This is a genomic window from Mycobacterium sp. (assembly GCF_040509115.1).
GTDB lineage: Bacteria > Actinomycetota > Actinomycetes > Mycobacteriales > Mycobacteriaceae > Mycobacterium.
Genome location: NZ_JBEVLO010000002.1, coordinates 1 through 55,788, shown reverse-complemented (window position 1 = coordinate 55,788; position 55,788 = coordinate 1). Strand labels below are relative to the sequence as shown.

Sequence of the window (55,788 nt, the reverse complement as noted above, 5' to 3'; positions counted from 1 at the left end):
CAGGAATCGGGCTGGCTCGGTGAAGGATCCGATTGGGGTGCCGAGGCACCGAACTGGGAGGAAGACGGACCCGGTTACGAAGAAGCCTATGAGGAGGCCGATTGGCCCAGCGAGGCCCCCGATGACGTCATGCAGTCGAGGACCGGCACGGTCCTGATATCGGACTACCCGCGTTACGCCACCAGCGTCACGGACCTCGACCCACAGATGGTGGCGAGTGTTCGCTCGGTGGCCAACGCGATCGTCGGAGCGTTGGCGACCAATCATCACGTCAACGTGGTTGTCGAGGGCTTCGCCGACTTCGACGCCAAGGGAAGAGATTTCGAGCAACAGGTCAGCATCGATCGGGCGATCAGCGCGCGTACGTTCCTGATCGACGAGGTCCATCGGCGAGCGCAGGCGACAGGACTGTCGCAGTCGGCCCTGAGACGCCTCTCGACCCAGAGTGCGGCGTTCGGATCACGACGGCCAAGCGTCCGCTACCCACGTGCCGAGGATGAACGGCGGCAAAACCGTCGTGTGCACATCGTCTGGAACGTCACCCCGGTGCCTCCCCAGAAGGTGCCTCCCTTCGAGGAGATCGTGAAGCGCGCTGAGCGCGCCATAGAAAACGTCCAGAAGCCAGGGCCCAGACGTCGTTTAAGCTGTCTTCTCACAAAGTTGAAGGACTCCCGAGTGGCCGACGGCTACTTCTCCTATGACGCGCTCAAGATGTTTCCTGGTAGCGCGGGATGGCCCGCGATGACGCCAGACCAATTCGATCAGATGGTGCAGTCGACCACCGTGCACGCACGTCACCAGATTCAGTCGATCGCTCTGGCTGCGCGGAACGAGGCCGACATGGCGACACAGTTGGAAACCCTCGACGACAACATAGGTAGGAATATCTTCAACTTCCAGCAGCAGATGGTGGGAGACAGCACGACTGGGGTTCTGATACGCACGTTCAACGCGACGATCGGCCGGTTGCAGAGCGATCCCAATTCCATCCTTTCCTGCTATTCGGTGTACTCGCGCGTGCGCCACGACCAATAGGCGGCTTCGGAAGGGGATGCGATCGCGATGAGCGCCACCGACTCACGATGTTTCATGCCGATTGGTGAGAACGTCCCTGCTCGTGAGCACGACGAGGCCGCACCCGTTGCCTGCGGATTACCTGATCACCCGAGGGCGGCGAGCAGGACGGGATCGGCGCTCGCCGCCGCGATCGCCCATACGGCGGAGCGCGAGTACCAACGCTGGCGGCCGTCAACGACCACGTCGCTCGCGGAGACGGATCCAGCGGCCACGCCGATCCTGCGGGACTACTACCGCACCGGCATCGGGATGGACGTATCGGAGCAACAGTTGCAGAACAAGGGCTTTCAGAAGAGTCACCCGTGGAGTTCGGTGTTCGTCTCTTGGGTGATGAAGACCGCAGGCGCCGGCGACGCATTCATCTATTCACCCGCGCACCAGAGCTACATCCGAGCCGCGCACCGCAACCGGCTGGCGCGCGACACGACCAACCCGTTCTGGGCCTTCAGGCCGACCGAGATCGACCCGCAGGTGGGTGATGTCGTGTGCCGCGCGCGTGACGGAAGCGGTGCAACGTTCGAAAACATCGCCCATCCGAGATCGCGGAAAGTGCACTGCGACATCGTGACCGCCGTGCTGCCCGGCAAGGTCCGCGTGGTCGGCGGCAACGTGGGTCAGAGCGTCGGTGCGAAGACCCTCCGCACGCGTCCCGATGGCAGGCTGTGCCTGGACGACGCGCAATCGGGATACTTCGCAATCATTCGCTGTAACGATGCGGCTGGCTCGGTATCGGGCGAAATCGACGGAGCCGAGGACCAAGGACTCCTCGCGCAACTGGTCGAGACCGGGCTGGCGGCCGCCGACGAGGCTGTCTCGCTGATCGAAGCTCCCGCAGACGTCGCGCTCGAAGAGTTCGGCGGATCGGAGCACAAGAGCCTCGGCGACGTTGCCTCGCGTGGCATGACGACCGCGATCACGTACGGTTCGCCACCTCGTTCTCTCTCGTTCGGAGACGTCGTTGCGTTGGCAGGTGACTACTTCGGTGACTTCTACGAATTGATGGAGGTTGCAAGGAGCCCCGACGGTCGAACAGAGCTCGACTACGCGCGATGGCATTGTCTGGGGTTGAAGGGAAGGGTGCCCATGCCCGCTGCGAAGACGGCGGAGAAGCCCATTCGACAACGAGTCATCAACAGGTACTTCAGGCTGGCCAGCCGCAACCTGTCACACTTCAACGCAGGCGGCATCGCGCTTCCGACGTATGTCAAGGCGCACGCGGATGCACTGGTCGACGCGTTGGACGCCGGTCGGTCCCGTGACGGGTCGGTCTGGCAACGGGCCTTGGCGAAGGAGGCGTTCGCCGATCACTACCTCACGGACATGTTCGCCGCAGGCCATGTTCGCACCGAACGCGCTGCCATCAAGCAGTGGTACGAGACTCACATGCCTGGCAACACCGATGCCCTCGTCGAATACCTGGCCCGGTTCATAGAGCAGCGGGTTCCCGGCCAACGGGGCGTGCTCCCCAAGACCGTGTGGTACGTCGGCTGGGTCAAGGCGACCGTGCTGGGCACGGAAGTGCTTGCCAATAGCGTCAAGAAGATGGGCGGCGAGGCAATCAACGCCTTCGCTCTCGGCGACATCGTGAGCCTGGCGATACACGACTACGACAACAAGGGACTCGACGTCGTCTCGGCGACGGACGCCCGCGGCCAGCAAGTAGCAGGCGGATATCGATGGACGGCCGTGGGCGACGGCCATCTTGGCGTCGATGCCAAACCGGGAACGCGACGTCCAGAGGCGGTCACGACTGCGGAGATGGCCACCGCTGCAATCGTGGCCTCCTTGCAGGACCTCGAGAGAGTCCGCGAGATCGGCCGGACGCTCGGCGGCAGGGCGCTGACATCGCCAGAGAAGGCTCGCGCGATCAGGAATGGCGTCAACACCCCCTTCGGGGCGACTCGACTGATCCCTCATGAGGACAGGTCATCCCACCGCAACGTGGTACTGGGGATCTCCACGTCGAAAGCCTCCCCGCTGGACTGGCGGTGGGGACGTCTCGGCAAGGTCGCCTACCAGGCCGTCGATGACACGGTGCGCGTTCGGATTGCCAGTGAACTCAAGGGGATGATCGATGATATCGACGACGCGGTAGTAGATCGCCATCTAGGCGTCGACATCAAGGTCACCGGCCTCAAGACTGCGCTCGCCGCATTCACAAAACATCTTCAGGCAACGGGGGTCACAGCGATGGAACAAGCCGTCGGCAGACCCGCCCGCTGAGACCCATTGGAGGGTGACTCAATGACCGTATCCGAACATCAAGCAGCGGTTGACTGCTCGCACCCTCGCGAGGTCACCGAAGCCGAAGGGGTCACCGGTGGGCCATTGGGCTCTCGACCGCCAATCCGCTCGACCACCGCGCTACGCAACGCCTGGCGCGAATACCGCTGTGCGACAAACCGCATGGTCCAAATGCGAATCTTCGGCAGATGGAACACACCCGTGAATCCGAAGACGGTCGATGCGTGGCGCGCGCTCGAATCCACCTTGACCGCAACCGGATACGACGTTCATCGGGCATGGGTGTACGTCTGCCGCAACATCGCGGGGGAAAAGGCAGCATCCCTGCATGCGTACGGATTGGCTATCGACATCGACCATGCGGGTCCTCGGTGCAACGTCAATAACCCGACGCCGGATCGACGCAAGGTGCGCTTCTCCACGGGGTCCACCAAGTCAGAACGCTGTCGTGACGTCCAGCGCGGTGCGGCCGACACCGCCTTCACTGTTGAGCAGGTGGCCGCCGTCGAAGCCATTCGGACCATCGATGGCCACCAAGTCTTCGCCTGGGGGGGCCGCTGGCCCACCACCAAGGACACCATGCACTTCCAGATCAACGTCACCCCAGCCGAATTGGCGAGAGGGATCGCTGCCGAGACCGTAGGCAAGGTCGGCGCCACTCGTATCGCTGCGCCCACTTTGGAGCTGTCTGAGTCCGTTGGCAGTCTCGGGACGACCCACCTCGTCACGTTCACCGCACGGACACTTCCGTTGCGCGTGTCCGTCTTGGTCACCAAGGCCGCGCAGCGAGCCAGTCGAGTGGAAGTACTGCTGTTTGCCCACGGGCTCGATGTCTGCGGCCCGCTCCTCAAACCGCGTCCGCAGACGTTCGTCACTGGGCGCCCGCTCGAACTCGGCGCGGTGGCAGAGGCATCGGGACGGCCGATCGTCTTGATCGTTCCGTTCCTCGACTGGGAGAACCTCAACAAGAACAAGATGGCATTCGGCAACAAATGGCACAAGCTGGGCAAGCCGGAGAACTTCAACGGCGTCGTGGCCGAGGCTCTTGAGCGCGTGGGTGCACCAACGATCGAGCGACTGATTCTGGCCGGCCACTCGCGAGCGTTCGGCGTGTTCGACGCCCTCGCTCGGGCGCACGCGAACCCGGAAATGGTCACCGGCGCCCTTGGCAGGCTCTCCCACGTCTGGGCGCTCGATAGCACCTACACCTCGCCCGTCGCCGATTGGGCATCCTGGCTTCAATCCCGTAGCGAGTTGCGAGCCACGGTGATCTACCGCTACGCGACCTACTTCTCGGAAAAGGCCCAGAAGACGGTGTCCTTGCCGACGGGCATCCACGGTGCGAGATTCCGCCCACTGACGTCGACCAGTGGCGGGCGGCTCACCGTATCCCCTGTTGCCGCAAGCAGCGTCAGTCATTGCGCAATCCCGAGCAAGTATCTGCCAGGCCTGCTCGCTGCCTTGCCCGCTCCGTCCGCGAGCGACGAGCGGGAAGCAATCCACGGCGAGTGGTTCGACGAGCCCCGCACAGAGTCTGATTACGCCCTCGCGTCGAATGGTCTGACTGCGGCCGAATTCAAAGCCGTCCAGATCACGAGCACACTCGAGACAGGCACACGCGGCGGATTTCATGGACTGAGTGGCAACTTCGACGGATACGGCATCTCGTTCGGATTGGTCAATTGGAACATTGGCACGGGAAGCCTGCAGCCATTGTTGCGCGATTTCGCCGCCAATGAACCCGCCCGTTGGCGGGCAGTCTTCGGATCGAATGCCTCATCCTTTGCCGCACTCATCGCTCCAACGGGAGCCAACGCCGTGCGGGGCCAGTTGCGTTACGCCATCGAGCACATGAACACGCGACGCATCGTCAAGGGGAAGACGGTGTGGTCGGTCAATGAGCCCTGGGTCACCTACTTCAAGCGGCTCTCCGAGGACTCTGCATTCCAAGCCATCCAGGTGCAGTTCGTGCGCAAGCTGTTGGACCGTGCCCGACACTACTGCGAGTACTTCGGCCTCAAGAGCGAAATGTCTTTCACGTTCATGTTCGACGCTGTTTCGAGCCACGGCCCATGGTGGCTTGAGAAGAAGTGGAAGAACGGCGGCCAGAAACGACGTGAACTTCTGCGCCCTCGACTGGTGGCGATGGAGGGCAAGTACGGCAAGGGCAACATTCCCGAAGACTCGGTGCTCCTGGCGATCGCCGACGTACTCGCCGAGACGTCCAGCGAGCGATGGCGCGACAACGTGAAGCGCCGCAAGTACTGGTTCGTCACGGGCAAGCATCCGCGTGCCGCGGAGCTCCACGGACTAACGCCGAGACCTGATGTGGCGTATCAGAATTCGGTGCGGATCGCCGATGAGTCTCCCCCACTCGACTCCAGCGTCCAGCGGGTGCCAGCAGCAGTCGCCGCCCGGTCGAACTTGGTCGGTGCCGCCCATCGGCAGGCGGTCAGTGCTGGCTCCGATGCCGATCGCCGCGCCATCGCCTCGACCCTACGGGCCAACGGCACGGATGCGAAGAGGTGGTTCGAGGCCATGGTCCCCGACGCTACATTTCTTGGCCGGCCGATCCGGGCGAGCGGCGGTGACGTTCCCGGAGTACACCGCGCGCTATTCGAGGTACTTAAACGCGCCGAGCGCGCCCTGCTGCAGACCCATTCCGGCCGAACCGCCCACCAACTAGGACAACAGTTTGGCATCTACGACATCGCCGGACTGCGGCCCCCGAAGAAGGCGACCGGCGGGTCGCTCCCGAGCTATCACTGTTTCGGTCTGGCCATCGACATCAATCACGACACCAATCCCTTCGTCGGAAACATGAAACCGGCCCCGTCGTCACCGCGCGCAGCGGAGTTCAGCGCTAATCGCTCGCCTCGCGTCATCGCGCGGGCACTTTGGCTCCTTCACGGCGAACACTTCGACATCGAAGGAAAGGCGCTTGCAGACCACCTTCAGAACTCAGGGGCCGCCAAGGCTTGGGACCTTCACCACCGCGCGTCGAATGCGCTGGCGGAGTACCTGCAGCTGGCCGATGATCTGGGCGGAACACTATTGCGGGATCTGGTGGCAACCGCGCAGTCACGCGGAGCAAAGGAAGACCTCGAGTGGTGGAAGCGTCGCATCAACACCGACCGCTCGGTGCTGAAGTACTGGGACTTCCCAAAGCACCAGCATCCGCAGAAGACCGGATACATGGATCTCCCCCGTGAGCTCGTCACCGCGCTGTCAGACGCGGGCCTGCTGTGGGGTGGGATGTATCGTTCGGCGAAGGACATCATGCACTTCGATCTTCGGGATGGACCCATTCGGTACCGGCCCCCAAAGTGACGATGTAACGAACGAACTCAGCCAACCAAGAGCCGCGCCGCCGCCCGCTCCGCCTTGGCCGCACCACGTTCGAGGTAGCGCTGCTTGGAGTCCTCGAACTTGACGGCCTCGCTCTCCATGTGCGCGATGAACACCGGGAGCTCGTCGCGCAGCCGCACACCATCCCCGGTGAAGTCGTCGCGCTCGAAGATCCGCCAGTACCTCAGCACGGGCAGGATCACCTCGTCGAGGTGTTGTCGAAGGTCGTAGATGCCGCCGACGGCGATCTTGACGGCATTGCGGCGGAAATTGGGGATGGCGAAGCCGGGCATTTGGAAGCTGGACAGGATCCGGCAGATCGAGTGGATCGCCTGGTCGGGCGCGATGTCGAGGGCCGCTGCTCCCACGCCCCGGTAGAAGATCATGTGCAGGTTCTCGTCGGCGGAGACTCGCTTGAGCAGCTGGTCGGCGATCGGCTCGTCGCAGGCCTTGCCGGTGTTCCGGTGCGAGACGCGAGTAGCGAGCTCCTGAAACGTGACGTAGACGAGCGCATCCAGCATCGACTCTGGGCCGACCGTGCCCTGGCCTTGCCTTCCGGGACTGAAACCCGCCGTGACCTGCGCCATCCTGGCCTGCTCCAGCTCGAAGGGGTCGACGGCTCTGGTCACGACCAGGTAGTCGCGCATCGCGATGCCGTGCCTGCTCTCCTCCACCGTCCACCGGTTCACCCAGGCCCCCCAGGCGTCGTCGATGCCGAAGTGCTCGGCGATCGCGCGGTGATACGACGGCAGGTTGTCCTCGGTGAGCAGGTTGGTGATCATCGCCACCCTGGCCAGATCGGAGAGGTTCGACTGCTCGACGTTCCACTCGGGGCCATCGGGGCCATCGGGGCAGTAGTCGGTGCCCACCGACCACGGCACGTAGTCGTGCGGATTCCAGTTCTTCGTCGTCGCCAGGTGCTGGTTGAGCCCGGCCTCGGCCACGGGTTCGAGCTCACCGATGAGCTCGAGTTCGGTCAGTTCCCTTGCCATGTTCCGCCGTCCGCGTCACGTGGTCGTGATCGCTACGCGACCGCTGGAGAACCGCGCTGAATCGTCGGCCCACGGTACGGCAGCCGCGGCACGAAATCGGGGAGGCTGGGCTACGCCTTCTCCGGTTGCGGGGCCTTCCAGGTTCCGTTGAGCGCGTCCGGCTTTGGCCAGTACAACCGGAGAATCACCTGGAACGGCCCCTTCGGGGCGGGTAGCCAGTTGGGTTCGCGGTTGGCGCCGGGTGGCTGGTTCTGCAAGTACAGCGTGTATCCGCCGTCCACGTCGGGCACCAACTCGCGGAGCATCGGGGAGTTGATGAGGTAGCGGTTGATCGGGTTGGCGACCAGAAGGCTCTGCGGCAGTTCGTACATCGTCAGCGACCAGAAGGCGTTGACGGGCGGCAACTGGTCCTTGGCGAAGTGGTAGACATACGAATTCGTACCGGTCAGCGGCTCACCCGTGGCGTCGAACGCGGTCCCGGGATAGATGGCCTCCGCCGCGGTATTGCCATAGATGCCGAACACGGCTCCGGCCATCCGGTAGAGGTAGTTGCCCTTGAGATCGGCTGCGGTGCCGAAGAATTGGGCCGAGCCGACCTTGCCGGTGTCGATCTGGTCCTTCTTGAGGGCATCCAGTTCAGCCCAAGCATCGGCCATGCCTCCTTCGATCGCGGTGCGCATCTCGGGGCTCAGCTCGTCGGCGTCGAACGATCCACCGGGCCCGATTCCGATGGTCGCGAACCTGGCGTAGAGCTCCTTTTCGGCGGGAGGCGTCGGGGCGAATTGCAGGGCGAAGTTCAGGATCTCGAAGAACTGCGGCGACGTGCGCTCCTGATCTCTGCTCAGCGGAGGAACGAAGTCGATCGCGGCGGCGGGCGGCGGCGCGGGCTGGTTGAGGTACACCGACAGCGGCGCGACCTGGTAGCCATCCTGGATCTTCTTCACGTTGTCTAGATCCGACGGCCCCAGCAGTTGCGTGCGGTACAGCACCAGCGCCAGATCCGTGTCGCTGCGGATCACGCCGTCGATGCCCTCGGGCTTGTCACCCTTCCAGTTCGGCCCCGCGAGCAGGTACTTGCCGCCGCCGTTACCCGTCGTCCTGCTGCCCACGTAGTCGATGTTGTAGGTGAAGAGATCGATGAACTGCAGCGAGTAGTACCGGTCCTGCTCGATCGGCGGCACCGTAAGCACCAGCGGTTCGGCCCGCAGGTCGGCGCCGACGGCCGAGTACGGCGTGTCCGAGTTCGGTGTCTGGATCGTGGTGTCGGCGGGCGTGAAAACCCTTGCCGTGTTGTGGATCTGGTTCCAGCCGCCCTTGTACTCGGGGTCGTCTCTGTTGACGAAGTAGGAGTACATCACCCGGTAGTCGTCGACGATCGGGAAGCCGTAGACGTAGGCCTCCTTGGCAATCGCCCTGGCGTCTTGGGGGTTGACGGCGGTCGGAGGCGGCGGCGCAGGCGATGAGCTGGTGGCCTGCGGTTCCTCGGTCTTGGCGCACCCGGTCAGTGCCAGCAGCACGACGACGACGACGGCGAGTCGACGCATCACTTCTCCACTCGTGAACCTCACCAGCGGAAAGGTACTCCACCGCGCGACCCAATCGGCGCCGACGCGCGGTGCTAGAGCTGGACTCCGAGCAAGGCGTCGACGGCTGCGGCCACGGTGCGCGGCGCATCGGCGTACTGACCGCCGTAGGAGAGCGCATCGGCGCTCCATCCATCAAGGGCAGCAAGCGCTTTCGGAGTGTCCAGATCATCGGCGAGGTACTGGCGGACCCGGCCGATCACGTCCGTCGCGTCGGGACCTGCGGGCAGCGCCGTGGCGGCCCGCCACCGCACCAGCCGGGCCTGCGCGTCGGCGAGCACCACGTCGCTCCAGGACCGATCGGCTCGATAGTGGCCCGCAAGTAGGCCAAGCCGGATCGCCGAGGGTTCCACGCCGTCGGCCCGCAGCCGAGAGATCAGAACCAGGTTTCCGCGGCTCTTGCTCATCTTGTGCCCGTCCCAGCCGATCATGCCTGCGTGCACGTAATGCCTGGCGAACCGCCGCTCTCCGGTGGCGGCCTCGGCATGCGCGGCCGAGAACTCGTGATGCGGGAAGATCAGATCGCTGCCACCGCCCTGAACGTCGAGGCCGATGCCGATGCGATCCAGCGCGATCGCGGAGCACTCGACGTGCCAGCCCGGCCGCCCCGGCCCGAACGGCGACGGCCAGCTGGGCTCGCCGGGACGCTCGGCCCGCCACAGCAGGGCGTCCAGCTCGTCGCCCTTGCCCGCCCTTTCTGGATCGCCGCCGCGCTCGCCGAACAGGCGCAGCATGGTCTGCCTGTCGTAGCCCGACTCGTAGCCGAACTGGACCGTGGCATCGGCGCGAAAGTAGACGTCGGGGTACTGCGCGTCGTCGACGACGTAGGCCGCACCCGCCGCCAACAGCTTCTCGACCAGTTCCACGACCTCGGTGATGGCGTCGGTGGCCGCCACGTAGTCGTGCGGCGGAAGCACCCGCAGCGCCGCCATGTCCTCACGGAACAGCTGAATCTCCCTGGCACCCAGGTCGCGCCAGTCGATGCCGTCGCGCTCGGCCCGCTCGAACAGCGGGTCGTCGACGTCGGTGATGTTCTGCACGTAGTGCACCTTGCGGCCGGAATCCAGCCACGATCGATACACCAGGTCGAAGGTCAGATAGGTGGCCGCATGCCCGAGGTGGGTGGCGTCGTACGGCGTGATGCCACAGACGTACATCGAGGCCGTGTCGCCGGGCGCCACCGGGCGCACCTGGCGGTCAGCACTGTCATAGAGCCGCAACTGAGGGCCACGGCCCGGGAGTTCCGGAACGTTCGGCGCCGGCCACGATTGCATGGCTCCGACTCTAGGGAAGATTCCCTCCTCCTCGCGTGCGGGGTGGTATGTGATCAGGATGGCCCCCTGCCTGGGTCTCAACGGGTGCGGCACTCGCACTGATGCGACAACGGCGGACGCCAATCCATTCCCGGTATCGGTCAGAAGACCGACCGGATCGCGTCCAGCAGGGTGGGAGCCAGCTCGGACCTGCACATCACGAAGTCGGGCAGGTACGGATCGCGGCGGTTGTACAACAGAGGCGAGCCGTCCAGGCGCGACGCGTGCAGGCCCGCCGCCATCACCACGCCGGCCGGTGCGGCCGAGTCCCACTCCCACTGTCCCCCCGCATGGACGTACGCATCGACGTCACCGCGGACCACCGCCATCGCCTTGGCACCGGCCGACCCGATGCCGACCAATTCGACGTCGAGCATGTCCTGAAGCCACCACACCACCGTCGGCGGCCGGTGTCTGCTGGTGGCGATGCGGATCGGCCCGTCGCGGCGGGCGGGCGGCGCGCTGACGGTGTCGGTGCGGTACACCTCTCCGACGGCGGGTAGGCCGACCACCGCGTCGGTGATGGAGCCCTCTTGGCCGCCGGTCCGCTGCCACAGGGCGATGTGTACCGCCCAGTCGACCCGGCCTGGCATGGAGAACTCCCTAGTGCCGTCGACGGGATCGACGATCCACACGCGGTCGGCGCGCAGCCGCGACAGATCGTCGGCCGCCTCCTCGGACAAGATGGCGTCCCCGGGCCGGTGGCGGTGCAGGCGGTCCAGAATCAGCGTGTTGGCGCGTCGGTCGCCGGCGTCGCCCAGATCGTAGTAGCTGGCGAAGCCGATCTCCTCGCGCAGCGCGACCAGGAACTCACCGGCCTCTGCGGCCACGTCCGCGGCCAGCGCCGCATCGGTCCGTTCGGCGGTAATGGGCGCTACCTGGGCGTGGCGCCGGGCGCACGCACGACCATGGGGACCGCGGGGAAGTACGAGGCCATCTCCGAGCGGCACCTGCGCAGCGCCGCGGTGCCGAACCCACGATGCCGGTGCTCGGGGTGGATCCAGATCCGGACGTTGACCTCGCCTCCGACCAGCTCGCCGAAGACCATCCCGACCTTGGCCGATCCCTCCTCCGCAACGAACCAGACGGCCTCCTCCGCCGCCACGCGGGCCAGAGCGGCGTTGATCTCGTCGTCCAGGCTGCCTGCCGGCGCCCCCGATCCGTCACCCGTGGCCTTGACGTCGGACGTTCTCGCGGCGAACAGGTCGCGGTCGGTGTCGGCGGCGAAGAGGCGGAGCTCGAGGCTCTCACCCGAGCTGGCAGGCCGCTCGCCGAGAGTGAACGTGAGTTGTTTGTTCAGGTCCTCGAGCTCCTCGGCGATCCGGCGGCGGGAATCCCTAGTGAGCTGGTCGAACGAAATGGCCATCACTGCCTCACCGCCCAGCTGAGAGGTGCCAAGCAGCGTGGAGATGGCAGCGACGGCGGCCGCCTTGTCGCCGGCCTCGACGATCACGTCGAGCACCTCGTGGCGGCGGTCGAGCGCCTTCTGCAGGGCGTCGGTGATCTCCCGACGGGCGGCGGCGTGATCGTGATCAGTCATGACGACGAGCGTAGAACACCGAGGCCGCAACGTCCCCGGGCAGCGGTCCGTTCAGAACGCCGGCCACGGGATGGGCCGACGCCTGTCCGGTTGCGGCATGACCGGATTGTCAAGCAGGCCGACGACTCTGGCGTACAACGCGTCGATCTCGCGGCCGATCAGGTGGGGGCGCAGCACGTGCTCGAAGTCACCGAGCAGCGCGTCGCGCAACCCGGCAATGGCGCGCAGCGCGTCGTCGTCGACCGGCTTGCCCGCCCACCCCCATAGCACCGTGCGCAATTTGTCCTCACTGTGCAGGCTCACGCCGTGGTCGACGCCGTACACCTCGCCGTCCACCCCTGCCAGGATGTGACCGCCCTTGCGGTCGGCATTGTTGATGAGCACGTCGAAGACGGCCATCCTGCGCAGTCGGGCGTCGTCGGCATGCACCAGCGTGACCTCGTCACCCGCGTAGTCGTAGGCCTGCAGGATGGGCAGGAACCCCGGCGGGACGTGGCCCCTCGGCAGCAGATCGACCAGGTCGGGGCCCGAGTATTGGTCGGCGTCCCCGCCGTCACCGTCGTCGAGTGCGTCGCCGGGCTGATCCACCCACCGCTGCACCATGCCCCGGCCCGCAGGCCCGTCCCGAATGACGGTGTACGGCACGACGTTCCACCCCAGCGCGTCCGACACCAGGTAGGCGCCGAGTTCGCGGCCCGCGAGCGTGCCGTCGGGAAAGTCCCACAGCGGGGCCTCACCGGCAACTGGCTTGTACACGCAGTGGGCCTGCTGTTCCCCCAGATGGGATTCGCACAGGAACGTGGCGTTGCTCGCCGAGCGGATGCGCCCGATGACGGTCAGCTCGCCATCCCGGATGACCCGGTGCCGTTCCTCCGCGTCTTCACAGGCACCCTTGGGCTCAGGATTCGTCGTCATCGTCGGCTTCCGCCAGCGCGCCGCGCAGGTATCCGTTGGTGCGGACGCAGATGTGACCCTTGGGATCCAGCGGCTCGTCGCACAACGGACACGGCGGCCGCCCCGCCGAGATGACGCGGTTGGAGCGGGAGGCGAACTCACGCGCCGATTCGGGGCTGAGGAACACCCGGACGGCGTCGGGGCCGTCCTCGGCGTCGTCGAGGACCACCGAGGCGTCGAACTCGGTCTCGGACACGGCGAGCAGTTCGACGACGACGGTCTGCGCCTCGGAGTCCCAGCCGAGCCCCATCGTGCCGACGCGGAACTCCGCGTCGACCGGGGTGATCAGGGGGCTGAGATCCTCGACCTCACCGGTCTCCGGCGGGATCGGGGTGCCGAACCGGCGGTTGATCTCCAGGAGCAGCGCGGCGATCCGTTCGGCCAGCACCGCTACCTGTTGCTTTTCGAGCACCACCGAGACGACGCGCTTGTCGTGGACCGCCTGCAGATAGAACGTGCGTGCGCCTGGCTGCCCGACGGTCCCGGCCACGAAGCGGTCGGGTGAGCGAAAGACGTGAATCGAACGGGTCATGACGTCTCCCAAAATACCGGTAGTGCCACCGCATCCGTAATTCGAGCGGCGACGTGGTCAGCGCATTCAGTCTGTGGAACCGCCAACGACCGCGTCTCCCGTTGGTTCGGATTTCGCCAAGAGCGCAGCCGTGAGGGCGGGACCGGTGTGGTTCACGTGCAGGACGAAGGGCCTGGCCGCCGTGTAGCGGATCACGCTCATCGACGAGGGATCGGCCGTGATCCGTTGAAAACTGTCCAAATGGGTGCCCAGTGCATCGGCCACCACCGATTTGATCACGTCACCGTGCGTGCAGGCTATCCACAACACGTCGCCGCCCGCCTCCTCGGCAAGCCTGCGATCGTGCTCCCGCACCGCTGCCACGGCGCGGGCCTGGACCTCTGCGAGCCCCTCCCCATCGGGGAAGATCGCCGCGCTGGGCTGCTGCTGCACCACCGCCCACAGCGGCTCCTTCACCAGGTCGGCGATCTTGCGACCCGTCCAGGTGCCGTAGTCGACCTCCGAAAGTCGTTCTTCGACAACGGGTTCCAGGCTCAGGGCCTCGGCTAGCGGGGTGACCGTGCTCTGGCAGCGCAGCAACGGCGAACGGACGATCGCCTTGACGGGCAACTCGCCGACGCGGGCGACCAGCGACTCGGCCTGCTCGCGGCCCTTCTCGTCGAGGTCGACCCCCTCGGAGCGGCCCGCCAGGGTGTGGGCGGTGTTGGACGTCGAGCGGCCGTGCCGCAGAAGGATGACGGTCATCGTCGGTCAATCATCGTCGTACCGGTCACTGTGCTTGCAGCACCCCCGTGCCCAGGAGGATCAACACGACCACCCCGAGCACGATGCGGTAGCCGACGAACCAGTACATGCCGTGGCGGACCAGGAACCGCAGGAACCACGCGACCGCGGCGTAGCCGACCACGAACGCGACGATGATCGACACGGTCAGTTGGGGGCCGGTCGCGCTCATGCCCTCGGTGACGGGAGCGAAGGCGTCGGGCAGCGAGAACAGCCCCGACGCCAGCACGGCGGGAATGGCGAGCAGGAAGCCGAACCTGGCCGCGACCTCGCGGGTCTGGCCGAGGAACAGGCCCGCGCTGATCGTGGCACCCGACCGTGACACGCCGGGGACCAGCGCAAGGCACTGCGCGAGTCCGACGATGACGCTGTCCTTCCACGTGAGGCTCTCGACCTTGCGGGTCTGCTTGCCGTAGTACTCGGCGGCGGCGATCACGAACGAGAACACGATCAACGCGATCGCGACGATCCACAGATTGCGCACGCCCGAGCGGATCTGGTCCTTGAACAGCAGTCCGAGCACGCAGATCGGGATGGTGCCGATGATCACCCACCAGCCAAGCCAGTAGTCCGCGCTGCGCCGGGCGGCGTCGCGGAGGCCGCCGAACCAGGCGACGAGAATGCGGCCGATGTCCTTGGCGAAGTAGACGAGCACGGCCGCCTCGGTGCCCAGCTGGGTGACCGCGGTGAACGAGGCTCCCGCGTCGTCGGCGAAGAACAGTCGGGACGCGATGGCGAGATGCCCCGACGAGGACACGGGTAGAAATTCGGTCAGCCCCTGCAGCACCGCCAGCACGATCACCTGTAGCCACGACATGGCCGCCACGTCCATCACGGGACAAGACCGTAACCCAATCCCACCGCATGCTCCGCCCGCCCGTACCGCGCGGTTGCTGTTAGCGAGCCGAGCGTGACACGGGTGAAGCGTCGGCCACCGCGTCGCGGACTGCGGCGGAAAGACTGCGCTCGTCGTCGACGTCGACGTGAGCAAGGCTGCGGCTGGACACGGCGACGAGGTCCTCGGCCTGCGGCACGGGTCCTGCCAACCGCGGCCGGTACACCTCGACCAGCAGCGTTTGCCGCTCCACCCGGAACGAGAAGCTCCTACCGTCCCCGACCAGGCCGAACCCGCTGGCATGCAGACCGGTGGAAATGTCCTCGATCACGAAATCGGAGCCTGACACGTCGCTGTCCGCCGCGAGGGTCATGTCCGAACCATACCGCCGGGTCCCCGACCGAGCGTGCCTAAACTGGCCTTCAGATCGCCCGTCATCTTTCACGACCGAGAGCTACCCCTTGCCACCGAACCCAACACCGAAGAGTCGCGCAGTTCACAGTCGACTCTTGGTCGGCCTCCTGGTGGCCACGATGGTTGCCGCGACCTCGTGTTCGTCGAATCCTGCCGAGGCCCCACCGCCGACCATCGCCCCGGCGAGCGCGGCGGTCTCCCCTGCCGTCACGGCGACCCCCTCCGGCTCCGTCCGTCCGCTCGCCGACGCGGGACTGGCTGCCGTCTTCGACGACTCGACGGCCTCACTGGTCGTGCTGGGCCGTGACGCAGCCGGACGGTCGACGCTGTCGACGTTCCCGGTGACCGGTCCGTCACGGACCGTGCCGCTGCCCGCAGCGGCGACCGCACTGGTCGGTGACGACGACGGATCGGTCTACCTGTCGGTGCGCGGCGGCTACCTGAAGGTCGGCACCGGGCCCGACCCGGCGGTGGAGCGGTTCGACGTCGACGGGCAGGCCGACACCGACTTCACGGCGATCACCCGGCGTGCCGATGGCCGGGTCGTCCTGGGAAGTGCGGACGGCGCCGTGTTCACGTTGAACTCGGACTCGGGAGTGCAGGCGCGACTGCAGATCTTCGCCCGCGTCGACGCCCTGGTGGCCCAGGGCGACACCGTTGCGGTGCTCGACCGCGGCCAGACGTCGGTGACCACGATCGACGCCTCGGGGACCAGGGAGGAACACGCCCTGCGAGCCGGCGAGGGCGCCACGACGATGGTCGCCGACTCGGCTGGTCGGATCCTGGTCGCCGATACCCGCGGCGAGGGTCTTCTGGTGTTCGGCACCGACCCGCTGATGCTGCGGCAGCGCTCGCCGGTGCGGGGCGCGCCCTTCGGTCTGGCCGGGTCAACGTCGTTGGCCTGGGTGTCAGAGACGGCGACCAACAGCGTCGTTGGTTACGATCTGGCCACCGGCATCCCCATCGAAAAGGTGCGTTATCGAACCGTGCAGCAACCGAACTCCCTGACCTTCGACGACCTGTCCGGCACCCTGTTCGTGGTGTCGGGGTCCGGTGGTGGCGTGCAGACGATTACCAAGGCGGCCACGTGAGCGGTCATCAACGGGGCCGGATGCCTGCCGCATGGGAGGCCGACCTGTCCGACGACTACGAGTGGGCTCCACTGCGATTGCCTCCCGACGTGACCAGGGTGTCCGCGTCGATTCGCCTGTCGATCGAGGCCGAGTACCGCGGCTGGGAACTGACGCGCGTCCGGTTGTACACCGACGGCAGTCGCCGGGTTCTGTTGCGGCGCAGGAAGTCGGCGGCCGAGCCGATGAGCGCCGATGGTCAGCCGGGCGCGTGATCTACCGCGCGCTACGACGGGTGTTCTTCCTGGTCCCGCCCGAACGGATCCACACGTGGGTGTTCACGCTGCTGCGCCTCGCGACCGCGCTCACCCCGACGCGCCGGGCCCTGGCCAGGTGGCTGGCCCCGCGCGACCCCGTGCTCGCGACGACGGTCTTCGGCGTCCGCTTCCCAGGACCCGTCGGGTTGGCGGCGGGCTTCGACAAGAACGGCACCGGCCTCAAGACGTGGGGTGCGATGGGCTTCGGGTACGCCGAGGTGGGCACGGTCACCTCGAAGGCGCAGCCTGGCAATCCGCAGCCACGGATGTTTCGCCTGGCAGACGATCGGGCCCTGCTCAATAGGATGGGATTCAACAACCACGGGGCGGGTGAGCTGGCGCTGCGTCTGACGCGAGACGTCCCGGACGTCCCGATCGGGGCGAACATCGGCAAGACGAAGATCACCCCGCCCGACGGCGCCGTCGCCGACTACTCGGAGAGCGCCCGACTCGTCGGCCCGCTGGCGTCCTTCCTGGTGGTCAACGTCAGCTCACCCAACACCCCTGGTTTGCGCGATCTGCAGGCCGTGGAGTCGCTGAGACCGATCCTGACGGCGGTCCGCGCCGAGACCAGCACGCCTGTGCTCGTCAAGATCGCACCCGACCTTTCGGACCCCGACGTCGACGAGATCGCAGATCTGGCAGTCGAACTGGGGTTGGCGGGCATCGTCGCCACCAACACGACGATCTCCCGTGACGGTCTGGCGACTCCCGGCGTCGACCAACTGGGCCCGGGCGGGGTCTCGGGTCCACCGGTGGCGAGGCGCTCGGCCGAGGTGCTGCGCAGGCTCTACGAGCGGGTCGGCGATCGGCTGGTGCTGGTCAGCGTCGGTGGCATCGAGACGCCCGAGGACGCGTGGGAACGCATCATCTCGGGGGCCTCGCTGCTGCAGGGCTACACCGGCTTCGTCTACGGCGGGGGCTTGTGGGCCAAGCACATTCACGACGGCCTTGCGCAGCGGCTGCACGACGGCGGGTTCGCCTCGCTCGCCGACGCGGTGGGTTCGGCGGTCCGCTAGCCCGCGTTCTCGTACGTGCCGTGGATGACGGCGCGCGCGATGGCGTTGCTGAAGAGGTTGAAGCCCAGGTATGCAGGGGTCGCGTTCTCGGGCAGGTCGAGCTTCTCGACCTTCACCGCGTGGACGGCGATGTAGTAGCGGTGCGGCCCGTGTCCCGGCGGCGGCGCGGCACCGACGTAGCGCTTGAGGCTGGCGTCGTTGGCCAAAGTGATTGCGTCACCGGGGTATCCACTCTGGCTGCCGTCGCCGACACCGGCGGGCAGATCGGTCACCGTCGCGGGCAGATTGGCCACCGCCCAGTGCCAGAACCCGGAGCCGGTCGGTGCGTCGGGGTCATACACCGTGACGGCGAAGCTGCGGGTCTCCTCGGGGAATCCCGACCAGCTCAGCTGCGGGGAGACATCCGACCCTCCGGCCCCCATGATGCCGGAGACCTGGTCGTTTGCCAGCGGCTGACCGTCGGTGACCGACTCGGATGTCAGGGTGAACGTGGGCAGCTGCGGCAGGGCGTCGTACGGGGTACTCATGGGTTCCTCTCGATGGTGGGGTCAGCAGTGCTGCAGGAAGTGCATGAGCACCTCCGTGCCGAACGTCAGCGACTCGACGGGTACCCGTTCGTCGACGCCGTGGAACAACGCCGCGAAGTCGAGGTCCGGCGGGAGTCGTAGGGGTATGAAGCCGAAGCAGCGAATGTCCAGGCGCGCAAAGTGTTTCGCATCGGTGCCGCCGGATAGCATGTAGGGCACGATGCGCGCGTCTGGATCGACGGACAGCAGCGAGGCGTTCATCGCGTCGACCAGGTCGCCGTCGAAGGTGGTCTCGTAGGCGGGCAGTTCGGTGACCCATTCGCGGGTGACGTTCGGACCGATGAGTTCGTCGACCGTCGCCTCGAACTCGGCAAGGTGCCCTGGCAACACCCGGCAATCCACGATGGCCTCGGCCGTGGCAGGAATCACGTTGGCCTTGTAGCCGGCCTTGAGCATGGTGGGGTTGGCGGAGTCACGAAGGGTGGCACCGATGATGCGGCCGATGGGCCCCAACTTCGCGATCGTTCCGTCCAGGTCGGGCGAGTGCGGGTCGAAGGCATGCCCGGTCTCCTCGCCAACGGCGGCGAGGAATTGCGCGACGGTGTCGGTCAGCACGATGGGAAAGTCGTGGCGACCCAGCCGGTCCACCGCGCCCGCGAGCGTGGTGACGGCGTTGTCCTTGTCGTCGTGCACGAACGAACCGTGTCCCGCCCGCCCCCGCGCGGACAGCCGCATCCACCGCATGCCCTTCTCGGCGGTCTCGATGAGGTACAGCCGCTTGTCGCCGCCGTCGCGGTGCGGCACCGTCAGCGAGAAGCCGCCGACCTCACCGATCGCCTCGGTGATGCCCGCGAAGAGATCGGGACGGTTCTCGACGAGCCACCCGCAGCCGTACTTGCCGCCGGCCTCCTCGTCGGCGACGAAGGCGAACACCAGGTCCCGCGGCGGCACGATGCCCGCCCGCTTGAGGTGGCGGGCCACGGCGATCATCATGCCGATCATGTTCTTCATGTCGATGGCACCACGGCCCCACACGTAGCCGTCCTCGACCGCTCCGGAGAAGGGGTGCACGCTCCAGTCAGCGGCCTCGGCGGGCACCACGTCGAGGTGGCCGTGAATCAACAGCGCCCCGCGCCCGGGATCGGCGCCGCGCAGCCGCGCGAAGACGTTGCCGCGGCCGGGCGCACCCGACTCGACGTACTCCGTCTCGTATCCCACGTCCTGGAGCTGCTGAGCCACCCAGTCAGCGCACTCCCGCTCGCCCCTGGTGGTGTCCAGCTCGCCGGTGTTCGAGGTGTCGAATCGAATCAGCGCGCTGACGAGGTCGACGACCTCGTCCGACGGCAGCCTGGACGTCGCGGGGGAATCAGTCACGGTCACCATTCGTACCACTGCACGGTGCCCGCGTTTTGGTCCGGGCACCGGAATCCGTTAGCCTTAAGCGCTCTTGTCCGAGTGGCGGAATGGCAGACGCGCTAGCTTGAGGTGCTAGTGCCCTATTAACGGGCGTGGGGGTTCAAGTCCCCCCTCGGACACCAGTTTCACCTCGGGACCGTTCGTCCGTGGTTGTCTTCGTTGCGCCAGCTCACGCGGCGGGCGAAGTCCGAGACGTCCCGCACCGCCCGGTCGAAGATCTCGGGCACGGCCGCCGCGGCGAGCAGCTCCCCGGCGTGGGTGATGCCGTTGTAGGTATGGCCGGTCGCCTCGACGCCTGCGCGTTGCAAGGCCCGCAGGTAGGCCAGGCCTTCGTCGCGAAGCGGGTCGAGCTCGTCGGTGGTGATCACGTGCGGTGGCAGTCCGCGAAGCTCGGCGTCGGTGGCGTAATAGGGCCACGCCAGCGGGTTGGTGACGTTCTCGCCGGATGGGTCGTAGAGCGCGGCCATCAACGTCAGGACGGACGGGGTGAGGAAATAGCCCTCGTTCTCGACAAGGGACGCGAGTTCCGCGACCGGCGCGTCGTAACCGCCGAAGATGTACGGCACTTGAGCGTAGACGCCGTCGAGGTGCTCTGATCGGCCCTCCCGCTTGGCTTTCAGCGCCGTCGCCAGCGATAGGTTTGCGCCGCCGGACTCGCCGGTGACGACGATCGACGTCAGCCCGAGCCCCTCGCGCTGCGCGTGCATCCAGTCCAACGCGCTGGCGCAGTCGTTCAAGCCCGCCGGGAACGGGTGCGGCCCAAGTGCTCCCGCCGAATTGCGGAACTCGACGCCGACCACCACGCAGCCCTGAGCGGCGAGCGCGCTGCGCCACCGGACCGTTGGTGTAGCCGAGGCCTGCAGTATGGCCATCCCGCAGCCGTGCAAGTGCAGTAGACCGGGCAACGGCGCCGGGACGCCGATCGGTCGGTCGACGTACAGCGCGATGTCGTTGCCGTCGACCCCGGTGATGGTGAGGGTACGGGTCTCGACCCCATGCGATTCGGGGAAGTCCGCGAGCAACACGGAGAACGTCTCGTCGAACGCCTGTTCGGCGCGCGCCGCGACGGCGAGCCGATCCTCGATCGGCGAGTGCCGGTCGACGGGGACGGCGGGGGCCTCGACGTCGAGTCCCAGGGGCGCGAAGATCGCCAGCATCCGCGGATCCGATCGCGGATCGGAGCGCAGGTCCATCGTCGGGTCACCGAGGCGACCAGGCAGATTCACGTTCACGGTGGGGGCGGCCATGGTGGCGAACCTACTCCAGGCGTCCGGTCACACCTCGGAGACGACGACCTCGTCGTCGCCTCGGACGCAGGTCAACACGACCGGGTACACGTCGTACTGCGCGCTATAGCAGGTGAACTCGTACAGGTCCTGATACTTGTCGCCCTCCCACTCGTAGGCGGACGCCACGGTCGCGGCGTACTCACACGTGACGTCGCCGCGAATGTCGAGCTGGTACTCGTCGCCAGGCGGGCAGGCGAGGTAGCCGGGAATGGCTGCGGCCGTGGGACTGGCTGCCACGGCGAGGGCGCTTGCTGCGACGACGAACTCCGCTGCGAAGAGCGCACGCATCGTTCTCATCGGCAAATACTGGCACGTGCGCTGAGAACTCGTCGTGGAACCGATGCGATCCACTCGCCGTGATTGCCAGCTAGCCCGGGTGGCCTCGAAGGTGACCCTGGCCTGGGGGTCTAGCCAGCCGGGTGGTGAGCACCGCCTCGTGCGACTAGGCCCCCAACTCCACCGGGGAGGCTTCGGCAACCAGGCGGGCGATGATCGGTACCCACGGTGGGGGTGCGCGATCTCCCCGGACCTCGTGCTTCGAACCGGCATCCGCGCGGCCCAGCTCACTCAGTACACGTCGCGCACGTACCGCTTCTCCGCGACCAACTCACGCTTGTAGTCGTGCGCCCCGTCGAGCGACATTCCGCCATGTTCGCGGATGACGGCCGTCAACGCCTCGTCGACGTCCTTGGCCATGCGCTTGGCGTCACCGCACACGTAGAAGTGTGCACCGTCCTCGAGCCAACGCCACACGTCGGCACCGTAGTCGAGCATCTTGTGCTGCACGTAGACCCGGTCGGCCTGATCACGCGAGAAGGCCAAATCGAGCCTGTTGAGTAGACCGTCGGCGACCATGTCCTCCAAATCGTCTCGGTAGTAGAAGTTCTCGGCACGGTGCTGGTCGCCGAAGAAGAGCCAGTTCCGGCCGCGATGTCCGAGCGCGCGACGTTCCTGCAGGAAGCCCCGGAACGGTGCGATGCCGGTGCCAGGGCCGACCATGATCATCGGAACCGAGCCGTCCTCGGGGGGCCGGAAGTGCGGGGAGGGTTGCAGGAAGACCGGCACCGGCGTGTTGGCCGCACGGTCGGCGAGGAAGGTGGAACACACTCCCCCACGCTCGTTTCCATCGCTGCCCGGATACCGGACGACGGATACGGTCAGTTGTACTTCGTTCGGACTGACGAGCGGGCTGCTGCTGATCGAATACGACCGAGGGGTCAGCCGAACCAGAGCGTCGCGCCACTGCTCCGCGGCAGCGCGCACGCCGAACTCCGCGACGACGTCGACTCCGTTGCGGCCTCTGAGCCACTCATCCAATCGGGTCCTGCTTCGGCGCAACGCCTTCAACGATCCGGCGGCATCGCTGGCTTCGGTGAGGAAGTCCAGTAGGTTGGGCGTGACGCGGCAGATGTCGTAGCGCGACGCAAGAGCCTCACCGAGAGGCATGGTCGATCCGTCGACCTCGATCACCTCGTCGGCGGACAGGCCGGTGGCCGCAAGCCATCTCGTCACGATCTCTGGGCTGTTGGTGGCATAAACCCCAAGTGCATCACCGACCGAGTAGGTGACGACGTGCTCGGAGATGTCGAACCCGAACTGGCGCACCTCCTTTGCGGAACCAGGCGCGGTGAGCAGGGTGTTGCGGCTCAACGGGGCATCGATCGGCTTGGCCCTGGTGAATGGTTCCGCGGTCCTGCTACGAGCACCCTGCGCCGCCGCGGGAGGGATCTTCTCGACGGCGGGGGCCGCCCCGACGATGGTGGTGATCGTGTCGGCCCACTGGGTCATCGGCGCGTCGTCGTACGCCTCGCACTCGATGCGGTCGAGGAGCTTCGTGGCACCCAGTTCGGCCAGCCGCCTGTCCAAAGACTTGGCGTGGCCGCAGAATTCGTCGTACGAGCGGTCGCCGATCCCCAGCACGGCGTAACGCACGCCGTCGAGGGCAGGCGCATCGACGGCCTCCAGCCGAGCCCAGAAGTCGGCACCGTTGTCGGGCGGTCCGCCGTCGCCGAACGTACTGGTGACGACGAGGACGTCGCGAGCGGCTGCGAGATCGGAGAGCTGACAGGAGTCCATGTTGAGCACGCGCGCCTGCGTGCCCGCGGCGCCGAGTCGTTCGCCCACCCGCGCGGCGAAGTCCTCGGCGTTGCCGGTCTGGGAGGCCCAGACGACCAGGGGTGGCTGGCCGGCGGCGGGCATCTCGCGACCGTCCGTCGTGGCGCGCGAGTACGCGCCGGCAAGCATGCCGTCGACGTAGAGGCGCACCGCTTCAGTCACCGGCGCCCCGGCTGGCAGCACGGGCACGCCGCGCACGTCCGGCGGCAGCGCGTGGAAGAACCCCGCAAGATAGCGCTTCTCGGCGTCCGATGGATCGGGGGGCGACTGGTCGTCGAGCCCGAGTGCCGACCCGATGGCGTTCATCGTCGTCGGCGCGAGTTCCACCGGTGTGGGCGCCGCTCCGACCGGACGGATGCTGACCGCACAGGCCTTGAACTCGGGTTGTAGCGAGTCGGGGTCGACGGCGTCGCTGGTGACGGCGTTGATGGCGAGGTATTCGCCGTGCTCGTCGTTCCAGTGGAATGGCACGAAGCAATTGCCGGGTCGCACCCGATCGGTGACCACGGCCGGGAGCACTGCGCGCCCGCGCCGCGAGGCCACCTCGACGGGCTGATCGTCGACGATGCCTTGCGCCTGCGCATCATCCGGATGTACCTCGACGAACGAACCGCCGTTGAGCTTGTTGAGCTTGGCCACCCTGCCGGTCTTCGTCATGGTGTGCCACTGGTGCTGAAGACGGCCGGTATTGAGCACGATCGGGTAGTGGTCGTCGGGCATCTCGCGGGCGTCCATGTGCGGGCGGGGGTGGAACTCCGCGCGTCGCGAGGGAGTGGGAAAGGCGAGGCGCGGGCGGTGACCGTCGTCGTCGACGAATCGTTCCTGGCTGACCCCATCGTTGAGGTATCGGATCGGGTGACGATCGTCGGACCCGCCCGGGAGGTCGGCGGGCGGCACCGGCCACTGCAGGGGCGTTTCACGCAGGCGGTCGTAGCTGGCGCCACGGAGGTCATAACCGGTCCGGGGATTGAAGAACCCCCGTATCTCGTCGAAGATCTCCTCGCTCGACGCATAGGAGAAATCGCCGCCGAATCCCATGTGCTCGGCGACCTGACAGATCAGCTGCCAGTCGGGTCGAGCATCGCCCGCAGGTGGGATGGACTGCTGCAACAGGGTGAGATTGCGGTCGGAGTTGACCATCACCGCGTCCGTTTCGGCCCACAATGTGGCGGGCAGCACGATGTCGGCGTAGCGGTTGGTGGCGGTGTCGCCGTAGGCATCCTGAGTGATGACGAGCTCGGCGGCTTCCAGGGCGTTGATCACCGTCTTCCGGTTGGCAACGGTGGCAACGGGATTCGTGCAAATGATCCAGCACGCCTTGATGTCGCCGTCCGCCATCCGTTTGAACATGTCAATGGTGCCCGATCCGACGTCGGTCCGGATGGTACCCGGATCGAGACCCCACTTCCCCTCGACGAACGAGCGGTCGTCGCCAGAAACCACCGCGCGCTGGCCGGGCAACCCCGGCCCCATGTAACCCATCTCGCGACCGCCCATCGCGTTGGGCTGTCCGGTCAACGACATCGGGCCGCTCCCCGGTCGGCAGATGGCGCCGGTCGCGAGGTGAAGGTTGCAGATGGCGTTGGTGTTCCACGTGCCGTGCGTACTCTGATTCAGACCCATGGTCCAGCAGGTCATCCACTCGCCGGAAGCGGCGATCATCGCTGCGGCGGTGCGGATGTCGCCCTCGCGTAGACCGGTGATCCGGGCCACGACGTCGGGCGGGTAGTCGGCCAGGAATTCGGGCATCGCCTCCCAACCCTGCGTGTGCTCGGCGATGAAGTCGGCGTCGATGGCGCCGTCCACCACCAGGAGATGCAACAGGCCGTTCAGCAGCGCCAGATCGGTACCCGGCTTGATCTGCAGGTAGAGGTCGGCCTTCTCGGCGGTGGTGGTGCGGCGCGGGTCGACGACGATGAGCTTCGCACCGGCTTTGAGCCGATCGGCCATGCGCAGGAACAGAATCGGATGGCAGTCGGCCATGTTGGACCCGATGACGAAGAAGAGGTCGGTGGCATCGAAGTCGGTGTAGGACCCTGGTGGCCCGTCCGCGCCAAGCGACTGCTTGTATCCGGTGCCTGCGCTGGCCATGCACAATCGCGAGTTCGACTCCAGGTTGATCGTGCGTAGGAACCCCTTCGCGAGCTTCGTTGCGACGTATTGCGCCTCGAGCGACATCTGTCCCGACACGTACAGCGCGACCGCGTCGGGGCCATGCTCGTCGACGATCATCCTCAGCCGCCTACCCGCCTCGGCGACGGCGTCGTCCACCGGCGTCGGTACCGGTTCGCCGCCGCCGGTGGGGCGCACCAGCGCGGAAGTCAACCGATCACCGTCCGCAGCCATCAGCTCGGCGTGGGTGGCGCCCTTGGTGCACAACCGTCCAAAGTTGGTGGGATGCAGCTTGTCCCCTGACACCCTGGCGATGACGGTCCGCCCCGTCTGCGGGTCGGGCTTGGTCTGCACGCTGATACCGCACCCGACGCCGCAGTACGAGCACGCCGTGCGGGTCGTCGACGTGCCCTGCTCGTCCGGTGCCGCCATCGGCTAGTTGGCGCCGACCGGCGCAGGCGCCCTGCCGACGTGCTCGCCCGCATGCAGCTGAGTCTTCATCCGCAGGAAGACGAACCACGTCGTGATCGCACAGACCACGTAGAAGACGAGGAACACCCAGAACGCGTTGGTGGCGGACTTGGCGTCGCCAACGTACGAGGCACGGAGCACGATGTTGATGAACACCCCTCCCAATGCGCCGACGGCTCCGGCGAATCCGATCAACGCACCGGACATGCTGCGCGACCACGCGGCCTTGTCCTCCCGGCTCCAGCCTTCCTTGCCCTGAGCCTTGGCCTCGAAGATCGACGGGATCATCTTGTAGGTGGATCCGTTGCCGGTTCCGGACAGGATGAACAGCAGGATGAAGCCGACGACGTACGCGGCCATCTGCCCGCCGGTGGGAGCGCCCGCCGTGCCGTCGTCGAGCACTCCGGCGGCCACCAGCACACCGGCGGCGAAGATCATCGCGATGAATACGTACAGCGTGACCTTGCCGCCGCCGATGCGGTCGGCCAGCTTGCCGCCGAACGGCCTTGCGATGGAACCCAGTAGCGGGCCGATGAATGCGATCTGAGCGGCGTGCAGCGACGCCTGCGCGGCGTTGTCGCCGCCAGCGAGGTAGTTGATCTGCATGACCTGCCCGAAGGCGAAGCTGAAGCCGATGAACGAGCCGAAGGTGCCGATGTACAGGAAGCTCATCACCCAGGAGTGCTTGTAGCGCAGCGCTTCTGTCATGGCGCCCAGGTTGGAGCGCTGGTTGCGCAGATTGTCCATGAACGACGCCGCACCGACCGCTGCGACGGCGATCGCGACGAGGTAGATGGCGCAGACGATTTCGGGGGCGGTGTTGCTGATGGCTGCGATGACGAACAGTCCGATGAGCTGAATCACCGGAACGCCGATGTTGCCACCGCCCGCATTGAGGCCTAGCGCCCAACCCTTGAGCCGCTGCGGGTAGAACGCGTTGATGTTCGTCATCGAGGAGGCGAAGTTGCCGCCGCCGAGGCCCGCGAATGCCGCCACGACCATGAACGTCGTGTACGACGTGTCCGGCTGCTTCATCACGTACAGCGTCATCACCGTCGGGATCAGCAGCAACAGTGCGCTGACGATGGTCCAGTTGCGCCCACCGAACCGGGCCGGTGCGACGGTGTAGGGAATTCGCATGAAGGCGCCGACGAGCGTTGGCATCGCCACCAGGTAGAACTTGCCTGCGGCGTCGATGTGGTAGACGGCCTGAGGCATGAAGAGCACCATCACCGACCAGATCGACCAGATCGAGAAGCCGACGTGCTCCGCCACGATCGACCAGATGAGGTTGCGCTTTGCGACCGACTTGCCGCCCGCTTCCCAGGCATCCACGTCTTCGGCGTCCCAGTGCAGGATGTCGCGGCTGCGCCGCGGTCGCTCGATGGTGCGATCTCGCATTAGCGGCATTACTGATTCTCCTCGGCAGGCGTTGAATCAGTTTTACGGGCAGGCCGTTCCGCATCCGTTGCCCGGTCGTGTCGAGCGTGTCAACAGTGCCTCACACACGCTCGGGGACGCGAGTGAGGCGACGTTATTCACGGCGGAAGCGCCGTGGCAACGGCACCGAAACAATCCCGACTTAACGTCGGCAGATGAGCGATGGCAGCACACCGGTCTTCCTGCAGGGTCCGTTCGAGTTCGAGGGTAACGGGCTGGACAAGCCGCTGCTGATCGACGAATCCCTGCGGTACACCGTCCCCGCGGGCGCCACCACCCAACCGGTGTACTTCCGCGGTGGCAACTCCACCAAGGACATGGTCTCCGTCGTGCTGTTTCGTGACGGTAAACCGATGCGGTACTTCCCGATTGCCGCGAAGGGCGCCACTCACGTCGCTCTTCGGGTCGTCGAGGACCTGCTGGCCGACACCGTCCTGGAGCTGTTCGTCTGCGCTCCCGCAGGATGCCGCGGCACCGTGATCGTCGACCTCGGTCTGGTCGAGGTCCAATGACACAGGCGCCCAACCGCAAGCTAGTCGTCGTCGGCAACGGGATGGCGGGCATCCGCGCCGTCGAGGAGATCCTGGCCCGGGGCGGGTCGGAGGTGTTCGACATCACCGTCTTCGGCGACGAGCCGTACGGCAACTACAACCGCATCCTGCTTTCCAATGTGCTTGCGGGAAGCGATGATCCAGCCGAGATCTATCTCAACGAGGTCGACTGGTACGCCGAGAATGGGATCGATCTGCGCGCAGGCGTGCGGGTCGTCCGGATCGACCCCTTCGCCCGCGTCGTGTACTCCGACGACGGTGCGGCCGCACACTATGACCGACTGATCCTCGCGACCGGGAGTCGATCGTTCTTCCCGCCGATGAAAGGACTGTGGGCCGACGACAAGACCCTGGCCGACGGCGTCTTCGGCTTCCGCACCCTCGACGACTGCGTCGGGATGATCTCCGAAGCGGCGCATCGCACCAAGGCCGTCGTGATCGGCGGTGGACTTCTTGGCTTGGAGGCCGCCAGGGGTCTGCAGAACCGTGGGCTGACCGTCGACGTCGTACATGCCGGGCCCACGCTGATGAACGCTCAACTCGACGATCCGGCGGGAGCGATCCTGCGCCGGTCGGTCGAGGACATCGGCATCACGGTGCACCTGGAGAAGCGCACCACGGAGATCACCACGTCCGACGATGGCCGCCTCACCGGCATCGTCTTCGCCGACGGCGGGTCGATCGACTGCGACATGTTGGTGGTCGCCACCGGCATTCGGCCCAACGTCGGGCTCGCGCAGCGCGCTGGTCTCACCGTCGAACGCGCGATCGTGGTCGACGATCACATGCGCTCCATCGACGATGACAACGTCTACGTCGTCGGCGAATGCGCCCAGCACCGTGGCCAGGTGTACGGCCTGGTGGCGCCGCTGTGGGAACAGGCGGCCGTCCTAGCCGATCACCTGACCGGTACCAATACCGTTGCTGCTTATCATGGTTCGCGTACGGCGACGAAGCTGAAGGTGGCGGGCGTCGACGTCGCTTCGATGGGGCTCAAGGGTCCGGAGCTGCCCGACGACGAGTTCGTCCAGTTCTCCGAGCCCAGACACGGCATTTACAAGACCGTGGTCATCCGCGACGGGAAGTTGGTCGGCGCCACCCTCGTCGGCGACGTCAGCAAGGTGTCCTTTCTGACGCAGGCCTTCGACAGCGGGTTGGCGCTGCCCGATGAACGGGTCTCGCTGATGTTCGACATCGGCACCCCCGACGTAGCGGTCGGGGTCGCCGAACTCTCCGATGACGCGCAGGTGTGCAACTGCAACGGGGTCAGCAAGGGAGCACTCACGGCCTGTGTGGCAGGCGGCGAGACATCGCTTAGCGGCGTGATGGCGAAGACCAAGGCGGGCAAGGGTTGTGGCTCGTGCAAGGGGCTGGTCGCCCAGATCGTCGAGTGGGCCGCCGGCGGCAACGTGACCGAGGATCCGTCCGCCAATTGGTACGTCCCGGGCGTTCCGTACGCCAAGCCGGAGCTGATGCGGCTGATCCGCGAGCTCCAGCTGCATTCCGTGTCGTCGGTGTTCGCCGCGCTGACACCGGACGGCAAACCCGATGCCGGCTCGAAGATGGGGCTGTCGTCGCTGCTGGAGATGATGTGGGGACAGGAGTTCGTCGACGAGAGCGACGCCCGCTTCATCAACGACCGCGTGCACGCCAACATCCAGCGTGACGGCACGTTCTCGGTGGTCCCGCAGATGAAGGGCGGGGTCACGAACTCGTGGCAGCTGCGTCGGATCGCCGAGGTCGCCGACAAGTACGACGTCCCGCTGATCAAGCTCACCGGCGGTCAGCGGATCGATCTTCTCGGCATCCGCAAGGAAGATCTTCCCGACGTCTGGGCCGATCTGGACATGCCGTCCGGCTACGCCTACGGGAAGAGCTTCCGGACGGTGAAGACCTGTGTCGGCAGCGATTTCTGCCGCTTCGGCCTCGGTGACTCCACCGCTCTCGGCGTCGCCATCGAGGAGCGGTTTCAAGGACTCGCCAGCCCGGCGAAGATGAAGCTCGCGGTCACCGGCTGCCCCCGCAACTGTGCCGAGTCACTGTGCAAGGACCTCGGCGTGGTCGCGGTCGACGGCGGACGGTGGGAGATCTACGTCGGCGGGGCAGCGGGAGCGCACATCCGCAAGGGTGATCTGCTCGCCACCGTCGACAGCGCCGACGAGGTCATGACCCTGACCGGACGGTTCCTGCAGTACTACCGCGAGAGCGCCAACTGGCTGGAGCGCACCTACGCATGGGTGCCGCGGGTGGGAATCGAGAAGATCCGCGCGGTGGTGGTCGACGATTCCGACGGCATCGCGGCGGAACTGGACGCTGCGATGGAGAGGTCCGTTGGCGCGTACCGCGATCCGTGGCAGGACGGCAAGCAGCCGGTCACCGAGGGCCAGTTCCGGTCGTCGCTGCCGTTGCTCCCGCTCCCCCAGGTGCCGGTGCGATGAGCGCTTGCGCGAAGAGCAAAGGGCGCCGATGACCGCCGTCACGGTCGGCAACGTCGACGAGATTCCCGTCGGCCAAGGACGCACGTTCGCCGTCGACGGCGAGCAGATCGCCGTCTACCGGATGCGGGACGGCTCGCTGCGGGCGCTCGGTGCGGTCTGTCCGCACAGGGGTGGGCCGCTCGCCGACGGGCTCACCGACGACGATGCGGTGGTGTGCCCGCTGCACGGCCGGAGCTACGATCTGACGTCTGGAACGGAGTCGTCCGGCGGCCCCGGGGTGTGCTCACATCCCGTGGAAGCCGACGCGGACGGATCCATCCGTCTGACGCTGGAATGCGGCTGACCCTCACATGTCGGCGTAGCGGGCCCGAATGAACCCGTACACGCCGTATGCCGCGATGCCCAGGGCGGCCAGGATGAGCAGGATCTTGCCGAACGGGGCTGCGCCGAGCGTCTTCACGGCGGCATCGACTCCACTGGCCTTGGCGGGGTCCGACGTCAGCGTGGCGACGACCACCAGAATCCCGACGCCGATGAGCACCAACCCCTTGGCGACGTAGCCGACGATCCCGATCCACGTGATGGCCGTCCCGCCGGAGACGTTGAGCTCCTTGAGGAAGCGCTTGGTCGCGCCCTTGTAGACGTGGTACCCGCCGACGCCCAGCAGAACCAGCGCCACGACGATGAGAACGGCCTTGCCCCAACCGGATTGCATCAACTGGGCGCTGAGCCCGGCATTCTGCTGACCGCTGGACTGGCCGCTGCCCATCGCGAACTTCGCGGCAGAGAATGCCAGCGCGAGGTAGACAACGCCGACGGCGACCGCCTTGATGCGGTCCTTGGCTTCGCGCTCGACGAACGTCTCGATGACCTGCCAGACGCCCAACGCCGCGAGCACGACGGCGGCCACCCACAGCATCACGGCCCCACCCGGCTGTGCGGCCAGCGTAGCGAGCGCTCCGGACTGATCGGCGTTACCGCCGTCGCCGAACGCAAGGCTGGCCACGATGAACGCGACCAGGATGTGCAGCAGCCCGCTGGCGGCGAAACCCCCCCGTGCCGCGCGCTCGAACCAGACGTTGTCATGGGCGGTGGCGGCCGCCGACCGGGTGTCGACCATTGCCAGCGGTTACCCAGGTCGAACGCCCGCCCAAACCCGAAATTTACGGGTACGCAGAATGGCGTCTCACTCGGCGGGTTTGACGGCGAGCACCGGCTTCGGGCAATTCAGGATCAGCTGCTGAGACGCACTGCCCAGCAGCAACTTGCCCACCGGGTTGCGGTGCCGGATCCCGATGACCAGCAACTCTGCGTCGTCGCGTTCCATCATCTCGAGCAGCGCGTCGACGGCATAGACACCCACCGGCTGCTCCACCTCGAAGGGCACCCCGCAGTCGGCCAGCAACGCTTCGAGGTCGTGGACCTCTTGCTCGTGGGCAAACGCGGCATCGACGTACGAGTCGCCCTGGGTCGAATTGAAGACGAGGAGGGAGGTCTGGCGCACCTCCGCCTCGGCGATGCCGTGCTCCAACGCCGCCCGCCCGAAGCGATCCGTGGTGTATCCGACGACTATCATTTCGGCTCCTCGCGCGAGTGCTGGTGGGTGATCACGCCTGGGCCTTCTCTCTTTGATCCCTGTCATCCTCCACCACCAGCAGCGTCTCCTCGCTGCGGTGCATCAGCCTGAGCACCAGCGGAGCCAGCAGCAGCAGCGCCATGCAGACGTAGACGATGATCGCGACGGGCTCGGTGAACAGGCTGCCCCAGTCACCGCCGCCGAGTTGGAGGCTCTGCCGCAGCTGACGCTCGATGCGGGGCCCGAGGATGACACCGATGATCAGCGGCAGCACCGGCAGCCCGAAGCGCCGCATCATCAGCCCGAGCAGACCGAAGATCAGGAGTAGTACCAGGTCGAGCGGCTGGATGTTGACCGCGAATGCGCCGAGCGTGGCGAAGAACAGGATGCCTGCGTAGAGATACGGACGCGGGGTGCGCAAGAGCTTGGCCCACAGCGGCGCCAGCGGAAGGTTGAGCACCAGCAGCAGGAAGTTGCCGATGAACAGGCTCGCGATGAGCGTCCAGATCAGCAGCGGCTCCTTGTCGAACAGCGTCGGCCCCGGCTGGATTCCGTACGACACGAAGGCGGTGAGCATGACCGCGGCCGTCGCGTTCGTCGGCAGACCCAGCGAGAGCATCGGCACCAGAGTTCCTGCGGCCGAGGCATTGTTGGCGGCCTCAGGTCCCGCCACACCCTCGATGGCACCCTTGCCGAACTCCTCGGGGTGCTTGCTGAGCTTCTTCTCGGTGATGTAGGACAGGAAGGTCGGCAGCTCGGCGCCGCCCGCGGGTAGGGCGCCGAAGGGGAATCCGAACGCGGTGCCGCGCAGCCACGGCTTCCACGACCGCTTCCAGTCGTCGCGGGCCATCCACGGGCGGCCGACCGGGATCACGTCCGCAGGCTTCCTGCGTAGATGGGCAGCCACCCACAGGGCCTCACCGAGGGCGAAGATCGCCACCGCGATGACGACGATGTCGATGCCGTCGGAGAGCTGGGGAATGCCGAACGTGGCGCGTGGCTGCCCGGTCAGGAAGTCGATGCCGACGATTCCGATCGCCAACCCGAGCACCAGGGAAATCGCTCCGCGCAGCTTCGAGGACCCCAGAACTGCGGTCACCGCGACGAGGGCGAACAACATGATCGCCAGGTACGACGGCGCACCGAGTGTGACGGCGAACCGCGATATCGCCGGAGCGAAGAGTGCCAGCAGGACGGTGCCGATGGTGCCCGCCACGAACGAGCCGATGGCCGCCGTCGCGAGGGCCTGCGCGGCTCTGCCCGCCTTGGCCATCTTGTTGCCCTCGATCGCGGTGATCACCGAGGACGACTCGCCTGGGGTGTTCAAGAGGATCGACGTGGTCGACCCGCCGTACATGCCGCCGTAGAAGATTCCGGCGAACATGATGAACGCCGCACTGGGGCTGACGTTGTAGGTGATCGGCAGCAGCAGGGCGACCGTCATCGCGGGCCCGATGCCGGGCAGGACCCCGACCGCGGTGCCGAGCAGCACGCCGATGACGGCGTACAGCAGGTTCATCGGAGTAGCTGCCTCCGCGAAGCCCTGCATGAGCCAGTCGAAGTTCTCCATTTACAGAATCCCGTCCAAGATGCCTGCGGGCAGCGGGATTCCGAGCCCGGAGTAGAAGGCGTAGAAACTGGCCAACGCCAAGATCAGTCCGATGATGAAATTGCGGACGTAATGTCTGCTGCCGAGAATCGTTGCGGCACCGCCGAAGAACAGTGTGCTCATGATCACCCAGCCGAGGGGATTGACAAGCAGAATCATCGCGACGAAGAGCGCTACCAGCAGTCCGACGGTGCGCCAGTCACCTGGCGCCTCCGGGTCGATGTCCTCGCCCGCATCCGCCTCCCCCACGCTGCCGCGCGGGATCGCGATCGCCAGGATCACGGCGAGCACTAGTGCCGCGATGCCGATGACCATCGGGAAGAACTTGGGCCCAAGGGGATCCACCTTCGCGAATCCTGCGGGCAGCGTCACCGCGCTGTAGACCAGGAAGGCACCGACGATCGCGAGCACGGCGACGACGAGGTACTGCGCGTAGTCCGACTCGCGTGTCCGTTCACTGGCGGATCCGTCGGTCGGATTCTTGGATCGTTCCTCGTCGATGCTCATAGCAGCCCCAGTTCGGTCAGCGTCGTTGACACCCGGTTGTCCTGGTCCTTCAGGAATTGTTCGAAATCCGCACCGGTCACGAACGCGTCGGTCCAGCCGTTCTTCACCAAGGCGTCCTTCCACCCTTGCGTGCCATGCAGCTCCTCGAGTACCTCGACCATCGCCTTCTTCGATTCGTCCGAAATCCCCGGCGGGGCAAGGACGCCACGCCAATTGGCGAACGTCAGGTCGATCCCGGACTCCTTGAGAGTCGGCGCGTCCACGCCCTCGACACGCTCCTCGCTGGAGACGCCGAGGACCCGGAGTTGGCCCGCCTCGATCTGGTCGATGAGCTCGCCAGGACTCGACGTGCCCACCGTGATCTTCTTGCCGAGCAGCGCAGTCAGCAGATCACCGCCGCCGTCGTAGGTGATGAAGTTGACGGCCTTCGGATCGACGCCGACGGCCTTGGCCAACTCCATCGGGAACAGGTGATCCGGTCCACCGGGTGACGATCCGCCGCCGATCGTCACCTTGCTCGGATCGGCCTTCCATGCCGCGACGAGGTCCTGGACCGTCTTCAGAGGTGAGTCGGCGGGCACGAAGATCGCCCCCGGATCCTCGATCAGCTTGGCGATGGCCGTCGCATCGGAGGCCTTGATGTTGGACCCGTTCGTGTACGTGGCACCGACGACGCCGAGACCCATGGTCATCATGAGGTCGCCGTTGCCCCTTTCGTTCATCAGTCGGGCCATGGCGACCGTGCCACCGGCGCCGATCACGTTGAAGACCTCGACGCGACCGGTGATGTCGTCGTCCTGCATGATCTTCACCGCCGTGCGGGCGGTCAGGTCGTAACCGCCGCCCGGGCTGTTCGGCACCATCATGCGCAACCGGTGTAGACCGGAGGGATCCTCACCGCGCGTCACCCCGCATGCCGTTGCACATGTGGCTGCCAGTAGGACGGCCGTCAGCACGGCCGCCCCTCGTCTCCATCGATGACGTGTGGACACCGGATAGCTCCTTCGCCGATTGTGATGCTCAGCAATACTGTTCCACTAAGTGATCCAGGTCACTCTTTAGTTCGCAAAGGAAGTTGTGGTCATTGAGAAAGCTGTCCGTGCGCAGCCTTGCCGGCCAATTCCTCGCGTTTCAGTTGGTGGTGGTGGCCGTGGTCCTCACGGCGGTCGCCGCCGTGTCGGTGGCGCAGTCCACTCGCGAGTTCCGTGACGTCCGTGGCCAGCGCATGATCGCGGTCGCGGAGAACCTCGCGTCGACCCCGATCGTCCGGGAGCGGTACGCCGACCCGTTCGCGGCACGGTTCCTGGCTCCCGACGTCGATCGGGCGGTCGCGCTGTCGGGCGCGGGCCTCGCTGAAATCGTCGACCCCGCAGGGATCATCCGCGTCTCGTCGGACCCGTCGCGCATCGGCCGCGCACTGGACCTCGCCGACGGCGGAGCGAGTCGGGGCCGCGCGTGGTTCGGAGATCTCGACGTCGACGGCGTCCACAGCCTGATTGGGCAGGTCCCGATCCTCGACATCAACGGGGGCGTGCTCGCCGTGGTCTCGGTATCCGAACCGTACCCGTCGGTGTGGCAACTGCTCAGCGGCGCTGGCGAACGCCTGCTCGTCTACCTCGGACTCGGCGCCGCGCTCGGAATGCTGGCGTCCTGGCTGTTGTCCCGTCGCATCAAGAGGCAAACGCGCGGGTTGGAGATCGCCGAGATCGCCAGCCTCGCCGAGCATCGGGAAGCGTTGCTGCACAGCATTCGCGAGGGTGTCCTGGCGGTGAACAACGAAGGAGTCGTCACGGTGCTCAACGACAGCGCCCAGGCGCTGCTCGACGTCACCCCGGCGGCCGTTGGGCAGCCGGTCGCCACCGTGGGCCTCGACCCCGCGATCACCGAGTTCCTGCTGTCCGGCGAGGATGGCAGGGACGTGGTCATCGTCACCCGCACCAGGGTCCTCGCCCTCAATCGCAGGCCCGCGACGACCCAGGGTAGGAGAATCGGGACCGTGACCACCATGCGCGACAGCACCGAACTCGCCTCGATGCAGGGTCAGTTGTCCTCCCACAAGAGCGTGACCGACACCCTGCGCGCCCAGACCCACGAGTTCGCCAATCAGTTGCACACCATCTCGGGGCTGGTCCAGCTCGGCGAGTACGACTCCGTGCACGACTTCGTCGGTGCGTTGACCCGACGCCGCGCCGAGATCAGTGACGCCGTGACACAGCACATCTCGGATCCCGCGGTGGCAGCCCTGCTGATCGCCAAGACCTCGCTGGCCGCGGAGAGCGGTGTCGCTCTGACGATCACCCCCGACTCGCACCTCGCGGCCATGGACCCGGCGCTGGCGACCGACGTCATCACCTTGCTCGGCAATCTCATCGACAACGCGGTCGACGTCTCGGAGGGATCGCAGGCCGCCCGGGTCACCGTGGGCATCGACGACGCCGACGGTATGACGGTGTCGGTCACCGACTCCGGTCCCGGTGTGCCGGTCGAACTTCGCGAGTCGATCTTCGCCCGCGGCGTCACGTCCAAGCCGGACGTCCCCGGCGGACGCGGTATCGGACTGGCCTTGGTTCGCCTGGTCAGCGCGCAACTTGGCGGGACGGTGGAGATCTCCGACGCGCCGTCGGGCGGGGCATGCTTCACGGTGTACCTGCCTGCGCTGAAGGCCCAGGCGGTCGTCGGAGTCGCGCAGGTGCCCCGTGCGTGAGGTACTGGTCGTCGACGACGACTTCATGGTGGCCGAGATTCACCGCAAGTTCGTCGATCACGTCGACGGATTCACGACCGTAGGCGCCGCCCGCAGTGGGGCCGAGGCGCTCGAGATGGCGACCGCACTGGCGCCCGACCTCATCCTGCTCGACGTCTACCTGCCCGACATGACGGGACTCGACGTCCTGCAGCGGCTGCGGTCGACTGGCGACCCCGTCGGTGTCATCATGATCACCGCGGCACGCGAGTTGGACACCGTCAGTGGCGCTTTGGACGGCGGAGCCGCCGACTATCTGATCAAGCCGTTCGAGTTCCCGCAGCTGCGAGCCAAACTGGAAGCCTTCGCGGCCAGAGCCGACGCGCTGAAGTCCGCGGGTGGCGCCGACCAGACGCTCATCGACTCCCTCTTCGGCGGCGCGACGGGCTCGGCCGCCGGTTCGGTGACCGACGAACGCCTCCCCAAGGGTCTCGGTGCGGTCACCGCCCAACTCGTGCTCGACGCGGTGCGCGCTGCGGGTGAGGTGTCGGCGGCCGAATGCGCCGAGCAGGTGGGCATTTCGCGGGTCAGCGCCAGGAGGTACCTCGAGCACTTCCTGAGCGTGGGAGCGCTCGAGCTGCGACTGCAGTACGGCGCCGGTCGCCCGGAGCGTCGCTACCGCAGCGGGCCGCACGCCCCGACACCGCAGGGAGGAGACTGAAGCGATGACGTCAACGACGGAACGTGCTCGGGTGGAGTCCCTGCGTGATGCCGAACGCAAGGCCAATCGCCTCTTCGAGGAGGTGGTCGGCCGCGGAATGATCACACCGGGGGTCGGCGAACGCGAGCTCAGCGACCAGATCCGTACCCTGGCCGACGAGATGTTCGGGACCCGCAGGTTCTGGCACAAGCGGATCGTCAGGGCGGGGGCCAACACCCTGTTGCCCTACGACGACAACCCGCCGGACCGCACGATCGGGGACGACGACATCCTGTTCCTCGACTTCGGTCCGATCTTCGCCGAGTGGGAGGCCGACTTCGGCAGGACCTACGTGCTGGGCGACGATCCCGCCAAACACCGACTCGCCGAGGATCTTCCGCGGATCTGGGAGTCGGGGCGCGAGCACTTCGCGTCGCATCCCGACATCACCGGGGCACAGTTGTTTTCGTACGTGTCCGGGCTCATCGGCGACGCCGGCTGGGGCCACGCGACCGAGCACGCCGGGCACCTCGTCGGGGAGTTCCCGCACGAGCGGATCAACGGCGACGAGATGGAGAGCTACATCGCGCCCGAAAACGGGAACCCCATGCGGAGATTGGACGCCGCAGGCCAACCCTGCCACTGGATCCTGGAGGTCCACCTCACCGACCAGCGGCGTGGCTTCGGCGGATTCTTCGAGCAGCTACTGGACATTCCGTCGGGCTGACAGCACATCCGTCCGCGCCGTTGTCGGCGGGCCCGACCGGCGTCTGACCTTGCGGGCAAACAGGATCCACGACGTCAGGACCACCAGCAGGACCACTGCCAACACCAGATTCGTTGCGCTGACCGGGTACCACACCCCGGTGATGTAGTGGTCGATGAAACCCGTGGGCGCAAGCGGTGCCATCCCCGCCTTGGTCCTTGCCCACCGCTCCAACCATGTGAGCGGGCAGACGAAGTCGACCACTTCGATCGCCACGCACCAGATGACCACCGGCACGTGCAGCCAAATGGTTCTGGGCCACCTAAGGGCCAGAAAACCACCCAACACCCCGTAACCCACGAAGGCGAAGTGCGTTGCCGCGGTCACCGCGACGACGATCGCGTAGAAGTTCCCCATTCCCACACCTGTTGCTCGCGCCTGCTTGACGGAAGCCACGATACCGCCCGCGACTGGCTCCAACCTGGGAAGCTCTGCGACATGCCGCTTCGTCGATCACCCGTCGTGCTCGCCTGTGTCGGGCTCCTGGTCAACGGCACCGGCAAGTTGCTCTCCAGGGAGTCCTACGAGGCGATGGTCTCGACCGACCTGCGGTCGTCTTGCCCCGCAGGATCGGGGCCGAGATGGCACCGGAGCAGGCCCCACCGACACCGCCTGCGAATTAGCCACCGATCAGCCGTATCGTCTAGCCAGACGGAAGGACACGCGGTGGCCAAGAAAGTGCTGTTTCTCTACAACGACCCCAACGCACCCGAGGCGATGCTCGGGGACGCGTTCGGCGAATGTGGTTACGACGTCCACACATTCGAGGTGGTGACCGCCGCCCGCGAGCACGACCCGAAGTTCGACGTGGAGCTCCCCGACCCGCTTGCGTACGACGCCATCGTCCCGCTCGGGTCGCGCTGGTCGGTCAACGACGTCGACAACGGGATGGACTGGATCGCCTCGGAGGCCGCGATGGTGCGCGACGCGCAGGCCGCGGGCGTGCCGATGCTCGGTGTGTGCTTCGGCGGTCAGTTGCTCGCCCACGCCCTCGGCGGCTCGGTCAGCCGTGCCCCCTCCCCCGAGATCGGTTGGTACGAGATCGACTCCTCCCGCACCGATCTGATTCCCGCGGGCCCGTGGTTCGAGTGGCACTCCGACCGGTTCGCGATCCCCAGCGACGCGGTGGAGATCGCGCGCAGCAGCCGGGCGTCGCAGGCGTTCGTCCTCGGCAGGACCATGGGGATCCAGTTCCACCCCGAGGTCGACGGGGAGCTGCTGGAGACCTGGCTGACCGGTGATGGTGCGGCCGAGGTCGCGGCGTTCGGCGTGACAGCCGACGAATTGCGCAGCGCCACGAGCCAAGAGGTGGACGCCGCGGCGAAGCGGGTGCAGGCGCTCGTCAACGCCTTCGTCGACACGGTCGCCACCCGCGGGGTCTGAGCTGCGCCGTCTGATCCGCCGGTCAGCCCTTGGCGCGTCCCAGCTGATGCGCGAGGGCGTCCTCGACGAGGGGGTGCCGGAAGCGGTGCCCGAGCCGCTCGAGCTCGACTGGCCGCACCCGCTGGCTGGCCTCGGCCAGCTCGCGCGCGCCCTGGGTGCCCAGCAGAAGCTTCGGCCCGAGCGACGGCACGGGCACGATGGCGGGACGGTGCAGCGTTCCGGCGAGCGCCTTGGTGTAGTCGTCGTTGCGGACCGGATTGGGGGCCACCGCATTCACCGGGCCCGTGAGCCGATCGTCGTACATGGCGCGGTAGTAGACGTCGACAAGGTCGTCGATGCCGATCCACGACAGCCACTGCCGTCCGCTACCCAGCCTGCCGCCCAGTCCGGCGGCGAACAGCGGGCGCAGGAGCTTCAGCGTGCCGCCGCGGGCGGCCTGCACGATGCCGGTGCGTACGGGGACGACGCGCAGTCCCGCGTCGGCGGCAGGCGAGGTGGCGTCCTCCCAGTCGGCGACGACGTCGGCGAGGAAGCCATCGCCCCGCTCGCTGTCCTCGGTCAGCACCGCGTCGCCGCGGTCGTAGCCGTACCAACCGATCGCCGACGCGCTGACGAACGTTCGTGGGCCATCCGTTCCGCGCGCCGCGACCTCGGCGAGCCTGCGGGTCGGCTCGATGCGGCTGTCGCGGATCGCGGCCTGGTGAGCGTCGGTGAACCGGCCCGCGATGGACGTACCCGCAAGGTGGATGACGGCATCGACTCCGTCGAGGAGGTCGGCGGCGGGCGACTCCGGTCGCCACTGGCGCTCGTCGGATCGGGCGGCGGCATGTCTGACCAGGCGGATGACGCGGTGCCCTCCAGTGCTCAGCACCGCGGCCAGCGCCGTTCCGACGAGCCCGGACGCACCGGTGACGGCGACGGTCAGCTGGCCGACGCCCGCGTTCGCGGCGTCGCGGTGAGCGGCGAGGTCGTCGGCCAGTTGTCGGTGCCGATAGACGAACGTCGAGCGCAGGGCCGCGGCGGGCACCGGGGCCTCGACGCGGTCGTGAACCAGGGTCGCGTCCGGACCGACCGCGCTGAAGTCGTGGGTGTGACGCCACGTGCCGATGATGCGCGGCGGCCACGACCGGGGACCGTCGGAGGAGAGCTCGTCGACGAAGCGTCGCGGAGGGTCGAATTCGCCGGGGACGTGCTGCGCCACCCAGCGCAGTCCGCCGGGTAGGCCGAGCACCGCGCGCCCATCGGCGAGCGACTGCGTCTCCGAGACGACGGTCATCGGCTGCCACGGGGGCACCAGACGTGTCATCGCCCCCGGCCGGGTGTGCCAGGCGAAGACCTCGTCAAGGGAATGGTCGACCGTGCTCTCGAATTCGATGCCCACGATCTCATTCGTAGCCCGCGCCCCGGCGGATTGCGAATGTGGCAAGCCCGTACGGCCAGCACGGCAAGCCGGGGTGGGCGTCGCTCCGAATACTTCGTGTGACGACCACTTACCAGGCAGGCGTGTTGGTGCTGCCCGGCGGAAAGCCCAACAGCGACGCTGCCTCGCACGTCTGGCAATTGGCGAATCTGCGGACCGCGCTGCTGACGAGGTCGCTGCAACGGGCGATCGGCGCACGCGACGGACGGGTGAAGGTACGGCGCGTGCAATACCGGGTGCGGGGCTGGAACCCCGGCCGGCTCGACGCGCTGAGCGACGCGCGGATTGCTTTGGACGAGATGCTCGAAACGGTGGGTTCCGGACCCGTCGTGGTGGTCGGGCACTCGATGGGCGGACGCGTCGCCGCGCACTTGTCCGCCCATTCGCGCGTCACCGCCGTCGCCGCCCTGGCTCCGTGGTGGCCGAGCGACGACGCCGATCTGATTCCCTCCACGTGCCGCCTCCTGACCATGCACGGCTCCGCTGACACGTGGACCGACCCCGTCTCCGCCAGGGCACAGACGCTGCGGGCGCAGGCCCGCGGTGTCGACGCCCAGTGGGTGAACTTTCCCGGCGCAGGGCACTTCATGCTGCGCGACCACTCCCGGTGGCACCGCCTCACCGCCGAATTCGCGATGAGGCAAATGTCGGCCCGCTCGTAGGCCCGAGCCACCATCAGAACGTCAGCATCGGCACCCCGGTCACCTTCTCCACCAGGAAGTTCAGGAAGAAGAAGCCGAAGAACGGCACGCACACCAGCACGGCCACGTTGGCCGAGATCGACGGCCGTGCGGCCTCGGGGAGTCGTCTATTCAGGTAGATGACCAGGAACGGAAAGATCAGCATCCCGACCGCGGCCATGTTGCCGGAGATCTGCAACAGGGTTGCCGGAACTGCAAGATGCAGCATTACCGCCATCACGGCGGCGAACCCGATCATGAAGATGAAGTAGAAGCGACGGGGGTCGCGACGCACGTACTGGCCGAGAGTCGACTCGCTGCCGTTGACGGCATCGACCATCACCCGCACCAGACCCTCGAACACGTTGATCGCCGTCTTGACGAGCAGCAGCGCGCCGAGGACGACCGTCACCCAGAACAACGCGCGACCGTATTGCGCACCAAGGGCGTCCGCGACGTAGGTCGGCATGTTCGCAGCCGTGGGTTGATCGTCCGAGTTGCGCGCGAGACGTGCCACCAGCACAGCAGGCAGGAGCATGCCCAACAGCGCTGCCGGAAAGAACACCACCCACATGTCGATGCGCAGCAATCGCATCCACCGCTTCCACTGCTCCCGATTGAAGTCGGTGTCGGGAAAGGTGATACCCGTTGCGCGGACCGTCTGCTGCTGCCCGCGGCCCCCCGCGATGAATCCGGTCCGGTGCCCCATGCCGTAACCCTTGTCGCGGTAGTGGCCCATGACGTACCAGTTCAGTCCTGACACCAACGCCGTGTAGCCCACCAGGGCACCCACGGCGGTGGCCGTGGTGCCGGGCGGTGGCAGCGCAGGCGTGACGAATGCCCCGATGGCTTCCCGCCACATGTCGGCGGGCACCAAGGCCAGGTCGATGACGACGAGGCCGAGCAGGGTGGTCACGATGATCACCGCGTTGAATCTCTCCAGGGCCGCGGAGACCTTCTTGGCGACGAAGACCAGCACGATCGCGGCGGCCACGACGGCCAGCGCCAGCAGCCTGGTGACTTCGACGTCGCCGGGCTGGGCGACGTGTCCAAAGATCAAGGGATACAACGCTTGTCCAGCGACGGCGAAGGTACCTCCGAAGATGTAGCTGAGGTAGAGCACGCCGAGTCCGACGGGGATCCAGAACCGGTAGCCCGGTGGCACCCGACCGAATCCCAGAATCGGGACCTCGCCGGTCGCTAGGACGTAGCGAGCGATTTCGATGTTGTAGATGGTCTGCAGGAGCGCCGAGAGGAACACCGCGAAGAAGACTCCCTTGAAGGAGCCGTCACCGATGACCAGCGGGCCCAGGATCCATTCCCCGCCGCCGATCGACACGCCGAGTGCGATCAAACTCGGGCCGATGGCGCAGGTGAGGATCTGTCTTCGTCCCAACCGGGGGATGTCGAAGACCTCTTCCGGGGTGGGAAGGTCCCCGACCGACAGTGCCGGCCGCTGGCCGAGTTCGTACTCCGCTTTCATCGCCATGGACCTTTCCTGAGAACGGGGTTGCAGGTCGTGGTGACAGCGCGAAGCCCTGTCGCGCTGCATGATTCGGTCGATGCTGGCCACGCGCACGCGCCGCTCACCGATGTTGGGCGGCTCGGCAACCCTCAATCGCTCGATTGATGCAAACCTTTGCATTACCGCCGGATGCAGTGTTGCGCACGTTGCGCCCGAGTGTCAAGCCTCACAACGCGGTGACGCGCGTCCCGAGATCCCCCGGCAGGCCGGCGTGCTCGTGCTCCCCTACTCGGGGTGGGCCGTTGCGGAGCCGCTCACACACCCAGCGGGCGGGCCGTCTTGGCGGGCGCACCAACGGATTTCCGAATGACCAGCTCGGGCTCCAGCTGCACCGTGCCCGGCGGCTCCGGCTGGCCGTCGAGTTGGTTCAAGAGCATCGTCCCCGCCCGACGGCCGAGTGCGATGCTCGGAAGTCTTACGGTGGTCAGGGGAGGCGTGAGGTGCTCGGTCAGCGGGGCATCGTTGTAACCCACGATCGACACGTCGTCGGGGCACTTCAACCCAGCGGCGTTCATCGCCTCAAGCGCGCCGATCGCCATCAGATCGTTGTGCGCGAAGATTGCCGTCGGCCGGTTTGCCGCGTCGGCGAGTAATTCCGTCGCCAATCGCTTGCCTTCCGCGGTGGTGGGTTCGGCCGCTCGGTCCTCTACGACGATCTCGGTGCACCCGTGCTCGGCGATGACCTCCTGGAAGCCACGGGCGCGGCCGGTGAAGGACGACACGTTCGCAGGTCCGCGCAGCTGTGCAATGCGGCTGTGCCCCAACGACACCACGTGCTCGGTCACCATGCGGGCACCCAGAACGTCGTCGTGGGTGATGGTGTGGTGCCCACCCCCGCTGACGCGTCGTACTGCCAGGACGACGGGAACCGACTCCTCGAGTTCGCTGATGAAGTCACCGTCGCCGGTGTGCGCGGCGCTGATCATGATGCCGTCGACACGGCGAGCGACGAGGTGCTCGCAGATTCGGCGTAGCGCGTCTGGGTCCTCGTGGGTCTCCGAGACGGCCGTCATGAAGTCACGCGCTCCGAGGACCTCCCCCATTCCCCTCAAGATCGGCGGCAGGAATGGGTTCCCCATGTCGGCGACCACCGCACCGATTAGCCCCGTGGTGCCCTTGCGCAATCCGCGCGCCAACACGTTCGCCTTGTAACCGAGCTCGCGGGCGGCGGTCTCGACGCGCTCACGGGTTTCCGGCCTCACCTTGTGGAAGCGCTTGGGGTCCAAGGCCCGCGATGCCGTACCGAAGTGAACACCGGCACGTTTGGCGACGTCCTTGAGCGTGGCGTCGGCCATCCGTCTACCCCCTGCCGGTCCTCCGCATGCGACCGCGCCAAAGCGGTCGGCCTCACTATAACCCCGCAGCGTTGCAATAGTTTGCATTGAATTTGCAGAGTTTGACAGCCCATTCCACCGGCGTGTGTGGAACCCTCCGCCGACAGGCGGCGTTGCAATCGTTTGCTTTCAATTGCTACCGTCACGATGCCCGATTCGACACCGCAGAGAGGCGATACCTGGTGATTGAGGTTCCCACGACGGCCCGACAGCTCCCTGCTCCCGGTCAAATGGGCGTCGACTACGAAATGCGCGTCGACTTCGCGCGGTTGCGCGACTACCGGCTCAAGCGCGCCCACGCCGCACTCGATTCCAGCGAGTGCGGCGCGTTTCTGCTCTTCGACTTCTACAACATCCGCTACACGACGCAGTCCTGGGTCGGCGGTGCGCTCGGCGACAAGATGATTCGCTACGCGCTGCTCACCCGCGGTGGCGAACCCCACCTATGGGACTTCGGGTCGGCGGTCAAACACCATCAACTGAACTCACCCTGGCTGGCGCGGGACCACAACCACCCAGGCTTCTTGGGGTTCCGCGGCGCCGTGTCTCCCCGCGCGGGACTCCTGGTCGACGCGGTGACCCAGATCAAGAGCATGCTCACCGACCTCGGCTTGGAGAATTCGCCCGTCGGCGTTGACATCGTCGAGCCTCCGTTCCTGTTCGAGATGCACCGCCAGGGCCTCGAGGTCGTCGACGCGCAGCAGCACATGCTGGACGCTCGCGAGATCAAGAGCATCGACGAGATCATCCTGCTCAACCAGGCCGCCGCGATGGTCGACGGTGTGTATCAGGACATCGTGGAGGCGCTGAAGCCAGGAGTCCGGGAGAACGAGATCGTCGCGCTGGCGGCCAAGAAGCTCTACGAGTACGGATCCGATCAGGTCGAAGCGGTCAACGCGATCTCCGGCGAGCGCTGCAATCCCCACCCGCACAACTTCACCGACCGCATCATCCGACCCGGTGATCAGGCCTTCTTCGACATCATCCATTCCTTCAACGGATACCGCACCTGCTACTACCGAACCTTCGCCGTCGGCAAGGCCACCGACGCGCAGCGCGTCGCCTACGCACGGGCACGCGAGTGGATGGACAACGCGATCGCCGCGATCCGGCCGGGGGTGGGTTCCGACGAGATCGCGTCGCTCTTCCCCACGGCCGAGTCACTGGGCTTCGACGACGAACTCGCCGCCTTCGGGCTGCAGTTCTGTCACGGCCTCGGACTGGGTCTGCATGAACGGCCCATCATTTCGCGCCTCAACAGCTATCGGGACCCGGTCGAGATCAAGACTGGCATGGTATTCGCCGTCGAGACGTACTGCCCCGCAACCGATGGGCATTCGGCGGCGCGCATCGAAGAAGAAGTGGTCATCACAGACGACGGCCCGGTGGTGATCACCAAGTACCCCGCCGAGGATCTCGTCGTGGCCAATCCCTACTGACCGACGCGCCCGGGAGTCACTTCAGAAGCGCGGCTCCTGCCGTCTCGCGAACGCCGAGCACCAGGGTGGCGGCCCCGACCAGTCCACAAATCGCCGCCCACGCGGCGACCGGAATGAGGCTGCCGAAGTGGTTCACGACCTCGGCCGCCATCGTGGGCCCGAAGCTGATGACGATCAAGCCGGCGTTGATGCCAAGGGCGGAACCGGTGTAACGGACGGCGCGGGGCATCAATTCGACCGTTATCAGATACGTCGTAGCGATGGTCACACCGTTGACGGTGTAGTACACGAGCAGGATGACGCCGAGAACGAGAAGGCTCTGCGAATTCTCCAACGACCAGAACAGGGGATATGCCAGCACCGCCAAGCCGCAGTATCCGGCCAGCATCACACGCTTGCGTCCGAAGCGATCGGAGAGCGAGCCGATGAGAGGAAATGCCAACAACGCCAGCGAGACTACGACGGCCATCATCCAGTAGTACGGCTGCGCATCGAACCCACGGACCTTGATGAAGAACGTCGGAAAGTAGGCAAGTACGAGTGTCGACGTTCCAAACGTCGCGAAGGTCAGCAAGGCCGCCTGGAGGACTTGCAGCGGATTCTCGGAGAGCACCTGTTTCAGCGGGCTTTTCGCCACCTTCTTGGCCGCCATCTCGAGGAACTCCGGCGAATCCTCGAGCCGCAAGCGAAAGAAGGTACACAGCAGCGTGATTGGCGCCACCACCAGAAATGGGATGCGCCATCCCCACGACTGCATCTGCTCATCGGTCAGGGCCATGGTGGTGAGCCCGACTACGATCGCGGCACCGGCATATCCACCCGTGGTTCCCATCGGAGTGAGGGACGTGAAGAAGCCCCGACGGTTTGGCGGTGCGGACTCCGCCGTGTACGACGCCGCACCTGCGACCTCACCACCGGCACAGAACCCTTGCAGCGCCCTCAAGACGAGCAGTCCGATCGGGGCCAGGATGCCGATGGTGGCGTAACCGGGCAAGAGTCCGATGGCCGTCGTGCAGACCCCCATGGAGACGACGGTGACCACTAGCGCCCTGCTCCGTCCGCGCCGATCTCCCATCCGCCCGAAGAACCACCCCCCGAGGGGGCGGACGACGTAGCCGACGGTGAACGCACCCATCGTCGCGAGCACTCCGATCGCGGGCTCGTCGCTGGGGAAGAAGTGGCCGGCGATGTAGACCGCCACGAAGCCATAGATGGCGAAGTCGAAGTACTCGACGAGCGAACCGAGCCCACCGGCAACCGCTGCCCGCATCGGGTTCGGTGGCGACGGGTGCGGGCTTCGACGGATGGCCTCTTCGCTTTGGCCCGGTCTGAGATTCATCAGTGTGGTCCTTTCGCCAACTCAGGTAGCCCGACTGCGTTGCCAGGAACGACGTATCGTCCCGGCCCCGCCGTGGCATCCACCGTCACCCGAATGCGTCTCGATGCAATCCTTTGCATCCACGTCCGAGGTAGTTTTGCGGACACCGCCGAGAGTGTCAAGCCTCACAACCCCCGAGGGAAGGTGGCCGACGTCTCGGCGACACGGCCACCCAGGCTTCCGTTACGGCCAACCCAAGCCTGTCCATCTCGATATCGGCTGCTCCAGCCCGTTTTCGGGCCGTCGGCGCCACCGGCATCGGCGGGCGTCGTCGGCGGCTGGTTGACACTCCCTCGCGAGAGCAATAGCTTGTGAGGGCAATCGTTTGCATTCAGCGGTTCGGCTCGCCGCTCTCGGCACGGCCCCGCGCCGCCGTCCGCGGGCCCGCAGCGAGGGCAGCCGGACCTTCTAGGACCCCAGTAGGTCGCAGTCGAGTGGCGGGAGATGACAATCGTGCGTGCAGCAGTGTTCTACGGTCGCGGCGACGTCCGTGTCGAAGACGTTCCTGACGTCGAGGCGGGGCCTGGGGAGCTGCTCTTGAGAGTGTCGGCGGTGGGCATCTGCGGAACCGACGCCCACGAATTCGACTCGGGCCCACACATGTTCCCGATCGATCACGTCCACCCCGTCTCGGGGCACGTCGGCCCGATGATTCCGGGCCACGAGTTGACCGGGGTCGTAGAGGACGTGGGCGCCGACGTCGAAGGCTTCGAGCCCGGCGCGCTAGTGGTATCCGGCGCGGGCATCTCGTGCGGCACGTGCTTTTGGTGCAAACGCGCGATGACGAACCTGTGCCTGCGGTACACGACGCTGGGCCTGAACCGGAACGGCGCGCTGGCCGAGTTCGTCGCGGTGCCCGCATCGACGTGCCTCGACGCGTCCCGCCTCGGCATCACGGCCGATACCGCCGCGTTGGCTCAGCCCATGGCGATCGCGGTGCATGCCATGCGACGTGGTCGACTGGCACCCGACGAATCAGCGGTCATCCTCGGTGCAGGGGGTATCGGCGCGTTCCTGACCTACGCGGCCGCTGACCGGTGCGGCAGCGTCGTGGTCTCCGACCTGGACGCCGGGCGGCTACAGGTCGCCGGCGCCCTCGGTGCCACTCACATCGTCCAGGTTGGCGGCGACGGCAGCGTCGAGGACGTACTGGCCACCAGCGGCATCATCCCGTCCGTCGTCTACGAAGTCTCCGGCAGCGCAGCGGGATTCAACCAGGCGCTGAGGATAGCTCCGCCTGGTGCCCGGCTGGTCATGGTCGGCTTGCAGCACGGGCCACTGGAAATCGACGTCCGAAGCGTCTCGCTCCGCGAGGTGGAGTTGATCGGAACCAACGCCCACGTCTGCGGCCTCGACCTGCCCGAGGCGTTGCGATTGTTGGCGTCCCGCAGGGACGGATGGACCGACGTCGCACCGGTGGCGCTATCGCTTGACGAATTGGTCGAAGAGGGCTTGCGGCCGCTGGCCGAGCGGCGCAGCACCCGCATCAAGACCCTGATCGACCCGTGGGCGACCGAAACGCGGAAGACGCTGGCATCATGAGCGATCCGAAGAGGGTCGCATTCATCGGTCTCGGCCGGATGGGCCTGCCGATGGCGACCAACATCGCCGAGGCCGGTTTTCCCGTCATCGTCCACAACCGCACCCGCAGTACCGCTGAGGATTTCGCCGCTATGACCCACGGGGTGACGATTGCCGACAGCCCACGCGCGGCTGCCGCCGACGCCGACGTCGTGGTCACGATGCTCGCCGACGAGCGGGCCTTGCGCGCCGTCTACGACGGTCCCGTGGGGTTGCTGGCCGGCTGGTCGCCGAACAAGGTGGCACTCGACATGGGTACCACCGGTCCTGCCGGTACCGCGTGGCTGGCCCAAGCCGTCAGGGACGTCGGGGGAACCGCCATCGACTCCCCCGTGTCGGGAGCAACGGGAGCCGCGAGAACAGCCACGCTCACGCTCCTGGTCGGGGGACCCACCGACGTCGTCGAGGATCTGCGGCCGCTGCTGGAATCGATGAGCGCCACGATCTATCACCTTGGGGATTCGGGTGCCGGTGCGGTCATGAAGCTCGCCGTGAACAACGTGATCTACGCTCTGGGACAGGCGGTTTCGGAGTCGCTGGTGCTCGCCGAGCGCTCCGGCATCGACCGCGCTGCGGCGTACGAGGTGTTCTGCAACAGTGCGATTGCGGCGCCAATGGTCAACTATCGCCGGGACAACTACGTCAACCCCGACACCTCGAGCACCCAGTTCGCCCTGACCCTGGCGGCCAAGGACCTCAAGCTCATCACCGCGCTTGCCGACGAGGTCGGTGCGCCGATGCCGCAGACCGCAGTCAATCTCGACACCACGGTGCGTGCGATCGACGACGGCCTCGGCGAGCGGGACATGGCCGCGGTGGCGGTGTACCTGCGCCGCCGGACACCGCCGAAGCCTCGGTGACCGCGTTCTATGCCTTGACCCGAGGAATCAACCGCTGCAGCTGGATGACGTGCTCTGGCGCGAGCTCCTCCAGGGCGGCGACGCCGAGGAGCTTCATCGTGCGCTCGATCTGGTCGCGCAGAATGCAGATCATACGGTCGACCCCCTCGCGTCCGCCCGCCATGAGCCCGTAGAGGTAGGCGCGGCCCACCAACGTGAACTTCGCACCGAGCGCGATGGAGGCGACGATGTCCGCGCCAGACATGATGCCGGTGTCGATCGCGATCTCGGTGTCCTTGCCGACCTCGCGCACCACGTCTGGCAGCAGGTGAAACGGGATGGGCGCTCGGTCGAGCTGGCGACCACCGTGATTCGAGAGCACGATGCCATCGACGCCGAGGTCGACGAGCTTCTTGGAGTCGGCGACGTTCTGCACACCCTTGATCACGATCTTGCCCGGGAATAGGTCGCGGATGGCCGCCAGGTCGTCAAACGAGATCGTCGGATCCATTGCGGCGTCCAGCAACTCGCCCACAGTGCCACCCGTCGAGCTCAACGAAGCGAACTCGAGCTTGGGCGTGGTCAGGAAGTCCCACCACCACCAGGGCCGCGGAAGCGCGTCGACGATCGTCCGTGGGGTCAGCTGTGGCGGGATCGACAACCCGTTGCGCTTGTCGCGGAGACGCGCGCCTGCGACAGGGGTGTCGACCGTGAAGAACAGCGTGTCGAAGCCTGCCTTTGCGGCGCGATTGACCAGACCGTAGGAGATCTCCCTGTCACGCATGACGTACAGCTGAAACCAGTTGCGGCCGTTCGGGTTGGACTCCTTCACCGCCTCGATCGACGTCGTGCCGAGAGTCGAGAGCGTGAACGGAATGCCTGCTGCGGCAGCGGCGGCTGCGCCCGCTGTCTCACCCTCGGTCTGCATGAGTCGGGTGAACCCAGTCGGCGCGATGGCGAACGGCAGGGCCGACGGACCGCCGAAGACGTCCGTCGACGTGTCGACCGTGTCGGGAAGGCCGCGCAGGATCGACGGACTGAACTCGACGTCGAGGAACGCCTGACGCGCGCGGTCGAGCGAGATCTCATCCTCCGCAGAACCATCCGTGTAGTCGAACGCTGCCGTCGGGGTGCGACGCTTCGCGATCGTGCGGAGGTCGTCGATCGTCAGTGCGGCATCCAGTCGGCGCCTCTTGCCGTCGAGTGCCGGCTTCTTGAACCTCATCAGTTCGCGCAGCTCGCTTGGACGTGGAACCTGCCGTGTCACCATGGTGCGCCCTTCCTAGTGGCCAACCCGTGATGCGGCGAGCATGAAGGGTTCTACGCGCGGCCCCGTCTTGGTCTCGATGGCGTAGAGGGAAGTGGTGGCGGTCAGAAAGAGCGTCCGCCAATCTGGCCCGCCCCAATGCATGTTGGCGACCTTCTCCGGCACACGTACCCTTCCGATGTGCCGACCGTCCTCGGCGAACACCCACACTCCCCCGGGGGCCGTCACCCAGACGTTCCCGTCCACGTCGCACTTCATGCCGTCCGGGACGCCAAGGTCATCGTCTCGGACCCCCAATTCGTTGTCCTGACAGATGTCGGAGGCGAAGATTCGCGCCTCCCCGAGCATCCCGTCCGATCGCACGTCGAAGACGCGGATGTTGGCCTGGTCGGTGTCGTTCACGTAGAGGAGGGTCTCGTCAGGAGAGAAGCACAGCCCGTTGGGCGCCGCGAACATCGTCCGCTCCACGACCAGTTGAAGAGCTCCCCCGCCGGGTGGCAGACGATAGACGCCCTGAAACCCCAACTCGGACTCACGCTCAACCCCGTAACCCGGCATTCGGCCATACAGCGGATCGGTGAAGTACACCGAGCCGTCGGAATGCACGACGATGTCGTTCGGGCTGTTCAGCTCGCGACCCTCGAAGTGCGTGGCGAGCTCGGACCGTGTCCCGTCCTTGTCGTATCGAGCAACGGCCGAGGTCGCGTGCTCGCATACCAGGAGGTTGAGCTTCCGGTCATAGGTCATGCCGTTTCCGTTGTGGGTCGGGCGCGCGACCTCGCCGATACCAGAGTCGTCCCATCGACGGCGAACGTCGCCGGGGATGTCGGAGAACAGGAGGTACTTTCCGACGGGGTGCCAGATGGGCCCCTCGACGAATCCGTAGCCGGTCCCCAACTTTCGCACCGGACCATCGACGTCGAGCAGCCGCTCGAAAGTCGGGTCGATCGCTTCGTGGCGCATCTCTTGGCCCTTCCGAATCATGGACCGGACGGTCGGCCCCAGAATCCTTGTAGCTGACTGGTTTTCGTGATATCGGAGGTGTTTCAGGCGTTCGGCTGATATCCCGTCAGGGCAAACCGACCCGGCCATTGATCCTCGATTTCGGACACCCGCCGGAAGATGCGCCAGCGACCGTCGGGATCCCGCCGCATCGTGTCGAGATACCGACCCATTCCCCAGACGAACGACGGCTCGTCCTCGCGCGGATCGAAGCGGAACATGTAACTCACGACATCTGCGGTGTCACCGTGCAATTCGATGAGGCTATTGAGGACGAGGTGTTTGTGGTAGAGCTCGGGCGCGTGCGAATGGCGGGTCGCGAAGTCTATGGTGCCGTCGACACCCTCCCATCGATTGACGGAGCCATCCAATCGCTTCGTCTCGCGTACGGTGTCGGCCGTGAAGCAGTCCGTCAAACGATCGAAGTCGCCGTAGTCGAGTGCGTGTCCGTACTGCCTCAGCGTGTCGAGAATCGCGTTGCGATCCTCGAGTGCCTGCACGCGCGCCTTGAGCTCCGCGAATTCGTCCTGGGACATTCACCACTCCAATCCGGTTAGGGCGTGGACTCATCCGTATCGAGTGGGTGGAGACCACACCGTGCAATCGTTTGCATTTTGCCACGGCGGGTACCCGCTGCGCAACCCCCTCGGTCCCCAGAAGCCGTGTTGCCCAAGAAATTCGCGATCGACCAGCATCCGACTCGATCTCGGGTCTAGGCTTCCGACATTCCCAAAGACCGCAGCTTCCAGGACCGCCGCGAGGCAGGCAGGGCTCTCGCGGAACTGCTCGGTGCGCACCGAGCCGCGGCGGGTACGACACCGGATCTGGTGGTGCTCGGGCTGGCGCGCGGCGGAGTGCCGGTCGGTGCCGAGATCGCCGCGATGCTACGAGCTCCGCTGGACGTGTTCGTGGTGCGCAAGCTCGGCGTGCCGCAGTGGCCGGAGCTGGCGATGGGCGCGATCGCCTGCGACGGCGCCGTGGTGATCAATGAGCACGTCGTGCACAGTTTGAACGTCTCCACCGCGCAACTACTGGCGGTGATGGACGCCGAGACCGTCGAACTGGCTCGCCGCGAGGCGCTGTACCGGGGCGACCGGCCGCGTCGCGAGCTCACCGCCAAGACCGTGATCCTCGTCGACGACGGCATCGCCACCGGTTCGACCATGCTTGCCGCGGTCCGGGCGGTGCGACGAAGCGGGCCGCGGCGGGTGATCGTCGCGGCTCCCGTCGGGCCGCGCGCGGTGTTGGAGGCGCTGGCGGACGAGGCCGACGACGTCGTGATCGCCGTCGTACCCGAGCGCTTCGAGGCGGTCGGACAGGCCTTCGTCGACTTTCACCAGGTCTCGGACGACGAGGTCCAGATCGCGCTGGCAGGGACGTGAACCGTTGGAGCCCAACGGAATTAGTCGCGCCTGGACTCTGTTCCGCCGTCGGACTTCTCGATGGACACCGCCTTGGTCTCCGTCTCGGAGGGTTCGTCCGGGTAGTACTCCGCTTCGGACTCCTCGGCGACGGGGATCACGGTCGTATCGTTGGCCGCAGCCTGCTCGGCATCGGACTCGTCCCGGTCAGCCGACTCCTCATCGCCGCGGGACCGTTCGCGCAGAGCATCGACGATGAGAAGCAGGACACCGATGACACTGGCACCAATGCACACCCACGCGATCATCTCGTTGCTGGTGACGACGGCCGTCACCAACGCGGCCAAGCCGATGACGGCAAGGACTAGCGCAACGATCAGCATCAATCAGCCGGTCAGTTGTTTCCCCGGTTGAACTGGTTGAAGCCGCCGCCGTCGTTGTTCGCGGTGGAATCAACCGGAGCCGCCGAGCCTCGCTGACCAAGTTCTTCGAGCTGGGACTCCAGGTACGTCTTCAGACGCGTCCGGTACTCGCGCTCGAACGTCCGCAGCTGCTCCAGACGTCCCTCCAGCACGGTGCGCTGCTGGTTGATGGTGCCCATGATCTCGGAATGCTTGCGCTCGGCGTCCGCCTGCAGTGCGTCGGCCTTCTCCTGCGCCTGCCGGAGCTGCGCGTCCGATCGCGTCTGAGCATCCGACAGCAAGGCGTCGGCGCGTGCCTTGGCCTCGGAGACCGTGGTCTCTGCGGTATGGCGTGCCTCGCTCACCATGGCATCGGCCTGAGCGCGCGCGTCGGCGAGCATCTTGTCGGACTCCGCCTTCGCAGTGCCGGTCAACCGGTCCGCCGTGTCCTGGGCCAAACCGAGGATCTTCGCCGCCTTGATGTGGCTGTCCTCGCTTACGGGCGCGGCGGCGACGGGCTGCGCAGGCGCCTCGTAGACCGGCTGCGGCGCGGCGACGGGCTCTGGCTCGGGCTCCGGCTGCTTGTACATCGGGATCGACTGCGTCGCCTGCGCTCCGCCCCCTGCGCGAGCGCTCGCCAGATCCTGATCGAGCTCCGCGACGCGCTGCCGGAGATCCGCGTTCTCCTCGATGAGACGAGTGAGCTCGTTCTCGACCAAGTCGAGGAAGGCGTCTACTTCGTCCTCGTTGTAACCGCGCTTTCCGATGGGCGGCTTGCTGAACGCGACGTTGTGTACGTCAGCTGGTGTAAGCGGCATTGTCTGCCCCCTTGGAGTCTGGACCGTCAACCGGTGTCAAAGTGTAAAGCCATGCTGGAAGTAACTGGCGTCCATCCTGTCACATTAGACCCGGCGGTTGCGGGTGAGGTCCAGAAATAAGAGCGAATTTCAAACTTCGCACCACCGAATTTCGGACCGGGCAAACCCGCTCTGGCTACGCCGTAGCCGCCGCGTTCCAGGCCAGTTCCATGCCGATGAAGGCCGCCAGCAGCAGCACCATGATCGACAGGTCCAGGCGTACCGCACCGATGGTGAGCTGGGGAATGAGCCTGCGCAGCAGCTTCACCGGCGGATCGGTCACCGTCATGATGACCTCGAGCAGCACCACCGTGACACCCCTTGGGCGCCAGTCCCTGCTGAACGACCGGATGAACTCGACGACGACCCGCGCGATGAGCAGAAGCCAGAAGGCGAACAGCACCAAGCCCAGGATTTGAAGGAACAGCGACAACTGCGCGACCTCACTGAAAGGCGGTTGTGACATTGGATACAGACGGCATGCGATCCGGGTGACCGGCTCGCCGTCAGCCTACCCGCACCAGCCGCAGGCGCCGGGCCCCGTCACTGGTAGGCGTCACTGGTGGGCGTCACTGGTAGGCGTAGAAGCCCGCCTCGGCGATGCGCTTGCGCTCATCGGCCGTGACGTCGACGTCGGCTGGCGACAACAGGAACACCTTCGTGGCGACCTTGTCGAACGAACCGCGCAGCGCGAACGCGAGGCCTGCCGCGAAGTCGACGAGACGCTTGGCGTCGGCGTCGTCCATCTCGGACAGATTCATAATCACCGGCGTGCTCGCGCGGAAGTGTTCACCGATCGTGCGCGCCTCGTTGTAGGTGCGCGGGTGCAGCGTGGTGATGCGCGACAGCTCGGCCACGACACCGACCGGGCCGGGCGTCGTACGCCGCCGCTCGGACAGGTCGGAGACCGGAGCCGAACGGCTCTCCCGCTTCGCGGGTCGCGCTGAGACCGGCATCGTCTCCTGGGTGTCGTACTCGCCCTCGTATGACCCGTACTCGTCGTCGTACCGACCGGTGTCCTCGAGCAGGCCGAGGTACTCGCCGATCCTGCGCATTCCGCCGCTCATGACCTGTGTCCTCCGGTACTCCGCACCCGTTGC

General features: G+C 66.4%; 50 protein-coding genes, 1 tRNA gene and 1 pseudogene. 19 read left to right on the top strand and 33 right to left on the bottom strand.

What is annotated here, in order from left to right; translation table 11 throughout:
* The first annotated feature begins 228 nt into the window (after positions 1–228).
* From ABW137_RS00325 to ABW137_RS00315, 3 genes are all read left to right on the top strand, one after another.
* Entirely contained in the window at positions 229–1,035 is an 807-nt protein-coding gene (locus ABW137_RS00325) for a hypothetical protein (protein ID WP_526395755.1), read from the top strand.
* Positions 1,036–1,062: 27 nt separating this feature from the next.
* A complete protein-coding gene (locus ABW137_RS00320) occupies positions 1,063–3,300 on the top strand; it encodes a DUF2272 domain-containing protein (RefSeq protein WP_526395754.1) in 2,238 nt (745 codons plus the stop codon).
* Positions 3,301–3,522: 222 nt separating this feature from the next.
* Positions 3,523–6,651, top strand: a complete 3,129-nt coding sequence (locus ABW137_RS00315; RefSeq protein WP_526395753.1) for a M15 family metallopeptidase — start codon at positions 3,523–3,525, stop codon at positions 6,649–6,651.
* A gap of 17 nt (positions 6,652–6,668) precedes the next feature.
* Here the strand turns inward: ABW137_RS00315 and ABW137_RS00310 are convergent, their stop codons facing one another.
* The 10 genes from ABW137_RS00310 to ABW137_RS00265 form a co-directional block, all read right to left on the bottom strand.
* Positions 6,669–7,661, bottom strand: a complete 993-nt coding sequence (locus ABW137_RS00310) for an acyl-ACP desaturase (RefSeq protein WP_526395752.1) — start codon at positions 7,659–7,661, stop codon at positions 6,669–6,671.
* Positions 7,662–7,771: 110 nt separating this feature from the next.
* Positions 7,772–9,205, bottom strand: coding sequence for a DUF1254 domain-containing protein (locus ABW137_RS00305; protein ID WP_526395764.1), 1,434 nt, complete (start codon positions 9,203–9,205; stop codon positions 7,772–7,774).
* A 74-nt stretch (positions 9,206–9,279) separates the two neighbouring features.
* A complete protein-coding gene (gene mshC, locus ABW137_RS00300) occupies positions 9,280–10,518 on the bottom strand; it encodes a cysteine--1-D-myo-inosityl 2-amino-2-deoxy-alpha-D-glucopyranoside ligase (RefSeq protein ID WP_526395751.1) in 1,239 nt (412 codons plus the stop codon).
* Between the two features lie 140 nt (positions 10,519–10,658).
* Positions 10,659–11,387: a 3'(2'),5'-bisphosphate nucleotidase CysQ gene (locus tag ABW137_RS00295; RefSeq protein ID WP_526395750.1), complete on the bottom strand. Its 729-nt coding sequence runs from the start codon at positions 11,385–11,387 to the stop codon at positions 10,659–10,661.
* Between the two features lie 44 nt (positions 11,388–11,431).
* Entirely contained in the window at positions 11,432–12,097 is a 666-nt protein-coding gene (locus tag ABW137_RS00290) for a GNAT family N-acetyltransferase (RefSeq protein ID WP_526395749.1), read from the bottom strand.
* 51 nt (positions 12,098–12,148) lie between these two features.
* Positions 12,149–13,012 carry an Rv2133c family protein gene (locus ABW137_RS00285; protein WP_526395748.1) on the bottom strand — a complete coding sequence of 288 codons (864 nt, stop codon included), beginning with the start codon at positions 13,010–13,012 and terminating at the stop codon, positions 12,149–12,151.
* Complete coding sequence (locus ABW137_RS00280; RefSeq protein WP_526395747.1) at positions 12,996–13,583, bottom strand: Rv2134c family protein; 588 nt, start codon at positions 13,581–13,583, stop codon at positions 12,996–12,998. The genes ABW137_RS00285 and ABW137_RS00280 overlap by 17 nt, the downstream gene beginning before the upstream one ends.
* Before the next feature lie 66 nt (positions 13,584–13,649).
* Positions 13,650–14,327 carry a histidine phosphatase family protein gene (locus ABW137_RS00275; protein WP_526395746.1) on the bottom strand — a complete coding sequence of 226 codons (678 nt, stop codon included), beginning with the start codon at positions 14,325–14,327 and terminating at the stop codon, positions 13,650–13,652.
* 25 nt (positions 14,328–14,352) lie between these two features.
* Positions 14,353–15,183 carry an undecaprenyl-diphosphate phosphatase gene (locus tag ABW137_RS00270; RefSeq protein WP_526395763.1) on the bottom strand — a complete coding sequence of 277 codons (831 nt, stop codon included), beginning with the start codon at positions 15,181–15,183 and terminating at the stop codon, positions 14,353–14,355.
* 79 nt (positions 15,184–15,262) lie between these two features.
* A complete protein-coding gene (locus ABW137_RS00265) occupies positions 15,263–15,574 on the bottom strand; it encodes a hypothetical protein (RefSeq protein WP_526395745.1) in 312 nt (103 codons plus the stop codon).
* 160 nt (positions 15,575–15,734) lie between these two features.
* On the opposite strand from ABW137_RS00265, the gene ABW137_RS00260 reads away from it, so the two are divergent.
* Genes ABW137_RS00260 through ABW137_RS00250 form a run of 3 tightly spaced genes read left to right on the top strand, consistent with a single transcriptional unit; the run spans position 15,735 to position 18,021 of the window.
* Positions 15,735–16,706: a YncE family protein gene (locus ABW137_RS00260; RefSeq protein WP_526395762.1), complete on the top strand. Its 972-nt coding sequence runs from the start codon at positions 15,735–15,737 to the stop codon at positions 16,704–16,706.
* A 20-nt stretch (positions 16,707–16,726) separates the two neighbouring features.
* Positions 16,727–16,960: a DUF5703 family protein gene (locus ABW137_RS00255; RefSeq protein WP_526395761.1), complete on the top strand. Its 234-nt coding sequence runs from the start codon at positions 16,727–16,729 to the stop codon at positions 16,958–16,960.
* On the top strand, positions 16,960–18,021 hold the full coding sequence (locus tag ABW137_RS00250; protein ID WP_526395760.1) for a quinone-dependent dihydroorotate dehydrogenase: 1,062 nt from the start codon (positions 16,960–16,962) through the stop codon (positions 18,019–18,021). Before ABW137_RS00255 ends, ABW137_RS00250 begins: the two co-directional genes overlap by 1 nt.
* Here ABW137_RS00250 and ABW137_RS00245 read toward each other — a convergent pair.
* Together ABW137_RS00245 and ABW137_RS00240 are read right to left on the bottom strand one after the other, a co-directional pair.
* Positions 18,018–18,548: a YbhB/YbcL family Raf kinase inhibitor-like protein gene (locus tag ABW137_RS00245; RefSeq protein WP_526395744.1), complete on the bottom strand. Its 531-nt coding sequence runs from the start codon at positions 18,546–18,548 to the stop codon at positions 18,018–18,020. The two genes, ABW137_RS00250 and ABW137_RS00245, sit on opposite strands and share 4 nt — an antisense overlap.
* A 21-nt stretch (positions 18,549–18,569) precedes the next feature.
* A complete protein-coding gene (locus tag ABW137_RS00240) occupies positions 18,570–19,931 on the bottom strand; it encodes a M20/M25/M40 family metallo-hydrolase (protein ID WP_526395743.1) in 1,362 nt (453 codons plus the stop codon).
* A 66-nt stretch (positions 19,932–19,997) separates the two neighbouring features.
* Here ABW137_RS00240 and ABW137_RS00235 point away from each other — a divergent pair.
* Positions 19,998–20,086: transfer RNA gene (locus ABW137_RS00235), tRNA-Leu, on the top strand.
* Between the two features lie 3 nt (positions 20,087–20,089).
* Here ABW137_RS00235 and ABW137_RS00230 read toward each other — a convergent pair.
* The 4 genes from ABW137_RS00230 to ABW137_RS00215 form a co-directional block, all read right to left on the bottom strand.
* Complete coding sequence (locus tag ABW137_RS00230; RefSeq protein ID WP_526395742.1) at positions 20,090–21,211, bottom strand: alpha/beta hydrolase; 1,122 nt, start codon at positions 21,209–21,211, stop codon at positions 20,090–20,092.
* 27 nt (positions 21,212–21,238) lie between these two features.
* Positions 21,239–21,550 carry a hypothetical protein gene (locus ABW137_RS00225; RefSeq protein ID WP_526395741.1) on the bottom strand — a complete coding sequence of 104 codons (312 nt, stop codon included), beginning with the start codon at positions 21,548–21,550 and terminating at the stop codon, positions 21,239–21,241.
* Positions 21,551–21,820: 270 nt separating this feature from the next.
* On the bottom strand, positions 21,821–25,912 hold the full coding sequence (locus tag ABW137_RS00220) for a bifunctional nitrate reductase/sulfite reductase flavoprotein subunit alpha (RefSeq protein WP_526395740.1): 4,092 nt from the start codon (positions 25,910–25,912) through the stop codon (positions 21,821–21,823).
* Between the two features lie 3 nt (positions 25,913–25,915).
* Positions 25,916–27,352 carry a nitrate/nitrite transporter gene (locus tag ABW137_RS00215; RefSeq protein ID WP_526395759.1) on the bottom strand — a complete coding sequence of 479 codons (1,437 nt, stop codon included), beginning with the start codon at positions 27,350–27,352 and terminating at the stop codon, positions 25,916–25,918.
* A gap of 194 nt (positions 27,353–27,546) precedes the next feature.
* Between ABW137_RS00215 and ABW137_RS00210 the strand changes: the two genes are divergently transcribed.
* Genes ABW137_RS00210 through ABW137_RS00200 form a run of 3 tightly spaced genes read left to right on the top strand, consistent with a single transcriptional unit; the run spans position 27,547 to position 30,723 of the window.
* Complete coding sequence (locus tag ABW137_RS00210; RefSeq protein WP_526395739.1) at positions 27,547–27,903, top strand: molybdopterin oxidoreductase; 357 nt, start codon at positions 27,547–27,549, stop codon at positions 27,901–27,903.
* On the top strand, positions 27,900–30,380 hold the full coding sequence (nirB, locus tag ABW137_RS00205) for a nitrite reductase large subunit NirB (protein ID WP_526395738.1): 2,481 nt from the start codon (positions 27,900–27,902) through the stop codon (positions 30,378–30,380). The genes ABW137_RS00210 and nirB overlap by 4 nt, the downstream gene beginning before the upstream one ends.
* A 28-nt stretch (positions 30,381–30,408) precedes the next feature.
* Positions 30,409–30,723, top strand: a complete 315-nt coding sequence (locus ABW137_RS00200; protein ID WP_526395737.1) for a Rieske (2Fe-2S) protein — start codon at positions 30,409–30,411, stop codon at positions 30,721–30,723.
* Positions 30,724–30,726: 3 nt separating this feature from the next.
* On the opposite strand, the gene ABW137_RS00195 is transcribed toward ABW137_RS00200, so the two are convergent.
* From ABW137_RS00195 to ABW137_RS00175, 5 genes are all read right to left on the bottom strand, one after another.
* Entirely contained in the window at positions 30,727–31,500 is a 774-nt protein-coding gene (locus tag ABW137_RS00195) for a DUF1206 domain-containing protein (protein ID WP_526395736.1), read from the bottom strand.
* A 66-nt stretch (positions 31,501–31,566) separates the two neighbouring features.
* The gene (locus tag ABW137_RS00190) at positions 31,567–31,956 is read right to left on the bottom strand and encodes a universal stress protein (RefSeq protein ID WP_526395735.1); all 390 of its coding nucleotides are present in this window, start codon (positions 31,954–31,956) and stop codon (positions 31,567–31,569) included.
* Positions 31,957–31,987: 31 nt separating this feature from the next.
* Complete coding sequence (locus ABW137_RS00185) at positions 31,988–33,526, bottom strand: tripartite tricarboxylate transporter permease (protein WP_526395734.1); 1,539 nt, start codon at positions 33,524–33,526, stop codon at positions 31,988–31,990.
* Positions 33,527–34,072, bottom strand: a complete 546-nt coding sequence (locus ABW137_RS00180; RefSeq protein ID WP_526395733.1) for a tripartite tricarboxylate transporter TctB family protein — start codon at positions 34,070–34,072, stop codon at positions 33,527–33,529.
* Positions 34,069–35,028 (bottom strand): Bug family tripartite tricarboxylate transporter substrate binding protein, encoded by a 960-nt coding sequence (locus ABW137_RS00175; protein WP_526395758.1) that lies wholly within the window; start codon positions 35,026–35,028, stop codon positions 34,069–34,071. Before ABW137_RS00175 ends, ABW137_RS00180 begins: the two co-directional genes overlap by 4 nt.
* Before the next feature lie 128 nt (positions 35,029–35,156).
* On the opposite strand from ABW137_RS00175, the gene ABW137_RS00170 reads away from it, so the two are divergent.
* From ABW137_RS00170 to ABW137_RS00160, 3 genes are read left to right on the top strand one after another with little or no spacing between them, the layout of a single operon-like run.
* Positions 35,157–36,776: a sensor histidine kinase gene (locus ABW137_RS00170; RefSeq protein WP_526395732.1), complete on the top strand. Its 1,620-nt coding sequence runs from the start codon at positions 35,157–35,159 to the stop codon at positions 36,774–36,776.
* Positions 36,769–37,476: a response regulator gene (locus ABW137_RS00165; RefSeq protein WP_526395731.1), complete on the top strand. Its 708-nt coding sequence runs from the start codon at positions 36,769–36,771 to the stop codon at positions 37,474–37,476. Before ABW137_RS00170 ends, ABW137_RS00165 begins: the two co-directional genes overlap by 8 nt.
* A 4-nt stretch (positions 37,477–37,480) precedes the next feature.
* On the top strand, positions 37,481–38,182 hold the full coding sequence (locus ABW137_RS00160; RefSeq protein WP_526395730.1) for a M24 family metallopeptidase: 702 nt from the start codon (positions 37,481–37,483) through the stop codon (positions 38,180–38,182).
* Here the strand turns inward: ABW137_RS00160 and ABW137_RS00155 are convergent.
* A complete protein-coding gene (locus tag ABW137_RS00155) occupies positions 38,159–38,578 on the bottom strand; it encodes a DUF2784 family protein (RefSeq protein WP_526395729.1) in 420 nt (139 codons plus the stop codon). The two genes, ABW137_RS00160 and ABW137_RS00155, sit on opposite strands and share 24 nt — an antisense overlap.
* A gap of 309 nt (positions 38,579–38,887) precedes the next feature.
* Between ABW137_RS00155 and ABW137_RS00150 the strand changes: the two genes are divergently transcribed.
* Positions 38,888–39,604 (top strand): type 1 glutamine amidotransferase, encoded by a 717-nt coding sequence (locus tag ABW137_RS00150; RefSeq protein WP_526395728.1) that lies wholly within the window; start codon positions 38,888–38,890, stop codon positions 39,602–39,604.
* Between the two features lie 22 nt (positions 39,605–39,626).
* Here the strand turns inward: ABW137_RS00150 and ABW137_RS00145 are convergent, their stop codons facing one another.
* The gene (locus ABW137_RS00145; protein WP_526395727.1) at positions 39,627–40,985 is read right to left on the bottom strand and encodes a TIGR01777 family oxidoreductase; all 1,359 of its coding nucleotides are present in this window, start codon (positions 40,983–40,985) and stop codon (positions 39,627–39,629) included.
* Between the two features lie 98 nt (positions 40,986–41,083).
* On the opposite strand from ABW137_RS00145, the gene ABW137_RS00140 reads away from it, so the two are divergent.
* Complete coding sequence (locus ABW137_RS00140) at positions 41,084–41,686, top strand: dienelactone hydrolase family protein (protein ID WP_526395726.1); 603 nt, start codon at positions 41,084–41,086, stop codon at positions 41,684–41,686.
* 13 nt (positions 41,687–41,699) lie between these two features.
* Here the strand turns inward: ABW137_RS00140 and ABW137_RS00135 are convergent, their stop codons facing one another.
* A complete protein-coding gene (locus tag ABW137_RS00135) occupies positions 41,700–43,193 on the bottom strand; it encodes an Nramp family divalent metal transporter (protein WP_526395725.1) in 1,494 nt (497 codons plus the stop codon).
* A 290-nt stretch (positions 43,194–43,483) separates the two neighbouring features.
* Complete coding sequence (locus ABW137_RS00130; RefSeq protein ID WP_526395724.1) at positions 43,484–44,524, bottom strand: LacI family DNA-binding transcriptional regulator; 1,041 nt, start codon at positions 44,522–44,524, stop codon at positions 43,484–43,486.
* Between the two features lie 221 nt (positions 44,525–44,745).
* Between ABW137_RS00130 and ABW137_RS00125 the strand changes: the two genes are divergently transcribed.
* Positions 44,746–46,002 (top strand): M24 family metallopeptidase, encoded by a 1,257-nt coding sequence (locus ABW137_RS00125; protein WP_526395723.1) that lies wholly within the window; start codon positions 44,746–44,748, stop codon positions 46,000–46,002.
* A gap of 16 nt (positions 46,003–46,018) precedes the next feature.
* Here the strand turns inward: ABW137_RS00125 and ABW137_RS00120 are convergent, their stop codons facing one another.
* The gene (locus ABW137_RS00120; protein WP_526395722.1) at positions 46,019–47,341 is read right to left on the bottom strand and encodes an MFS transporter; all 1,323 of its coding nucleotides are present in this window, start codon (positions 47,339–47,341) and stop codon (positions 46,019–46,021) included.
* Positions 47,342–47,824: 483 nt separating this feature from the next.
* Between ABW137_RS00120 and ABW137_RS00115 the strand changes: the two genes are divergently transcribed.
* Together ABW137_RS00115 and ABW137_RS00110 are read left to right on the top strand one after the other, a co-directional pair.
* The gene (locus ABW137_RS00115) at positions 47,825–48,922 is read left to right on the top strand and encodes a zinc-dependent alcohol dehydrogenase (protein WP_526395721.1); all 1,098 of its coding nucleotides are present in this window, start codon (positions 47,825–47,827) and stop codon (positions 48,920–48,922) included.
* Entirely contained in the window at positions 48,919–49,821 is a 903-nt protein-coding gene (locus tag ABW137_RS00110) for an NAD(P)-dependent oxidoreductase (RefSeq protein WP_526395720.1), read from the top strand. Before ABW137_RS00115 ends, ABW137_RS00110 begins: the two co-directional genes overlap by 4 nt.
* Positions 49,822–49,828: 7 nt before the next feature.
* Here ABW137_RS00110 and ABW137_RS00105 read toward each other — a convergent pair whose 3' ends face one another.
* The 3 genes from ABW137_RS00105 to ABW137_RS00095 all read right to left on the bottom strand — a co-directional run bounded on the left by ABW137_RS00105 (position 49,829) and on the right by ABW137_RS00095 (position 52,605).
* The gene (locus tag ABW137_RS00105; RefSeq protein WP_526395719.1) at positions 49,829–51,070 is read right to left on the bottom strand and encodes an alpha-hydroxy acid oxidase; all 1,242 of its coding nucleotides are present in this window, start codon (positions 51,068–51,070) and stop codon (positions 49,829–49,831) included.
* Positions 51,071–51,082: 12 nt separating this feature from the next.
* The gene (locus tag ABW137_RS00100; protein ID WP_526395718.1) at positions 51,083–52,051 is read right to left on the bottom strand and encodes an SMP-30/gluconolactonase/LRE family protein; all 969 of its coding nucleotides are present in this window, start codon (positions 52,049–52,051) and stop codon (positions 51,083–51,085) included.
* 62 nt (positions 52,052–52,113) lie between these two features.
* The gene (locus tag ABW137_RS00095; RefSeq protein WP_526395717.1) at positions 52,114–52,605 is read right to left on the bottom strand and encodes a nuclear transport factor 2 family protein; all 492 of its coding nucleotides are present in this window, start codon (positions 52,603–52,605) and stop codon (positions 52,114–52,116) included.
* A gap of 189 nt (positions 52,606–52,794) precedes the next feature.
* On the opposite strand from ABW137_RS00095, the gene ABW137_RS00090 reads away from it, so the two are divergent.
* On the top strand, positions 52,795–53,451 hold the full coding sequence (locus ABW137_RS00090; protein ID WP_526395757.1) for a phosphoribosyltransferase: 657 nt from the start codon (positions 52,795–52,797) through the stop codon (positions 53,449–53,451).
* Between the two features lie 20 nt (positions 53,452–53,471).
* On the opposite strand, the gene ABW137_RS00085 is transcribed toward ABW137_RS00090, so the two are convergent.
* The 4 genes and pseudogenes from ABW137_RS00085 to ABW137_RS00070 all read right to left on the bottom strand — a co-directional run.
* Entirely contained in the window at positions 53,472–53,813 is a 342-nt protein-coding gene (locus ABW137_RS00085) for a DUF308 domain-containing protein (RefSeq protein ID WP_526395716.1), read from the bottom strand.
* Between the two features lie 11 nt (positions 53,814–53,824).
* Entirely contained in the window at positions 53,825–54,649 is an 825-nt protein-coding gene (gene wag31, locus ABW137_RS00080; protein WP_526395715.1) for a DivIVA-like cell division protein Wag31, read from the bottom strand.
* A gap of 175 nt (positions 54,650–54,824) precedes the next feature.
* Positions 54,825–55,121, bottom strand: a complete 297-nt coding sequence (locus ABW137_RS00075; RefSeq protein ID WP_526395756.1) for a YggT family protein — start codon at positions 55,119–55,121, stop codon at positions 54,825–54,827.
* A gap of 136 nt (positions 55,122–55,257) precedes the next feature.
* Positions 55,258–55,788, bottom strand: a pseudogene (locus ABW137_RS00070) (cell division protein SepF); the annotation flags it as partial.

What these genes read in the sequence shown, in the direction of transcription:
- ABW137_RS00320 (WP_526395754.1), top strand. Translation starts at nt 1,063, where the DNA reads ATGAGCGCCACCGACTCACGATGTTTCATGCCGATTGGTGAGAACGTC.
- ABW137_RS00310 (WP_526395752.1), bottom strand. Translation starts at nt 7,661, where the DNA reads ATGGCAAGGGAACTGACCGAACTCGAGCTCATCGGTGAGCTCGAACCC.
- ABW137_RS00305 (WP_526395764.1), bottom strand. Translation starts at nt 9,205, where the DNA reads ATGCGTCGACTCGCCGTCGTCGTCGTCGTGCTGCTGGCACTGACCGGG.
- mshC (WP_526395751.1), bottom strand. Translation starts at nt 10,518, where the DNA reads ATGCAATCGTGGCCGGCGCCGAACGTTCCGGAACTCCCGGGCCGTGGC.
- ABW137_RS00290 (WP_526395749.1), bottom strand. Translation starts at nt 12,097, where the DNA reads ATGACTGATCACGATCACGCCGCCGCCCGTCGGGAGATCACCGACGCC.
- ABW137_RS00285 (WP_526395748.1), bottom strand. Translation starts at nt 13,012, where the DNA reads ATGACGACGAATCCTGAGCCCAAGGGTGCCTGTGAAGACGCGGAGGAA.
- ABW137_RS00280 (WP_526395747.1), bottom strand. Translation starts at nt 13,583, where the DNA reads ATGACCCGTTCGATTCACGTCTTTCGCTCACCCGACCGCTTCGTGGCC.
- ABW137_RS00275 (WP_526395746.1), bottom strand. Translation starts at nt 14,327, where the DNA reads ATGACCGTCATCCTTCTGCGGCACGGCCGCTCGACGTCCAACACCGCC.
- ABW137_RS00270 (WP_526395763.1), bottom strand. Translation starts at nt 15,183, where the DNA reads ATGTCGTGGCTACAGGTGATCGTGCTGGCGGTGCTGCAGGGGCTGACC.
- ABW137_RS00265 (WP_526395745.1), bottom strand. Translation starts at nt 15,574, where the DNA reads ATGACCCTCGCGGCGGACAGCGACGTGTCAGGCTCCGATTTCGTGATC.
- ABW137_RS00260 (WP_526395762.1), top strand. Translation starts at nt 15,735, where the DNA reads ATGGTTGCCGCGACCTCGTGTTCGTCGAATCCTGCCGAGGCCCCACCG.
- ABW137_RS00255 (WP_526395761.1), top strand. Translation starts at nt 16,727, where the DNA reads ATGCCTGCCGCATGGGAGGCCGACCTGTCCGACGACTACGAGTGGGCT.
- ABW137_RS00245 (WP_526395744.1), bottom strand. Translation starts at nt 18,548, where the DNA reads ATGAGTACCCCGTACGACGCCCTGCCGCAGCTGCCCACGTTCACCCTG.
- ABW137_RS00240 (WP_526395743.1), bottom strand. Translation starts at nt 19,931, where the DNA reads ATGGTGACCGTGACTGATTCCCCCGCGACGTCCAGGCTGCCGTCGGAC.
- ABW137_RS00230 (WP_526395742.1), bottom strand. Translation starts at nt 21,211, where the DNA reads ATGGCCGCCCCCACCGTGAACGTGAATCTGCCTGGTCGCCTCGGTGAC.
- ABW137_RS00225 (WP_526395741.1), bottom strand. Translation starts at nt 21,550, where the DNA reads ATGAGAACGATGCGTGCGCTCTTCGCAGCGGAGTTCGTCGTCGCAGCA.
- ABW137_RS00220 (WP_526395740.1), bottom strand. Translation starts at nt 25,912, where the DNA reads ATGGCGGCACCGGACGAGCAGGGCACGTCGACGACCCGCACGGCGTGC.
- ABW137_RS00215 (WP_526395759.1), bottom strand. Translation starts at nt 27,352, where the DNA reads ATGCGAGATCGCACCATCGAGCGACCGCGGCGCAGCCGCGACATCCTG.
- ABW137_RS00210 (WP_526395739.1), top strand. Translation starts at nt 27,547, where the DNA reads ATGAGCGATGGCAGCACACCGGTCTTCCTGCAGGGTCCGTTCGAGTTC.
- nirB (WP_526395738.1), top strand. Translation starts at nt 27,900, where the DNA reads ATGACACAGGCGCCCAACCGCAAGCTAGTCGTCGTCGGCAACGGGATG.
- ABW137_RS00200 (WP_526395737.1), top strand. Translation starts at nt 30,409, where the DNA reads ATGACCGCCGTCACGGTCGGCAACGTCGACGAGATTCCCGTCGGCCAA.
- ABW137_RS00195 (WP_526395736.1), bottom strand. Translation starts at nt 31,500, where the DNA reads ATGGTCGACACCCGGTCGGCGGCCGCCACCGCCCATGACAACGTCTGG.
- ABW137_RS00190 (WP_526395735.1), bottom strand. Translation starts at nt 31,956, where the DNA reads ATGATAGTCGTCGGATACACCACGGATCGCTTCGGGCGGGCGGCGTTG.
- ABW137_RS00185 (WP_526395734.1), bottom strand. Translation starts at nt 33,526, where the DNA reads ATGGAGAACTTCGACTGGCTCATGCAGGGCTTCGCGGAGGCAGCTACT.
- ABW137_RS00180 (WP_526395733.1), bottom strand. Translation starts at nt 34,072, where the DNA reads ATGAGCATCGACGAGGAACGATCCAAGAATCCGACCGACGGATCCGCC.
- ABW137_RS00160 (WP_526395730.1), top strand. Translation starts at nt 37,481, where the DNA reads ATGACGTCAACGACGGAACGTGCTCGGGTGGAGTCCCTGCGTGATGCC.
- ABW137_RS00155 (WP_526395729.1), bottom strand. Translation starts at nt 38,578, where the DNA reads ATGGGGAACTTCTACGCGATCGTCGTCGCGGTGACCGCGGCAACGCAC.
- ABW137_RS00135 (WP_526395725.1), bottom strand. Translation starts at nt 43,193, where the DNA reads ATGGCGATGAAAGCGGAGTACGAACTCGGCCAGCGGCCGGCACTGTCG.
- ABW137_RS00130 (WP_526395724.1), bottom strand. Translation starts at nt 44,524, where the DNA reads ATGGCCGACGCCACGCTCAAGGACGTCGCCAAACGTGCCGGTGTTCAC.
- ABW137_RS00120 (WP_526395722.1), bottom strand. Translation starts at nt 47,341, where the DNA reads ATGAATCTCAGACCGGGCCAAAGCGAAGAGGCCATCCGTCGAAGCCCG.
- ABW137_RS00115 (WP_526395721.1), top strand. Translation starts at nt 47,825, where the DNA reads ATGACAATCGTGCGTGCAGCAGTGTTCTACGGTCGCGGCGACGTCCGT.
- ABW137_RS00110 (WP_526395720.1), top strand. Translation starts at nt 48,919, where the DNA reads ATGAGCGATCCGAAGAGGGTCGCATTCATCGGTCTCGGCCGGATGGGC.
- ABW137_RS00105 (WP_526395719.1), bottom strand. Translation starts at nt 51,070, where the DNA reads ATGGTGACACGGCAGGTTCCACGTCCAAGCGAGCTGCGCGAACTGATG.
- ABW137_RS00100 (WP_526395718.1), bottom strand. Translation starts at nt 52,051, where the DNA reads ATGATTCGGAAGGGCCAAGAGATGCGCCACGAAGCGATCGACCCGACT.
- ABW137_RS00095 (WP_526395717.1), bottom strand. Translation starts at nt 52,605, where the DNA reads ATGTCCCAGGACGAATTCGCGGAGCTCAAGGCGCGCGTGCAGGCACTC.
- ABW137_RS00085 (WP_526395716.1), bottom strand. Translation starts at nt 53,813, where the DNA reads ATGCTGATCGTTGCGCTAGTCCTTGCCGTCATCGGCTTGGCCGCGTTG.
- wag31 (WP_526395715.1), bottom strand. Translation starts at nt 54,649, where the DNA reads ATGCCGCTTACACCAGCTGACGTACACAACGTCGCGTTCAGCAAGCCG.